Source organism: Rahnella sp. AN3-3W3, from assembly GCF_003263545.1.
In the GTDB taxonomy this organism is placed as follows: Bacteria; Pseudomonadota; Gammaproteobacteria; order Enterobacterales; family Enterobacteriaceae; genus Rahnella; species Rahnella variigena.
This window is the reverse complement of record NZ_JYDG01000043.1, coordinates 1-57,671: the sequence shown is the minus strand read 5'-3', so window position 1 is coordinate 57,671 and position 57,671 is coordinate 1. Positions and strand designations below refer to the sequence as shown.

Annotated in this window: 52 protein-coding genes, 2 tRNA genes, 2 pseudogenes and 1 other annotated feature (1 of these 57 running past the window's edge); of the genes and pseudogenes, 34 read left to right on the top strand and 22 right to left on the bottom strand. The window is 51.9% G+C overall.

Annotation, left to right across the window (positions count from 1 at the left end; translation table 11 throughout):
* Together UC15_RS13030 and UC15_RS13025 are read right to left on the bottom strand one after the other, a co-directional pair.
* Positions 1 to 353: the 5' portion of an L-threonylcarbamoyladenylate synthase gene (locus tag UC15_RS13030; protein ID WP_112288841.1), read on the bottom strand. It extends 268 nt beyond the left edge of the window; only the first 353 of its 621 coding nucleotides appear in the window; its start codon is at positions 351 to 353; its stop codon lies beyond the left edge, outside the window.
* A 34-nt stretch (positions 354 to 387) separates the two neighbouring features.
* Entirely contained in the window at positions 388 to 1,248 is an 861-nt protein-coding gene (locus tag UC15_RS13025; RefSeq protein ID WP_255563942.1) for a PHP domain-containing protein, read from the bottom strand.
* A gap of 392 nt (positions 1,249 to 1,640) precedes the next feature.
* Positions 1,641 to 1,743: a sequence feature (Trp leader region), on the top strand.
* A 55-nt stretch (positions 1,744 to 1,798) separates the two neighbouring features.
* On the opposite strand from UC15_RS13025, the gene UC15_RS13020 reads away from it, so the two are divergent.
* The 6 genes and pseudogenes from UC15_RS13020 to UC15_RS12990 all read left to right on the top strand — a co-directional run bounded on the left by UC15_RS13020 (position 1,799) and on the right by UC15_RS12990 (position 8,907).
* The gene (locus tag UC15_RS13020) at positions 1,799 to 3,361 is read left to right on the top strand and encodes an anthranilate synthase component 1 (protein WP_112288840.1); all 1,563 of its coding nucleotides are present in this window, start codon (positions 1,799 to 1,801) and stop codon (positions 3,359 to 3,361) included.
* A gap of 1 nt (position 3,362) precedes the next feature.
* Positions 3,363 to 4,966 (top strand): annotated as a pseudogene (gene trpD, locus UC15_RS25960) (bifunctional anthranilate synthase glutamate amidotransferase component TrpG/anthranilate phosphoribosyltransferase TrpD).
* Between the two features lie 3 nt (positions 4,967 to 4,969).
* Positions 4,970 to 6,334 (top strand): bifunctional indole-3-glycerol-phosphate synthase TrpC/phosphoribosylanthranilate isomerase TrpF, encoded by a 1,365-nt coding sequence (gene trpCF / locus UC15_RS13005; RefSeq protein ID WP_112288838.1) that lies wholly within the window; start codon positions 4,970 to 4,972, stop codon positions 6,332 to 6,334.
* Between the two features lie 44 nt (positions 6,335 to 6,378).
* Complete coding sequence (gene trpB, locus UC15_RS13000; protein WP_112288837.1) at positions 6,379 to 7,569, top strand: tryptophan synthase subunit beta; 1,191 nt, start codon at positions 6,379 to 6,381, stop codon at positions 7,567 to 7,569.
* On the top strand, positions 7,569 to 8,375 hold the full coding sequence (trpA, locus tag UC15_RS12995; RefSeq protein ID WP_112288836.1) for a tryptophan synthase subunit alpha: 807 nt from the start codon (positions 7,569 to 7,571) through the stop codon (positions 8,373 to 8,375). Before trpB ends, trpA begins: the two co-directional genes overlap by 1 nt.
* Positions 8,376 to 8,592: 217 nt before the next feature.
* The gene (locus UC15_RS12990) at positions 8,593 to 8,907 is read left to right on the top strand and encodes a BON domain-containing protein (protein WP_095921655.1); all 315 of its coding nucleotides are present in this window, start codon (positions 8,593 to 8,595) and stop codon (positions 8,905 to 8,907) included.
* Between the two features lie 89 nt (positions 8,908 to 8,996).
* Here UC15_RS12990 and ompW read toward each other — a convergent pair whose 3' ends face one another.
* Complete coding sequence (ompW, locus tag UC15_RS12985; protein WP_112288835.1) at positions 8,997 to 9,629, bottom strand: outer membrane protein OmpW; 633 nt, start codon at positions 9,627 to 9,629, stop codon at positions 8,997 to 8,999.
* A 435-nt stretch (positions 9,630 to 10,064) separates the two neighbouring features.
* Here ompW and UC15_RS12980 point away from each other — a divergent pair, with 435 nt between their 5' ends.
* The 3 genes from UC15_RS12980 to yciA all read left to right on the top strand — a co-directional run bounded on the left by UC15_RS12980 (position 10,065) and on the right by yciA (position 11,964).
* Complete coding sequence (locus UC15_RS12980; RefSeq protein ID WP_112288834.1) at positions 10,065 to 10,820, top strand: YciC family protein; 756 nt, start codon at positions 10,065 to 10,067, stop codon at positions 10,818 to 10,820.
* Positions 10,821 to 10,919: 99 nt separating this feature from the next.
* Positions 10,920 to 11,459, top strand: coding sequence for a septation protein A (locus UC15_RS12975; protein WP_112288833.1), 540 nt, complete (start codon positions 10,920 to 10,922; stop codon positions 11,457 to 11,459).
* 64 nt (positions 11,460 to 11,523) lie between these two features.
* Positions 11,524 to 11,964 (top strand): acyl-CoA thioester hydrolase YciA, encoded by a 441-nt coding sequence (yciA, locus tag UC15_RS12970; RefSeq protein ID WP_013575935.1) that lies wholly within the window; start codon positions 11,524 to 11,526, stop codon positions 11,962 to 11,964.
* An 88-nt stretch (positions 11,965 to 12,052) separates the two neighbouring features.
* Here the strand turns inward: yciA and UC15_RS12965 are convergent, their stop codons facing one another.
* Complete coding sequence (locus UC15_RS12965) at positions 12,053 to 12,784, bottom strand: energy transducer TonB (RefSeq protein ID WP_112288832.1); 732 nt, start codon at positions 12,782 to 12,784, stop codon at positions 12,053 to 12,055.
* 213 nt (positions 12,785 to 12,997) lie between these two features.
* Here UC15_RS12965 and UC15_RS12960 point away from each other — a divergent pair, with 213 nt between their 5' ends.
* From UC15_RS12960 to UC15_RS25955, 3 genes are all read left to right on the top strand, one after another.
* Complete coding sequence (locus UC15_RS12960) at positions 12,998 to 13,294, top strand: YciI family protein (protein ID WP_112288831.1); 297 nt, start codon at positions 12,998 to 13,000, stop codon at positions 13,292 to 13,294.
* A gap of 163 nt (positions 13,295 to 13,457) precedes the next feature.
* The gene (locus UC15_RS12955) at positions 13,458 to 13,772 is read left to right on the top strand and encodes a zf-TFIIB domain-containing protein (RefSeq protein WP_112288830.1); all 315 of its coding nucleotides are present in this window, start codon (positions 13,458 to 13,460) and stop codon (positions 13,770 to 13,772) included.
* Between the two features lie 41 nt (positions 13,773 to 13,813).
* Positions 13,814 to 14,059 (top strand): YnfU family zinc-binding protein, encoded by a 246-nt coding sequence (locus UC15_RS25955; RefSeq protein ID WP_310503040.1) that lies wholly within the window; start codon positions 13,814 to 13,816, stop codon positions 14,057 to 14,059.
* Here UC15_RS25955 and UC15_RS12950 read toward each other — a convergent pair whose 3' ends face one another.
* A complete protein-coding gene (locus tag UC15_RS12950) occupies positions 14,060 to 14,242 on the bottom strand; it encodes a YciY family protein (RefSeq protein ID WP_101076905.1) in 183 nt (60 codons plus the stop codon).
* A 299-nt stretch (positions 14,243 to 14,541) separates the two neighbouring features.
* Here UC15_RS12950 and cls point away from each other — a divergent pair, with 299 nt between their 5' ends.
* Together cls and UC15_RS12940 are read left to right on the top strand one after the other, a co-directional pair.
* Complete coding sequence (gene cls, locus UC15_RS12945; protein ID WP_112288829.1) at positions 14,542 to 16,002, top strand: cardiolipin synthase; 1,461 nt, start codon at positions 14,542 to 14,544, stop codon at positions 16,000 to 16,002.
* A gap of 80 nt (positions 16,003 to 16,082) precedes the next feature.
* Positions 16,083 to 16,406 (top strand): HI1450 family dsDNA-mimic protein, encoded by a 324-nt coding sequence (locus UC15_RS12940; RefSeq protein WP_112288828.1) that lies wholly within the window; start codon positions 16,083 to 16,085, stop codon positions 16,404 to 16,406.
* Positions 16,407 to 16,483: 77 nt separating this feature from the next.
* Here the strand turns inward: UC15_RS12940 and oppF are convergent, their stop codons facing one another.
* The 6 genes from oppF to UC15_RS12910 all read right to left on the bottom strand — a co-directional run bounded on the left by oppF (position 16,484) and on the right by UC15_RS12910 (position 24,049).
* Positions 16,484 to 17,488 carry a murein tripeptide/oligopeptide ABC transporter ATP binding protein OppF gene (oppF, locus tag UC15_RS12935; protein ID WP_112288864.1) on the bottom strand — a complete coding sequence of 335 codons (1,005 nt, stop codon included), beginning with the start codon at positions 17,486 to 17,488 and terminating at the stop codon, positions 16,484 to 16,486.
* A gap of 29 nt (positions 17,489 to 17,517) precedes the next feature.
* Positions 17,518 to 18,543 (bottom strand): ABC transporter ATP-binding protein, encoded by a 1,026-nt coding sequence (locus tag UC15_RS12930; RefSeq protein ID WP_232829873.1) that lies wholly within the window; start codon positions 18,541 to 18,543, stop codon positions 17,518 to 17,520.
* A gap of 11 nt (positions 18,544 to 18,554) precedes the next feature.
* Positions 18,555 to 19,463, bottom strand: coding sequence for an oligopeptide ABC transporter permease OppC (oppC, locus tag UC15_RS12925; protein ID WP_112288827.1), 909 nt, complete (start codon positions 19,461 to 19,463; stop codon positions 18,555 to 18,557).
* Between the two features lie 15 nt (positions 19,464 to 19,478).
* Positions 19,479 to 20,399: an oligopeptide ABC transporter permease OppB gene (oppB, locus tag UC15_RS12920; protein WP_112288826.1), complete on the bottom strand. Its 921-nt coding sequence runs from the start codon at positions 20,397 to 20,399 to the stop codon at positions 19,479 to 19,481.
* 186 nt (positions 20,400 to 20,585) lie between these two features.
* Positions 20,586 to 22,226: an oligopeptide ABC transporter substrate-binding protein OppA gene (gene oppA / locus UC15_RS12915; RefSeq protein ID WP_112288825.1), complete on the bottom strand. Its 1,641-nt coding sequence runs from the start codon at positions 22,224 to 22,226 to the stop codon at positions 20,586 to 20,588.
* Between the two features lie 1,178 nt (positions 22,227 to 23,404).
* On the bottom strand, positions 23,405 to 24,049 hold the full coding sequence (locus UC15_RS12910; RefSeq protein WP_112288824.1) for a YchE family NAAT transporter: 645 nt from the start codon (positions 24,047 to 24,049) through the stop codon (positions 23,405 to 23,407).
* Positions 24,050 to 24,582: 533 nt separating this feature from the next.
* Between UC15_RS12910 and adhE the strand changes: the two genes are divergently transcribed.
* Positions 24,583 to 27,252, top strand: a complete 2,670-nt coding sequence (adhE, locus tag UC15_RS12905; protein WP_112288823.1) for a bifunctional acetaldehyde-CoA/alcohol dehydrogenase — start codon at positions 24,583 to 24,585, stop codon at positions 27,250 to 27,252.
* A 144-nt stretch (positions 27,253 to 27,396) separates the two neighbouring features.
* Here the strand turns inward: adhE and UC15_RS12900 are convergent, their stop codons facing one another.
* Positions 27,397 to 28,005 carry a thymidine kinase gene (locus tag UC15_RS12900; protein ID WP_112288822.1) on the bottom strand — a complete coding sequence of 203 codons (609 nt, stop codon included), beginning with the start codon at positions 28,003 to 28,005 and terminating at the stop codon, positions 27,397 to 27,399.
* 627 nt (positions 28,006 to 28,632) lie between these two features.
* Here UC15_RS12900 and hns point away from each other — a divergent pair.
* The gene (gene hns, locus UC15_RS12895) at positions 28,633 to 29,040 is read left to right on the top strand and encodes a histone-like nucleoid-structuring protein H-NS (RefSeq protein ID WP_013575950.1); all 408 of its coding nucleotides are present in this window, start codon (positions 28,633 to 28,635) and stop codon (positions 29,038 to 29,040) included.
* 219 nt (positions 29,041 to 29,259) lie between these two features.
* On the opposite strand, the gene UC15_RS12890 is transcribed toward hns, so the two are convergent.
* The 4 genes from UC15_RS12890 to rssA all read right to left on the bottom strand — a co-directional run bounded on the left by UC15_RS12890 (position 29,260) and on the right by rssA (position 33,858).
* The gene (locus tag UC15_RS12890; RefSeq protein ID WP_112288821.1) at positions 29,260 to 30,267 is read right to left on the bottom strand and encodes an NAD-dependent epimerase; all 1,008 of its coding nucleotides are present in this window, start codon (positions 30,265 to 30,267) and stop codon (positions 29,260 to 29,262) included.
* A gap of 9 nt (positions 30,268 to 30,276) precedes the next feature.
* Positions 30,277 to 31,620, bottom strand: a complete 1,344-nt coding sequence (locus UC15_RS12885; RefSeq protein WP_112288820.1) for a UDP-glucose/GDP-mannose dehydrogenase family protein — start codon at positions 31,618 to 31,620, stop codon at positions 30,277 to 30,279.
* Positions 31,621 to 31,836: 216 nt separating this feature from the next.
* On the bottom strand, positions 31,837 to 32,850 hold the full coding sequence (rssB, locus tag UC15_RS12880; protein WP_112288819.1) for a two-component system response regulator RssB: 1,014 nt from the start codon (positions 32,848 to 32,850) through the stop codon (positions 31,837 to 31,839).
* A gap of 96 nt (positions 32,851 to 32,946) precedes the next feature.
* Entirely contained in the window at positions 32,947 to 33,858 is a 912-nt protein-coding gene (rssA, locus tag UC15_RS12875) for a patatin-like phospholipase RssA (protein ID WP_112288818.1), read from the bottom strand.
* A gap of 149 nt (positions 33,859 to 34,007) precedes the next feature.
* Between rssA and UC15_RS12870 the strand changes: the two genes are divergently transcribed.
* From UC15_RS12870 to UC15_RS12860, 3 genes are all read left to right on the top strand, one after another.
* Positions 34,008 to 34,472 carry a YchJ family protein gene (locus UC15_RS12870; RefSeq protein WP_112288817.1) on the top strand — a complete coding sequence of 155 codons (465 nt, stop codon included), beginning with the start codon at positions 34,008 to 34,010 and terminating at the stop codon, positions 34,470 to 34,472.
* 44 nt (positions 34,473 to 34,516) lie between these two features.
* Complete coding sequence (purU, locus tag UC15_RS12865) at positions 34,517 to 35,365, top strand: formyltetrahydrofolate deformylase (protein ID WP_013575956.1); 849 nt, start codon at positions 34,517 to 34,519, stop codon at positions 35,363 to 35,365.
* 212 nt (positions 35,366 to 35,577) lie between these two features.
* A tRNA-Tyr gene (locus tag UC15_RS12860) sits at positions 35,578 to 35,662 on the top strand.
* Positions 35,663 to 35,715: 53 nt separating this feature from the next.
* Here UC15_RS12860 and UC15_RS12855 read toward each other — a convergent pair.
* The 3 genes and pseudogenes from UC15_RS12855 to UC15_RS12845 form a co-directional block, all read right to left on the bottom strand.
* A pseudogene (locus UC15_RS12855) lies at positions 35,716 to 37,549 on the bottom strand (ABC transporter ATP-binding protein).
* Positions 37,550 to 37,564: 15 nt separating this feature from the next.
* Complete coding sequence (locus UC15_RS12850) at positions 37,565 to 38,998, bottom strand: M81 family metallopeptidase (RefSeq protein ID WP_112288816.1); 1,434 nt, start codon at positions 38,996 to 38,998, stop codon at positions 37,565 to 37,567.
* A gap of 12 nt (positions 38,999 to 39,010) precedes the next feature.
* The gene (locus UC15_RS12845; RefSeq protein WP_112288815.1) at positions 39,011 to 40,150 is read right to left on the bottom strand and encodes an ROK family transcriptional regulator; all 1,140 of its coding nucleotides are present in this window, start codon (positions 40,148 to 40,150) and stop codon (positions 39,011 to 39,013) included.
* A gap of 235 nt (positions 40,151 to 40,385) precedes the next feature.
* On the opposite strand from UC15_RS12845, the gene UC15_RS12840 reads away from it, so the two are divergent.
* From UC15_RS12840 to UC15_RS12825, 4 genes are read left to right on the top strand one after another with little or no spacing between them, the layout of a single operon-like run.
* Complete coding sequence (locus UC15_RS12840) at positions 40,386 to 41,930, top strand: ABC transporter substrate-binding protein (protein WP_112288814.1); 1,545 nt, start codon at positions 40,386 to 40,388, stop codon at positions 41,928 to 41,930.
* 24 nt (positions 41,931 to 41,954) lie between these two features.
* A complete protein-coding gene (locus tag UC15_RS12835) occupies positions 41,955 to 42,875 on the top strand; it encodes an ABC transporter permease (RefSeq protein ID WP_112288813.1) in 921 nt (306 codons plus the stop codon).
* Positions 42,875 to 43,741 (top strand): ABC transporter permease, encoded by an 867-nt coding sequence (locus tag UC15_RS12830; RefSeq protein WP_112288812.1) that lies wholly within the window; start codon positions 42,875 to 42,877, stop codon positions 43,739 to 43,741. Before UC15_RS12835 ends, UC15_RS12830 begins: the two co-directional genes overlap by 1 nt.
* Entirely contained in the window at positions 43,738 to 44,667 is a 930-nt protein-coding gene (locus UC15_RS12825) for an ROK family protein (RefSeq protein ID WP_112288811.1), read from the top strand. The genes UC15_RS12830 and UC15_RS12825 overlap by 4 nt, the downstream gene beginning before the upstream one ends.
* 40 nt (positions 44,668 to 44,707) lie before the next feature.
* Here the strand turns inward: UC15_RS12825 and nac are convergent, their stop codons facing one another.
* A complete protein-coding gene (gene nac, locus UC15_RS12820; RefSeq protein WP_112288810.1) occupies positions 44,708 to 45,634 on the bottom strand; it encodes a nitrogen assimilation transcriptional regulator NAC in 927 nt (308 codons plus the stop codon).
* Between the two features lie 400 nt (positions 45,635 to 46,034).
* The gene (locus UC15_RS12815; protein ID WP_112288809.1) at positions 46,035 to 46,934 is read right to left on the bottom strand and encodes a GntR family transcriptional regulator; all 900 of its coding nucleotides are present in this window, start codon (positions 46,932 to 46,934) and stop codon (positions 46,035 to 46,037) included.
* A 192-nt stretch (positions 46,935 to 47,126) separates the two neighbouring features.
* Here UC15_RS12815 and UC15_RS12810 point away from each other — a divergent pair, with 192 nt between their 5' ends.
* The 9 genes from UC15_RS12810 to UC15_RS12770 all read left to right on the top strand — a co-directional run bounded on the left by UC15_RS12810 (position 47,127) and on the right by UC15_RS12770 (position 54,821).
* On the top strand, positions 47,127 to 47,945 hold the full coding sequence (locus tag UC15_RS12810) for an ABC transporter substrate-binding protein (protein ID WP_112288808.1): 819 nt from the start codon (positions 47,127 to 47,129) through the stop codon (positions 47,943 to 47,945).
* A gap of 46 nt (positions 47,946 to 47,991) precedes the next feature.
* Entirely contained in the window at positions 47,992 to 48,705 is a 714-nt protein-coding gene (locus UC15_RS12805; protein WP_095922431.1) for an amino acid ABC transporter permease, read from the top strand.
* A 10-nt stretch (positions 48,706 to 48,715) separates the two neighbouring features.
* Positions 48,716 to 49,459 (top strand): amino acid ABC transporter ATP-binding protein, encoded by a 744-nt coding sequence (locus UC15_RS12800; RefSeq protein ID WP_112288807.1) that lies wholly within the window; start codon positions 48,716 to 48,718, stop codon positions 49,457 to 49,459.
* 97 nt (positions 49,460 to 49,556) lie between these two features.
* Complete coding sequence (locus UC15_RS12795) at positions 49,557 to 50,720, top strand: M20 family metallopeptidase (RefSeq protein ID WP_112288806.1); 1,164 nt, start codon at positions 49,557 to 49,559, stop codon at positions 50,718 to 50,720.
* 10 nt (positions 50,721 to 50,730) lie between these two features.
* On the top strand, positions 50,731 to 51,828 hold the full coding sequence (locus UC15_RS12790; RefSeq protein ID WP_112288805.1) for a mandelate racemase/muconate lactonizing enzyme family protein: 1,098 nt from the start codon (positions 50,731 to 50,733) through the stop codon (positions 51,826 to 51,828).
* Positions 51,825 to 53,009 (top strand): Xaa-Pro peptidase family protein, encoded by a 1,185-nt coding sequence (locus tag UC15_RS12785; protein ID WP_112288804.1) that lies wholly within the window; start codon positions 51,825 to 51,827, stop codon positions 53,007 to 53,009. The genes UC15_RS12790 and UC15_RS12785 overlap by 4 nt, the downstream gene beginning before the upstream one ends.
* Before the next feature lie 34 nt (positions 53,010 to 53,043).
* The gene (locus UC15_RS12780; RefSeq protein ID WP_112288803.1) at positions 53,044 to 53,964 is read left to right on the top strand and encodes a dihydrodipicolinate synthase family protein; all 921 of its coding nucleotides are present in this window, start codon (positions 53,044 to 53,046) and stop codon (positions 53,962 to 53,964) included.
* 204 nt (positions 53,965 to 54,168) lie between these two features.
* The gene (gene vapB, locus UC15_RS12775) at positions 54,169 to 54,402 is read left to right on the top strand and encodes a type II toxin-antitoxin system VapB family antitoxin (RefSeq protein ID WP_112288802.1); all 234 of its coding nucleotides are present in this window, start codon (positions 54,169 to 54,171) and stop codon (positions 54,400 to 54,402) included.
* A complete protein-coding gene (locus UC15_RS12770; protein ID WP_112288801.1) occupies positions 54,402 to 54,821 on the top strand; it encodes a PIN domain-containing protein in 420 nt (139 codons plus the stop codon). The genes vapB and UC15_RS12770 overlap by 1 nt, the downstream gene beginning before the upstream one ends.
* On the opposite strand, the gene UC15_RS12765 is transcribed toward UC15_RS12770, so the two are convergent.
* Positions 54,807 to 55,955, bottom strand: coding sequence for a gamma-glutamyl-gamma-aminobutyrate hydrolase family protein (locus UC15_RS12765; RefSeq protein WP_232829872.1), 1,149 nt, complete (start codon positions 55,953 to 55,955; stop codon positions 54,807 to 54,809). The genes UC15_RS12770 and UC15_RS12765 overlap by 15 nt on opposite strands.
* A 258-nt stretch (positions 55,956 to 56,213) precedes the next feature.
* Between UC15_RS12765 and UC15_RS12760 the strand changes: the two genes are divergently transcribed.
* A complete protein-coding gene (locus UC15_RS12760; protein ID WP_112288800.1) occupies positions 56,214 to 57,422 on the top strand; it encodes a pyridoxal phosphate-dependent aminotransferase in 1,209 nt (402 codons plus the stop codon).
* Between the two features lie 160 nt (positions 57,423 to 57,582).
* A tRNA-Asn gene (locus tag UC15_RS12755) sits at positions 57,583 to 57,658 on the top strand.
* Positions 57,659 to 57,671 lie beyond the last annotated feature (13 nt).

The following is a 57,671-nucleotide window of genomic DNA, read 5'->3' as shown; positions in this document are numbered from 1 at the left end:
GTTTTACGCTTCTCACTCATCAGGCGACGCGGCACTTCTTTGGTCGCTTTCAGAATGAACGTGTAGTTACCCGGCGTGTTATTTTTGATCAGACGAAATGCCGAATTATCCACGTAAGCGTAAGTGGACAGCTCAGAGAGATCCCGGCACATCAGAGTAAAGTTGTGGTTTCCGTCTAACTGACGGATGCGGCAAATGCGCTCCATCGCGTTCTTTTCTTCCAGACGACAACCCAGCGCATAGCCTGAGTCCGTCGGATAAACGATCACATTGCCCTTGCGCAGCAATTCAACTGCCTGATTAATCAGACGTGGCTGCGGATTTTCGGGGTGAATATAAAAATATTGACTCATTGTTCCCTCTTAATTCTTCTTCTGCGGTCGGGCTTCAGACCGGTTCAATTTCAGGCTGTTTCCCGGCGACCGGCCAGTGTTGCCATACCGGTTCAACGCCTGCGGGAAGCCAAAGTTTGCGCCCCAGCTCAATCCACGAACAAGGCTGATGGAAGTCAGATCCCTGTGAGGCGAGCAAATTATAGTCACGGGCGTAAGCCGCCAGTTGCGCACGCTCATTGGGTGCCTGCTGACACTGCGCGACTTCCATGGCATCGCCGCCCTGTTCTGCAAAGAACGCGAGCAGGCGTTTCAGCCATTTTGTGGACAAGTCATAACGCCCCGGATGGGCGACCACGGCCTGTCCGCCAGACTGATGAATCGCATCAATCGCTTGTTCTATTGTACACCACTGTGGCGGAACGTAGCCGGTCTTGCCTTTGGCGAGGAATTTTTTGAACACCTGGGCGATATTGTCAGCCGCACCAAATTCCACCAGATAGCGGGCAAAGTGCGCCCGGGTTACAGCACCGCCATCGGCCAGACGCAACGCGCCTTCCCATGCACCTTCGATACGCGCTTTCGCCAGTCGACGGCCCATTTCCTGCGCACGTTGCTGACGCAAATCGGCCTGTACTTTCAGTAACGCGATCATCGCCGGATGCGAAGGGTCGATGCCCAGCCCGACGATGTGAATTTCATGGTTTTCCCACAATGTAGAAATTTCAACACCGTTCACCAGTTGCAACGGCAGCTGATTTTCAGCAATGGCCTGTGCCGCCCGCGCCAGCCCTTCAGTACTGTCGTGATCGGTGATCGCCAGAACGCCCACCCGCATTTCCACCGCACGCGCAACCAGGGCTTCCGGCGTTAAATAGCCGTCCGACGCCGTGGTATGGCTGTGAAGATCGTAAATCGTGAATGCAGTGCTGGTGGTCTGATCGTCTGCTGAAGATGAAGTGTTTACGGGTAAAGTCGTTGTCACGTGGGGGATTAACCTGTTTCGGAATGCAGCACCCATCATAACGCGTTAGGGCTTTTCACGTTAGGGATGATTTTCACCTGAACGTGATGCACTGCAACGGTGCGATAACACTTTTTGCACAAAACAGCCGCACTAAAGCGGGGAAGTGCATGAAAAAGAGGGTTGACTTTACATCGCTGAACTAGTTTACTAGTACGCAAGTTCACGGGACAGTTCAGAAATGAACAGCGTGACAAACCGATTCAGAAAGCTTACGTTTTAAAGACGTTAGCTTCATAAACAAACAAGAGTGTCTGATGATGAAAACTCACATGAAGGCGGTTCTCAGCTGGTGGCGTACTTCCCTTTGGCGGGCGGAATAATCACGCATAGCTGTCATCAGACGCTGCAAGATTTCCGAAGCCCGCATAATGCGGGCTTTTTTGTGGCCGTCTATTTGAAATCTGTTTTACAGAAACGTTAAAAAATTTCAGGAAGCAAAATGACTATTCAGAAACCACGATTAGAATTGCTGACCGCAGAAGGAAGTTATCGCGGCGACCCGACGGCCATTTTCCACCAGCTTTGTGGCGCACGTCCGGCCACGCTGCTGCTTGAATCCTCAGAAGTGACCAGCAAAGAAAACCTGAAGAGCCTGTTGATTGTTGACAGCGCCCTGCGCATCACCGCGCTGGGTTCCCGGGTTTCCATTCAGGCACTGACCCCCAACGGCGCTTCTTTACTGTCACTGATTGACGCCGCATTACCGGCTGAAATCCGCAATGATGTTCGTCCGAACGGTCGCGAACTGAGCTTCCCCGTGATTGACCAGATGCAGGACGAAGATGCCCGTCTGCGTTCACGTTCCGTATTTGACGCACTGCGCAGCATTCTGACCTCAGTTGAAACGCCTGCTGATGAACGCGAGGCGATGTTCCTCGGCGGTCTGTTTGCTTATGACCTGGTCGCCGGTTTCGAAGATTTACCGCAACTGCCTTCTGACCAGCGCTGCCCGGATTTCTGTTTCTATCTGGCAGAAACCCTGCTGGTGCTTGACCATCAGAACCGCTCCTGCCGTTTGCAGGCCAGCTTGTTTACCCCTTCAGCTGAGGAGAAACAGCGCCTGCACGAGCGTCTGGAACAGTTGCAACATCAGCTGCAATTACCGGCGCACGCCATTCCGCATCAGAGCGTGCCGGAAATGCAACTGAGCGTGAACCAGAGTGACGAAGAGTTCGGTGCCGTTGTTGAGAAAATGAAAGTGGCGATCCGCGCCGGTGAAATTTTCCAGGTCGTGCCTTCACGTCGTTTCTCACTGCCGTGCCCTGCTCCGCTGGCCGCTTATGAAACGCTGAAAAACAACAACCCGAGCCCGTACATGTTTTTCATGCAGGACAACGATTTCACGTTGTTCGGCGCATCGCCTGAGAGCGCGCTGAAATATGACGCGACGAATCGCCAGATCGAAATCTATCCGATTGCAGGCACCCGTCCGCGCGGTCGCCGTGCTGACGGTTCACTGGATTTAGATCTCGACAGCCGTATCGAACTGGAAATGCGTACCGATCATAAAGAACTGGCCGAGCATCTGATGCTTGTGGATTTAGCGCGTAACGATCTGGCGCGTATCTGTGAGCCTGGCAGCCGTTACGTCGCCGACCTGACCAAAGTTGACCGTTATTCTTTCGTGATGCATCTGGTGTCCCGCGTGGTCGGCACACTGCGTCATGACCTCGACGTGCTGCATGCTTATCAGGCCGTCATGAATATGGGCACGCTGACCGGCGCACCGAAAGTTCGCGCCATGCAGTTGATTTCGGCCTCCGAGCAGACACGTCGTGGCAGTTACGGCGGCGCGGTTGGCTACTTCACCGCTCACGGTGATTTAGATACCTGCATCGTGATCCGCTCAGCCTATGTCGAAGACGGCATTGCCACCGTGCAGGCAGGCGGCGGCGTAGTGCTGGATTCCGTCCCGCAAGCTGAAGCCGACGAAACCCGTAATAAAGCCCGTGCAGTCCTGCGCGCCATCGCCACCGCCCACAATGCGAAAGAGGTATTTTAAGATGGCCGATATCTTACTCATCGATAATGTCGATTCCTTTACTTACAACCTCGTCGATCAGCTGCGTTCAAGTGGTCATAACGTGGTGATTTACCGCAATCAGATCCCGGCTGACGTGATTATTGAAAAACTCAGCCAGCTGGAAAAACCCGTGCTGGTGCTTTCTCCGGGTCCGGGTACGCCTTCCGAAGCGGGCTGCATGCCGGAACTGCTGAAACGTCTGCGCGGTCAGTTACCGATTATCGGTATCTGCCTGGGTCATCAGGCGATTGTCGAGACCTACGGCGGATTTGTAGGTCAGGCGGGTGAAATCCTGCACGGTAAAGCGTCTTCTGTTACGCATGACAACGAAGCGATGTTTGCCGGTATGAACAACCCGCTGCCGGTAGCACGTTACCACTCGCTGGTCGGCAGCCAGATCCCCGACGGTCTGACCGTTAACGCCCGTTTCGGCGACATGGTGATGGCAGTGCGCCACGAAGAAGATCGCGTTTGCGGTTTCCAGTTCCATCCGGAATCCATCTTAACTTCACAGGGCGCCCGTCTGCTTGAGCAGACACTGGCCTGGGCTTTGGCGTAAGGAGAACTGTCATGAAAACGCAAACTATTCCCGGCATTCTCGAAAATCTGTTTCGCGCTCAGACAATGACGCAGGAAGAAAGCCAGCAGTTATTTACCGCCATCGTGAATGGCGAACTGGAACCGGCGCAGCTGGCCGGTGCATTAATCAGCATGAAAGTGCGTGGCGAACAACCGGCTGAAATCGCCGGTGCGGCCAAAGCGTTGCTGGCACACGCGGAACCGTTCCCGCGTCCTGATTATCAGTTCGCTGACATTGTCGGCACCGGCGGCGACGGCACCAACAGCATCAACATTTCTACCGCCAGCGCCTTTGTGGCGGCGGCGTGTGGCGCTCGTGTGGCGAAACACGGTAACCGCAGCGTGTCCAGCCGTTCGGGCTCGTCGGATTTACTGGCGGCGTTTGGTATCCGTCTGGATATGCCAGCGGAAGAATCCCGCGCCGCGCTGGATGACCTGAACGTGTGTTTCCTGTTCGCACCGCAATATCACACTGGTTTTCGCCATGCGATGCCGGTACGCAAAGCACTGAAAACCCGCACGCTGTTTAACGTGCTGGGTCCGCTGATTAATCCGGCACGTCCGCCGCTGGCGCTGATTGGCGTGTACAGCCCGGAGCTGGTGCAGCCGATTGCCGAAACATTGCGTGCGCTGGGTTATGAGCGTGCGGCAGTGGTTCACGGCGGCGGAATGGATGAGGTTGCTATCCACGCAGCCACACAGGTTGCCGAGCTAAAAGACGGTAAAATCACCACTTATGAACTGACGCCGCAGGACTTCGGTCTGGATAATTATCCGATTGAATCCTTGCTGGGCGGCGAGCCGGAAGAAAACCGTGACATTCTGGCACGCTTATTACAAGGTAAAGGAGATCCGGCCCATGAAGCCGCAGTAGCCGTCAATGTGGCGATGTTACTGCGTCTGTTCGGTCAGGAAGACTTAAAGCAAAACGCACAACAGGCTTTGGCCGTCATGCGCAGCGGTGAACCTTACCAGCGCGTGCTGGCATTGGCAGCAAGAGGATAAGTGATGCAGCAGGAAACCGTGCTCCACAAAATTGTACGCGACAAGGAAATTTGGGTCGCGGCACGCAAAGAACAACAACCGCTGGCCAGCTTTCAGAACGAAATAACTCAGAGCCAGCGCAGTTTCTACCATGCCCTGCAAGGTGCAAGAACGGCCTTTATTCTGGAGTGTAAACAAGCCTCTCCGTCGAAAGGAAAGATCCGCGAAAACTTCGATCCGGTAGAAATCGCCAGTGTTTATAAAGACCATGCTTCCGCCATTTCAGTATTAACCGATGAGAAATACTTCCAGGGCAGTTTTGATTTCCTGCCGCTGGTCAGCAAAACCGTCACACAGCCGGTGCTGTGCAAAGATTTTATTATCGACCCGTATCAGATCCATCTGGCCCGCTTTTATCAGGCAGATGCGATTTTGCTGATGCTGTCAGTGCTGGATGATGACCAGTACGTTCAGCTCGCCGCCGTCGCTCACAGCCTGAATATGGGCGTACTGACCGAAGCGAGTAATGAAGAAGAACTGGATCGCGCCGTTAAGCTGAAAGCGAAAGTGGTCGGTATCAATAACCGCGACCTGCGCGATTTGTCCATCGACCTGAACCGCACCCGTGAACTGGCACCGTGCGTTCCGCACGGCGTGACGGTCATCAGTGAATCCGGCATTAATACTTACGGGCAAATTCGTGAGCTCAGCCGCTTCGCCAATGGTTTCCTGATTGGCAGCGCGCTGATGTCAGAACAAGATTTGTCCGCTGCCGTGCGTCGTGTACTGCTCGGTGATAATAAAGTCTGCGGCCTGACCCGCGCTGCGGACGCCAAAGCGGCGTACGACGCCGGTGCCATTTATGGCGGACTGATTTTTGTCGAAACCTCACCGCGTTTCGTCACACAAACGCTGGCGAAAGAAGTGCAGAACGGCGCGCCGCTGAAATATGTCGGCGTATTCCGCGATGAAATCGTCAGTACAGTGGTACAAACCGCAGAGACTCTGAAACTGACCGCCGTGCAACTTCACGGCGATGAGAGCCAGGCCTATATCGATGAACTGCGCGCAACGCTGCCGGAAACAGTGCAGATCTGGAAAGCGCTGAGCGTCAAAGAAACATTGCCCGCGCGCAACCTGAACCACGTGGATCGTTACGTGCTCGACAACGGCAAAGGCGGCACCGGTTATCGTTTCGACTGGAGTAAACTGGCCGGTCACGATCTGAGCAATACGTTACTCGCCGGTGGCCTGAGCGCAGATAACTGCGTCGAAGCTGCACAACTCGGTTGTGCAGGGCTGGATTTCAACTCCGGTGTTGAAAGCGAGCCAGGCATCAAAGATGCCGAAAAAATTACCGCCGTATTCCAGACATTGCGGGCGTACTAAGCCGCACGCAATGACGCAAAAATTGACAGACAGGACGGAATAACATGACTTTACTTAATCCCTACTTCGGCGAATTTGGCGGCCAGTATGTTCCGCAAATTCTGATGCCTGCGCTGGTACAGCTGGAAGAAGCCTTTGTCAGCGCACAGCGCGACCCTGAGTTTCAGGCTGAATTTATTGATTTGCTGAAAAACTATGCAGGTCGCCCGACGGCGCTGACACTGTGCAAAAACCTCACCGCCGGTACTAAAACCAAGCTGTATCTTAAGCGTGAAGATTTGCTGCACGGCGGCGCGCATAAGACTAACCAGGTGTTGGGTCAGGCATTGCTGGCAAAACGCATGGGCAAAACAGAAATCATTGCTGAAACCGGTGCCGGCCAGCACGGTGTGGCATCGGCTCTGGCCTGCGCACTGCTCGGTCTGAAATGCCGCATTTATATGGGTGCCAAAGACATTGAGCGTCAGTCGCCAAACGTGTTCCGTATGCGCCTGATGGGTGCGGAAGTGATCCCGGTACACAGCGGTTCATCCACGCTGAAAGATGCCTGTAATGAGGCACTGCGTGACTGGTCAGGCAGCTATGAAACAGCACACTACATGCTGGGCACCGCAGCAGGTCCGCATCCGTATCCGACTATCGTGCGCGAATTCCAGCGCATGATCGGCGAAGAAACCAAATCCCAGATGCAGGAACGCGAAGGCTGTCTGCCGGATGCGGTGATTGCCTGCGTCGGTGGCGGTTCCAATGCCATTGGCATGTTTGCCGATTTCATCGACGACACCAGCGTGAAACTGATTGGGGTTGAACCGGGTGGTCTGGGTATCGAAACCGGACAACACGGCGCGCCGCTTAAACACGGTCACGTCGGCATTTATTTCGGCATGAAAGCGCCAATGATGCAGACGTCTGAAGGTCAGATTGAAGAGTCCTACTCGATTTCAGCCGGTCTGGATTTCCCGTCTGTCGGCCCGCAACACGCCTTCCTCAACAGCATTGGCCGTGCAGAATATGTTTCGATTACCGATGATGAAGCGCTGGATGCCTTTAAAGAATTGTCCCGTCATGAAGGGATTATTCCTGCGCTGGAATCCTCACACGCGCTGGCTTATGCGTTGAAACTGATCAAGGAAACGCCAGAGAAAGAACAAATCCTGGTCGTGAATTTGTCAGGTCGCGGCGACAAAGACATTTTCACCGTACACGACATCCTGACTGCCCGGGGAGAAATTTAATGGAACGTTATCAGCAATTATTCAAGCGTCTGGAAAGCAAAAAAGAAGGTGCATTTGTTCCTTTCGTTACGCTGGGCGATCCGGGCGTTGAGCTTTCCCTGTCCATCATCGACACGCTGATTGAAGCGGGTGCGGATGCGCTGGAACTGGGTATCCCGTTCTCTGACCCGCTGGCTGACGGCCCGACGATTCAGAATGCTAACCTGCGCGCTTTCGCAGCGGGTGTGACACCGACGCAGTGTTTCAATATGCTCGCACGCATACGTGAAAAGCACCCGGACATTCCGATTGGCCTGCTGATGTACGCCAATCTGGTGTTCCACAACGGTATCGAAACCTTCTATCAGCGTTGCGCTGAAGTGGGCGTCGATTCTGTGCTGGTGGCCGATGTGCCGTTTGAAGAATCCACGCCGTTCCGCGCCGCTGCATTGCGACACGGTATTGCGCCAATTTTCATCTGCCCACCAAATGCGTCGGATGACTTGCTGCGTGAGATTTCTTCTCATGGTCGCGGCTACACTTATTTGCTGTCCCGCGCTGGCGTTACCGGTACGGAGAAGCGCGCGCTGACGCCGCTGAATCACATGGTTGACAAGTTGCGGGAATACAATGCCGCGCCACCATTGCAGGGCTTTGGTATTTCTGAACCTTCACAGGTGAAAGAAACGCTGGCCGCAGGCGCAGCCGGTGCGATTTCCGGTTCAGCAACAGTGCGTATCATCGAAAACAACCAGCATCAGCCTTCTGAAATGCTGGCTCAGCTTTCCCGTTTTGTCAGTGAAATGAAGGCCGCAACCCGCGCATAACCTTCTCTAAAACAGAACCTCAGTCATACAGTGACTAAGGTTCTGTTTCTTTTAATTTCTTACTTTTTTTTACCCCGCTTAATTTGTATTACCCATTTCAATAATCCAAACTAAAATTACTCTGCAGATCAATGATACTGTACGTGAGAGAGATATCATCTGCTCAGTTAAACGTTTGTTTCTTTTGGTTTTATAACAAATCATGGAGAGTTATTTTATGAAGCTATTCAAAACATTGTCCGCATTCTGCATGGCAGCCGTTGTGGTCATGGCCGTTGCCGCTTGTGCACCGACTAAAAAATCAGAAGGAACCGGTGGTTACATCGATGACACTGTTGTCACTACAAAAGTAAAATCAGCCCTGCTGGCCGATAAAACGATTAAATCCACTGAGATTAGCGTCGAGACCTTTAAAGGCCGCGTGCAGTTGAGTGGTTTTGTGACGTCAACGGCGGATGCAAACCGTGCGGTAGAAGTGACGCGTGGCGTTGCAGGTGTACGTTCGATTGAAAATGATATGCGGGTAAAATAAGCCCGCGAATGCGGTATACGCAAATGCAGTAAACTGAAAAGCGAAGAGGCGCCGAAGCGCCTCTTTTTTTTGTGTTTTTTTCTTTGAAATCAGAAACGATAGCCGACGCCAAACATAAAGACCCACGGATCGATCCGGGTGTTGATGTTTTGCTGCTCACCACCGGCTTTGAATTTAACTTCCGTATCAATATCCATCCACCACACAGACATGTTGATTAACCAGTTGTCGTCCAGGTTGTAATCCAGACCCGCCTGCGTTGCCACGCCCCATGAATCTTTGACGCTTAAATCAGACAGCCCGGCATCACGCCCGGTCTGGTTGAAATCCGTGTCATAGAACGTGGTGTAGTTGATACCCACACCGAGGTAAGGACGCAATTTGTCCTGTCTGTCACCGAAGTAATACTGCGCCATCAATGAAGGCGGCAACTGCTTCACTTCTGCGATTGTCCCGGTACTTTGCAAACCGACTTTGTGCTGGAACGGCGTCGCGGCCAGCAACTCCATGCCGATATTGTCGGTGAACATGTAGCCAAGTGTTAAGCCCATCTGGGTATTGTTGTTGATATTAAATGACCCCAGACCCAGCACGTTATCCGAACCTTCTGTCGGACGTACCGTGGCGGTGCCTACGCGAAAAATCACATCCCCTGCCTGATGTGCGCTCGCGACTGCCGGAAATGCCGCTGCTGCGACTAATGCCCAATATGCTGCTTTCATTGTCCCTTCCCTTTGTGTGGATTATTTATCAACCGCGCGAATGATACCTACTCTTTGGTATGGTTTGATCAATGCGAGATCACATCTTTAAAACAAAAAGTAAGAAAATGCATCTTCCGCAAAGCAATCTAAATCTATAAAAACAAAGGAATTGATCTACATCAAAAATGAGGGGATTTTGTAGATTTGTTAACAGGTGTAATCCCAGTTGCTAAAAAAATAGCGTTGCGTAATTTGCATACACATGTTGGTTTTAAAATGGTGCCGTGGGCTGAATACGAATTTACTGGCGATTGTTCTCAGCCCCCTCAGTGAGGTTTACGCAGAGATTCATCAGGCAGACTGACAGGAAATCAGCGCAAAACTATCGGCGGAGTATATTTAAAGGGTACAATCGCCGCCTTATTGATTTTTGCTTTTTGCCAAGGAGCGTCCATGTCTATCACGGCCAGTACGTTGTACCGTGACAGTTATAATTTTATGCGTAATCAGATGAGTAGCGTTTTGGCGCTCTCGGTTCTGGCCGCATTGATTACCGTCATATTGAGCTGGGTTTTAAGTCCTTCCGCTGAGCAGATCGATGCTATCGGCCAACTGATGAGCAACATGACCGGCATGAGCGTCGGCGATATGATGGGTTATATCGAACAGCAAATTACTCCGGAGCAGCAAAGCGCTATTTTCCGCTATAGCCTGGCAGCGCTGTTTTCCACCCTGGCCGGTAACGTTATTCTGGTCGGCGGCGTATTAACGCTCATTCAGCTGGTTTCTCAGGGCGTACGCGCCAGTGTCGTTCAGGTGATGACCGCTTCCCTGCCGGTTCTGCCGCGTCTGGCTATTTTGCTCTTCATTTACAGCGTGATGTTCCGTATCGGGCTGGCACTGCTGTTTGTTCCTGCTTTCCTGATTGCGATTGCATGGGCGTTATCCCCGGTTATCGCGTGCAAAGAGAACACGGGTGCCTTCAAAGCGATGCGCCTGAGTACACGTCTGGCCTTCTCAAATGTACGTCTTGTGGCACCGGCTGTGATGTTGTGGATTGTGGCACAAGTGGTTCTGATGCTGTTTGTCGGCGTTCTGAGCGCACTCAATCCGATGATTGGCGCCGTTATTCTCGGCGCAGTCAGCAATATCATCAGTGCATTTATGCTCATTTATCTGTTCCGTCTTTACATGAAATTACATGCATAATATAGACATACGTTTTTAAGGGGCGCTCCGGCGCCCTTTTCTTTTGTCCGTGAAATGATTCCGGTATAGTCATCCCATACATAAAACATGGAATGAAGTATGAAGCAGCTCCTCGATTTTCTTCCCCTGATTGTCTTTTTTGTGGTTTATAAGCTTTACGACATCTTTGTCGCATCAGGCGCGTTAATCGCTGCCACCGCGTTAGCGTTAGTGATCACCTGGATTCTGTACCGTAAAATCGAGAAGATGACGTTAATCACCTTCGCGATGGTGGCGGTTTTCGGCACCCTGACCCTGGTTTTCCATAATGATGAATTCATTAAATGGAAAGTGACCGTGATTTACGTCCTGTTCTCCGGCGCATTGCTGATCAGTCAGCTGGTGCTGAAAAAGCCGTTAATCCAGCGTATGTTGGGTAAAGAGCTGACATTGCCGGATCACGTGTGGAATAAACTGAACATCAGCTGGGCGATCTTTTTCCTGCTGTGCGGCCTGGCGAACATCTATGTCGCCTTCTGGTTGCCACAGAATATTTGGGTCAACTTTAAGGTCTTTGGCCTGACAGCCCTGACGCTGGTATTTACGCTGTTAAGTGGTATCTATATTTACCGGCATATGCCGGATGATGAAAAAAAATAAGCATTTTTTTGCACAGGCCTTTCTTTGAAAGGCCTTAATCTTTTGACAGTGTGAAGCCCAATACATGAACGAAAAACATAGCTTACCCAATGGTGAAATGGTGTTGCGTACGCTGGCTATGCCCGCTGACACCAATGCAAACGGTGATATTTTTGGCGGCTGGCTGATGTCACAGATGGACATGGGCGGTGCGATCCAGGCGAAGGAAATCGCTAAAGGTCGCGTCGTGACGGTTCGCGTTGATGGCATGACATTCCTCAAGCCGGTCGCGGTCGGTGATGTGGTGTGCTGTTATGCCCGTTGTATCCGTACCGGCAACAGCTCGATTACCATCAATGTTGAAGTCTGGGTGAAGAAAGTCTCTTCTGAGCCTATCGGACAGCGTTACAGAGCCACTGAAGCGGTCTTTACCTATGTCGCCGTGGATGACGAAGGCAAATCACGTCAGTTGCCAGATGGACGTAGTAATTTCAGCGTTGATTCAGACGGTGTTTCTCAGGACTGAGAGATTTCCTGAAACGCTGAAAAACGAAAAGGTCGCCTTGAGGGGCGACCTTTTTTATTGTGCTGAACGTCAGAATCCGCAGCAGGTGTTACTCCACACTGCTGCCGCCTTTGATTTTGAACACCAGATTAACAATCAGGTTGCTCGCCGCTTTAGGCTCATAACGCCATTTGTTCATCGCCTGCTTCACTTCACGCTCAAACATGTTGCGTGGTTCGGCTGACAACACGCGGATATTCTGCACGCGACCGTCGCTGTCTACATCAAACTGCACACGTACACGACCTTCGATACGCAGGGCCAAAGCACGTGCCGGGTAACCAGGCTGCCCGCGCTGCAGCGGACGTGGCCCGCTGTCACTTTTTGCATTGGTTGACGCTGGCGGCTGACTGAACGGTTTGTTTACCGGCTGATTGCTGGTCACCGGCGCGGTTTGCACCGTTTGCGTCGGTTTTTCTACCGGACGTTCAACAGGCTTAACCTTCGGTTTCACCACGGGTTTTTTAACCGGCTTCGGTTTGGGTTTCGGTGGTTCAGGGATCACCACGGCTTCTGGCGGAGGTGGCGGCTCAGGCACCACTTCCGGCTCAGGCTCGGGTTCAGGTGGCGTCGGTTCAGCCTGAGGCGGCGGCGGAGGTGGCGCAAAGTCAGCGGGATTGACCATTGTCACGCTCATCACCTTTTGTTCCTGCGTCGGCAATTTGATCGACTCACCGACTGTCATATACAAAACGCCGGCGATAACAGCGACATGCAAACTGACAGCAAGCGCAACCGGAATCGTAACCTTGCGGATAAATCTAAACTTTTTTAGCGGCATATTGATTCATTTTCCCCGTGAAGCCGCAAGTTTAAATGTAAATAGCAATCATATTCAACACCGAGATGACAACTATTCTCAAATAACCTTTGCTTTGATCCTACGCAAAGCACTTTCCCCGGACTTCAGGTTTAGCTATGTTAATTCTGCAAAACGCTCTGGCAGCACCTGAATGCTGCAAATCGCTCTATAAAACCCAATTAAAGGTGACTCATGCTTTACGTTATTTATTCTGAAGATGTTTCGGATTCACTAGAGAAACGTGCCGCTGCCCGCCCTGCGCACATCGAACGCCTGAAAAAATTGCAGGAGCAAGGCCGCGTATTGATCGGCGGCCCGACTCCGGCCATCGACAGTGAAGATCCGGGCGCTGCCGGAATGACCGGCTCCGTACTGATTGTTGAATTTGAAACACTCGATGACGCCAAAGTGTGGGCCGATGCAGACCCTTATGTCGCCGCTGGCGTCTATAAATCAGTCACCGTCAAACCGTTCAAACGCGTATTCTGATATTTCTCGGGCAGTCTTCGGGCTGCCCGTCGTTCCCTGTGCCCTGTCCTCTCTCCTGCTTTAATCAACTTTACTTTTGCTTACGCCAGTTGATTGTCTAACTCTCCGGATAGCCAATAATTTACCTGCGCAATTTTTATCAAAAGCGAATGGAGAACCGGATATGCAATGTCCTGTATGCAAAGAAAGCCAGCTGGTGATGTCTGAACGTCAGGGGATCGAGATCGACTATTGCCCGGACTGTCGCGGCGTCTGGTTAGATCGCGGTGAGCTGGATAAAATCATCGAGAAGTCCGCCGCGCTACAACAGGCGGCACAGGTACAAGCTCCTCAGGAGCAACGGCCTCAGCCTGTACGTTATGACGAGCGCGACCGCCGGGACGACACTCGCCATCATGGCAATTACGATAACCGGGGTCATTACTCGTCGCATAAGCCGTATAAAAAGAAGAGTTTTCTTTCTGAGTTGTTCGACTAATTTCTGCCCGCTAAAAACTCACGCGTCATGACTAATGCGTCATGGCGCGATTTCCCCGAATGTCGTCACATTGCTTTCATCGCTTCTGTGTTAGGATGCCTACCCCTGCCCACGAGGTACGTCCTATGTCATTCTTCGACGGATTGAAGTTTCTAACCAGTACGACCACGAAGGTCACATGCCCTGAATGTGGTTACGTTTCAGAACAGATGACTGCAAAAGTACGCAAAAACTCGACGCTGGTTTGCAAAAAATGTGGCGCGCTGTTTCAGCCTAAATCCCGCTAATCAGGAATTCCATTCGTAATTTACGGCATATAATGACAAACGCTGGTGCTGCTGATGGTGGATCTGGCGAATGCGGTAGATGTGACGATAGCGTCTTGACTGACCTTCCAGCCAGCGGCTTCTGCGGCGCTGAGTCTGGCGTAGCATACGCCACCGGCCAACTTCATTTTTACTGCGTTTCATTCACTTGTGTCCCGTGATGCCCGTCACTGCTTCTTTAACGGAAGAGTTTCTTTTACAGAAAGTGTCTTAAGCGGAAAAAACTGCGGAGGTCATTATAGGCCGATGACGTTGTGATCCAAGTCTTGTTTTTTCCTTCTTCCCCGTTATCGTCTAACCTTGATGTCAGAGCAGTGACATTTTTATTTAGCTGATACAGATTTAAGAGGTAGCTGATTGATTGCTGGGATAAAGTTAGTTAAAAGAATGCCCCTTTCACGTACACTCACGCCGATGGCTTGCGAACAGGATTTTTCGCCTTTATGACAACATTTTATACGGTAATCAGCGGACTTCTGGTTTTCGGTTACTGGTTACTGATTGCCGGCGTCACCCTGCGTATTCTGATGAAACGCAGGGCGGTTCCTTCCGCAATGGCATGGCTGCTGATCATCTACATCATTCCTCTGGTCGGCATCATTGCCTATCTTTCGTTTGGTGAATTACATTTAGGCAAACGACGTGCAGAGCGTGCTAAAGCCATGTGGCCTTCCACGGCGCGCTGGCTGAATGATCTCAAAGGCTGCAAACGTATTTTCGCAACAGAGAACAGTGAAATTGCGGCGTCTCTTTTCCAGCTTTGTGAACGCCGTCAGGGCATTGCGGGCGTCAAAGGCAACCAGCTGCAACTGCTGACCACCAGTGACGACGTGCTGAAAGCCATGATGCGCGATATCGAACTGGCCCGCAGCAACATCGAAATGGTGTTCTATATCTGGCAGCCTGGCGGTCTGGTGGATCAGGTCGCTGAGTCCCTGATGGCCGCGTCACGCCGTGGTATTCATTGCCGTCTGATGCTCGACTCCGCAGGCAGCGTGGCCTTCTTCCGCAGCCCTTATCCCGCCATGATGCGCAACGCCGGTATCGAAGTGGTCGAAGCGTTACAGGTGAATTTATTCCGTGTATTCCTGCGCCGTATGGATTTGCGCCAGCACCGTAAAGTGGTGCTGATCGACAACTATGTCGCGTATACCGGCAGTATGAATATGGTCGATCCGCGTTTCTTCAAGCAGGATGCTGGCGTCGGTCAGTGGGTGGACCTGATGGCGCGTATGGAAGGCCCGGTCGCCACGACCATGGGCATTGTGTATTCCTGCGACTGGGAGATTGAGACCGGCAAACGCATTCTGCCACCGGAACCGGATCTGAATCAGATGCCGTTCGAGCAGGAAAGCGGTCATACCATTCAGGTAATCGCCTCCGGTCCGGGCTTCCCGGAAGATATGATCCACCAGGCGCTGCTGACCGCAACGTATTCCGCCCGCGAACAGCTGGTGATGACGACGCCTTATCTGGTACCAAGTGATGACCTGCTGCACGCCATTTGTACGGCAGCTCAGCGCGGAGTCGATGTCAGTATCATTCTGCCCATGAAGAACGATTCAATGATGGTCGACTGGGCCAGTAAAGCCTTCTTTGGCGAGTTGCTGGAAGCGGGTGTAAAGATTTATCAGTTCGAAGATGGCCTGCTGCATACCAAAAGTATTCTGGTCGACGGTCAGCTCAGTCTGGTTGGTACCGTGAATCTCGATATGCGGAGCCTGTGGCTGAATTTTGAAATAACGCTGGTCATTGATGACGCCGGATTCGGTGACGATCTGGGTCGTGTGCAGGAAGATTACATTGCCCGTTCGCATCTGCTGGATGTCGAAGCATGGCTTAAGCGGCCTTTCTGGCATCGCATCGTTGAACGTTTGTTCTACTTTTTCAGTCCGCTGCTGTAAAAGCCGCGTCAGGCATGATGTAATACGCTCAGTACCGGCTGGTTTCAGCCTGAACACACTTATTTGTAAATGAGAATGATATGGACCTGAATAATCGCCTGACCGAAGACGAAACGCTTGAACAAGCCTACGACATCTTTCTGGAACTGGCCGGAGATAATCTGGATCCAGCGGATATCCTGATCTTCAATCTGCAATTTGAAGAACGCGGCGGCGCTGAATTATATGATCCCGCAGAAGACTGGGTTGAGCATGTGGATTACGATCTGAATCCTGACTTCTTCGCGGAAGTGGTGATTGGTCTGGCTGACGCTGAAGATCAGCCGATTAATGATATCTTTGCCCGTGTCCTGTTGTGCCGTGAGAAAGATCATAAGCTCTGTCATATCCTCTGGAAGGAGTGATTTAGGAGAGGCGCTTAACAGAAAAGAAAAACCTGCCATTGGCAGGTTTTTTTATGCTTTCCGTCTGAGAGTATGTATCAGAGCGGATCGACTTTCAGGCAGGATACCGCATGGCGGAAGCTGCCTTCCAGCAACGGACGGGTGATCGCACATTCAGGCCCGGCAATCGGGCAGCGGGTACGGAATACGCAGCCTGATGGCGGATTGATCGGCGAAGGTAACTCCCCTTCCAGCAACTGAATGGTCTTGTTGCGCTCTTTATCAGGATCCGGCACGGGCACCGCAGACATCAGGGCACGGGTATACGGATGCTGAGGATTGTTGTACACCTCATCATAAGTTCCCAGTTCGACCGCATGTCCCAGATACATCACCAAGACACGGTCAGAAATGTGCTTCACCACTGCCAGATCGTGCGCGATGAAAATCAGCGACAAGCCCATTTCGCGCTGCAACTGTTGCAACAGGTTAACAACCTGCGCCTGAATAGAAACGTCCAGAGCAGAAACCGGTTCATCACAGATAATCAGTTTCGGTTCAAGGATCAGGGCGCGGGCAATACCGATACGCTGACACTGACCGCCGGAGAATTCGTGCGGGTAACGGTTAATCAGGTTAGGCAGCAGCCCGACCTTTAACATCATTGCCTTCACTTTCTCTTTGACCTCAGCACGAGGCATTTTCGGATTATAGGTTTTCAGCGGCTCGGCAATAATTTCGCCGATAGTCATACGCGGGTTCAAAGACGCCAGCGGATCCTGGAAAATCATCTGAATATCGCTGCGGGTCTGGCGCCACTCATTATCAGACATATTGAGCAGATCTTTGCCTAACCAGGCTACGCGGCCATCGGTCGCTTTTACCAGACCGATCAGCGCACGGGCGAAAGTCGATTTACCGCAACCGGATTCACCTACAACACCCAGAGTTTCACCTTCATACAGGCGCAGCGTGACACCATCAACCGCTTTCAGGGTTTTTGATGGCTGCCAGAACCACTGTTTGCCGTCTTTGATATCGAAATGGACTTTGAGATCCGCCACTTCAAGCAGGACCTTTTTCTCAGGTGCGTTTGTGTTCATTGCCGCGCTGTTCATTACTGTATTGTCAGTCATACCAGTTCCTCCAGCGGCTTATAGCAGGCACGCAGGCGACCATCACCGAAACGCTCAAGCGGCGGAGCCGAGGAGCAGATATCCATCGCATGCGGGCAGCGAGGCTGGAAAGGACAACCTTTTGGCAGGCGCAACAAGTTTGGCGGATTGCCGGGAATGGTGAGCATCGCCCCACCCTCGGCATCCAGACGCGGAACCGCGTTCAGCAGGCCGATAGAATACGGATGACACGGATCGTAGAACACATCGCGCGCACGACCATATTCCATGGTACGGCCAGCATACATCACCAGCACTTTATCGCAGATACCGGCCACAACGCCCAGATCATGGGTAATCATGATGATGGCGGTGTTGAACTCGGCTTTCAGCTCATTAAGTAACGTCATGATCTGCGCCTGAACAGTAACGTCCAGTGCGGTCGTGGGTTCATCAGCAATCAGCAATTTTGGACGGCACAATAAGGCCATCGCGATCATTACACGCTGGCGCATACCGCCGGAAAACTCATGCGGGAACATTTTCATACGCTTGCGGGCTTCCGGCATTTTTACCGCGTCCAGCATGCGTACGGATTCTTCAAACGCTTCACGACTGCTCATTTTTTTATGCAGGATCAGGACTTCCATCAGCTGCTCACCCACGCGCATGTACGGGTTGAGAGAGGTCATCGGATCCTGGAAAATCATCGATATCTGTTCTGCACGAAGCTTGTTGAGCTGCTGTTGCGGCAGGTTCAGAATTTCGCGGCCATTAAATTTCGCAGAACCGCCAATGCGACCGTTGCTGGCCAGCAGCCCCATCAGGGCAAATGCAGTCTGTGATTTACCGGAGCCTGATTCGCCCACGATGCCCAGCGTTTCACCGGCACGTAAGTCAAAGTTCAGGTCATTTACCGCGGTCACGTCACCGTCAGGCGTCTCGAAAGTCACGCGCAGGTCTTGCACATCCAGCAGGATCGGAGGTGCTTTGCCGTCAACCGCAGCGGGCGATGCAAAAGTGGAATGTTCAATGGTGCTCATGGTTGCACTCCTTAACGATCTTTCGGGTCGAGGGCATCACGCAAGCCATCGCCGATAAAATTGAAACAAAACAGAGTTACAACCAGGAAGCCTGCCGGGAACAGCAGTAACCAAGGTGAAACTTCCATCGAGTTGGCGCCATCACTTAACAACGCGCCCCAACTGCTCAGCGGCTCCTGTGTCCCTAAGCCGAGGAAGCTCAGGAAGGATTCGAACAGGATCATGCTGGGTACCAGCAGCGATGCATACACCACTACGACACCCAGTACGTTCGGAACAATGTGACGCAACACGATATTGCGCGTATTCACACCGCTCACCAGCGCCGCTTCGATGAATTCTTTACGTTTCAGGCTAAGGGTCTGACCACGCACGATACGCGCCATGTCCAGCCAGGACACCATCCCGATCGCCACGAAGATCAGCAGGATGTTTTGTCCGAAGAAGGTCACTAACAGAATGACGAAGAACATGAACGGGAAGGAGTTGAGGATTTCCAGCAGACGCATCATCGCGGAGTCAATTTTACCGCCCAGATAACCGGACAATGACCCGTAAAGCGTACCGAGGATCACCGCAACCAGCGCTGCAGCAACGCCAACCATCAGGGAAATACGCCCGCCGATCGCCACGCGCACCAGCAAATCACGGCCTGAAGAATCTGTACCGAAGAAGTGATGGGAAGCCATATCAGGGGCGGCTGACATCATATTCCAGTCAGTATCATCGTAGGCAAACTGCGATAACATTGGCGCGAAAGTCACAAACAAGGCGATGAACGCGAGGACGATCAGGCTGGTCACCGCGGCGCGGTTGTGCATAAAGCGGCGTCGCGCATCCTGCCACAAACTGCGGCCTTCAACTTCCAGTTTCTCGCTGAAGTTTTCGACGACGTCGCTATTTTTCTTACTTAACATCATTGACGTACTCCGGCATTAATAACGGATTTTCGGGTCGATGACGGCATAAAGCACGTCGACGATCGCATTGAACAAAATAGTCAATGCGCCCACTAAAATGGTCAGGCTCAGAACCAGTGAATAGTCACGGTTTAATGCACCGTTAACAAACAGCTGGCCAATACCTGGCAATCCGAAAATGCTCTCGATGACCATCGAACCGGTGATGATACCCACGAAGGCTGGTCCCATGTAGGACAATACCGGCAGCAGCGCGGGTTTCAGTGCGTGACGCAAAATGATGCGGCGCAGTGGCAAACCTTTGGCACGTGCTGTACGGATAAAGTTGGAATGCAGAATTTCGATCATTGAGCCACGGGTGATACGCGCGATACTGGCGATATACGCCAGAGACAGCGCCACCATTGGCAAGATCATATATTTTGCGCCACCGCCGTTCCAGCCACCACCAGGCAGCCATTTCAGCGTAATCGCAAATATCAGCACCAGTAACGGCGCCACCACGAAACTGGGTATGACCACCCCGGTCATCGCTATGCCCATTACCGTGTAATCCCATTTGGTATTTTGGTTCAGGGCAGCAATAACGCCCGCACTCACACCAAACACAATCGCCATGATAAATGCCGCCAGACCGAGTTTCGCTGAAACCGGGAACGAGGCCGCGACCAGATCATTAACGGTATAGTCTTTATATTTGAACGACGGGCCGAAATCGCCTTTCGCCAGCTGTTCTAAATAGTGGAAGTACTGCTTATACATAGGGTCATTGAGGTGATATTTGGCCTCAATGTTTGCCATCACTTCTGGCGGGAGATTACGCTCACCAGTAAAAGGGCTGCCCGGTGCGAGACGCATCATAAAAAATGAAATGGTGATCAGAATGAATAGCGTCGGAATCGCTTCCAGACAGCGGCGTAAAATAAACTTTAACATTGCCCGTACCTGTTTCTAAGCCTGTCACTACAGCTTTATAGTTTTGGCTTGTTCACGCGACCATCAAATGATCGTCGCCGTGGTGGCTCTTTGTTTTCATCCCGAAATCCGGAATAAAAAACATTACCTTCATCAAAATAGGATGAGCAAGGCAGCTCGGGGATGCCTTGCTCTGATATCCGTGACTTAGTGTTTGATGATGTACAAGTCTTTCACGTAGACGTTGTCCTGCGGATCCTTACCGGTGTAACCGCCAACGTATGGTTTCACCAGACGCGCGTTCACGTAGTAATAAACAGGAACAATGGCAGAGTCTTTATCCAGCTGGGTTTCTGCTTTCTGATACAGCGCCGCACGCTCTTCATCAGTTTTCACTGTCAGAGTGTCCGCGATGTCTTTATCAAACGCCGGGCTCTTATAGTGAGCAGTGTTGTTGCTGCTGTCAGACAGCATGGTGTTCAGGAAGGAAGAAGGTTCGTTGTAGTCAGAACACCAGCCAGCACGTGCCACATCAAAGTTGCCCTGATGACGGCTGTCCAGGAAGGTTTTCCATTCCTGGTTAACGAGTTTCACGTCAACACCCAGGTTTTTCTTCCAGATAGCGGCGGCTGCAATAGCCAGTTTCTTGTGCAGATCCGACGTGTTGTACAACAGATCGAAAGTGAGAGGTTTAGCAGAGGTGTAACCTGCTTCGGCCAGCAGTTTTTTAGCCTGCTCGTTACGTTGTTCCTGAGTCTCTTTGAACCAGGCTGGCGGAGTTAGTTTCGCACCATCGGTATAAGGAGGGGTGTAACCGTAAGCTGGCAGGTCGCCCTGTGCTTTCACTTTGTTCACGATGATATCGCGGTCCAGGCCCAGCTTCAGTGCTTCACGAACGCGTGAATCAGTGAACGGCGCTTTCTGGTTGTTGATTTCGTAGTAATAAGTACACAGGTACGGGTCAACGTGAACTTCGGTTGGGATTTCTTTTTTCAGTTTCTGGAACAGTTCGATCGGCATGTTGTTGTAAGTCATGTCGATTTCGCCGCTGCGGTAGCGGTTAACGTCAGTTACTTCCGAAGAAATTGGCAGGTAAGTGACCTGGTTGATCACAGTTTTTGCGTTATCCCAGTAAGTCGGGCTACGTTCCAGGACAATACGTTCGTTGACGGTCCAGGCTTTCAGTTTGTATGCGCCGTTGCTCACGTAGTTTTCTGGCTGGGTCCATTTGTCGCCAAACTTCTCAACAACACTTTTGTTTACCGGCTTCATCGCGGTGTGAGACAGCATTTTTACGAAATACGGAACAGGTTCGGTCAGCGTCACTTGCAGGGTATGGTCGTCGATGGCTTTCACACCCAGAGTATCAGGGCTTTTCTTACCACTGATGATGTCATCAATGTTTTCGATATGACCGTATTGCAGGTAGCTTTCATAAGGAGATGCGGTTTTAGGATCTGCCAGACGCTGCCAGCTGTAAACGAAATCAGCGGCGGTCACAGGGTCACCGTTAGACCATTTAGCTTCAGGACGCAGGTGGAAGGTCCAGACTTTAAAATCTTTGTTTTCCCAGCTGGTTGCTACGCCAGGAATAACGCTGCCGTCTTTACTGTCGGTATTCACCAGGCCTTCGAGCAAATCACGGATAACGTTTGATTCTGGTACGCCTTCAACTTTATGCGGGTCGAGAGACTGAACTTCTGAGCCGTTGTTACGAACCAGTTCTTGTTTGGCTGCCAGAGTGACACCTGCTGGCACATTGGCTGCAAATGCATTATTCACTGACACCGCGCCAACCGCAGCCATAATGCAGGCAGCCAGCAGATTTTTTTTTGTGATGTTGGTCATTTTTATTCAACTCCAGTTTTTATTATGAACTTGCACGCCTGGGTGCAAGATAAACCCTTGCTGGGTCAACGGATCTCATGAGCAGGAACGAATTGCTCATGAAAAGCCCCATGTAGTTACCACCCGCAGATGGCTGTCCCCTACTACTGCATGTGTTACCTGGTAAGTCCGTTAAACCTCTGGCTGTTAATCGCCTTGCGGTTTCTGAGATCGTTAAGGATGATCTCCCTCCATTTGATTCACCCTGTGCGCGACAAAAAGAATTCTGTGGCGAACCAGGCAATCACATACTGTTATTCCTGCACTTAACAATATTATTTTCTTATTCACCCGACTTAAGGCGACAGAAAATCCTTCGCGGTTAAATGCGAGCCATCAATTTAATAAGATGAAGATCTGAAGATTTGTTTAGCTGATCATGAAAATTCAGCATAAGGCGGTTTGATGTCGTCAACGTTATGCCCAGCTTTCTTTTTGCAGAAAACACATGAGGATAAATTTGCAGTAAGCATTGCGACACGACACTCTCCAAAAACAAATAAAATGGCTTCAATCTTTTTCGCACTAGCAAGAATCGTGCTCACCAGGAGCATTGCTCTAAACAAAAATCCATTTTTGAAGGCGATTTGAAAATTATCAGAACCCTGTTACGCGCGCCAATAAATTTTGCAAATTTGTTACGCAATTCTCTTTTACTCGTAACAGTCTTTACAACAGGCCAGTCAGGCACAGAGCAGAAAGCAGCATTAACTCGCTGATTTATAGAATCTTTATGGCGAAATTACTCATCAAAGCCATACCGGAAACTGTTCAAGAACTCGCCTGACACAATCAGTTAACATTGTTAGATTTATAAGAATAAACACCTGTTAACTGCTGTGTTAACACTAATAACATCTCGATACAGCCTGCACAAGCCTTACAGAATGATGTGGGCAAATTAACGTCAATACGGGCAATAAACGCCAGTAATTAGCGAATAATTAGCTAAGTTTATTTATAGAAATGAGGACTTGGATTGAAAAGAGGAGTGAGACGAGGGTTTGCGCCACATTAGGGTGCAATCGCTCTGAATTAAGTCATTAGCTGCACTATAATAAGGCATTCGATTATAAGTGGAAGTGATAATTATCACGAAAACACATGAGTATTTTCGTGATAATTCGGCCGCTAATTGATTAAAGAAGGCCCGGGAAAATCGCTTTTATACCTGTCACAATAAATTCAATGCCCAGTGACATCAGCAGCAATCCCATAATACGGGTGATGACGTTAATGCCGGTTTGCCCCAGCAGACGCACCAGTAAAGGTGCCGCCCTGAACAGCAGCCAGCAGCAGAAGGCGAAGAACATGATCGCAACAGTCAGACCCAGCAGGTTTGGCCAGCTGTGATAACGCGAACTCCAGACGATTGTTGAACTGATTGCACCGGGTCCTGCCATTAAAGGCAACGCCAGCGGAACTACACCGACGTTTTCGCGGATCGCTGTTTCTGACTTTTCCTGCTTGTTCTGTTTATCTTCCCCGAGCTTTCCGCTGATCATCGACATGGCGATAGTGACCACAAGGATCCCGCCGGCAATACGGAATGAATCAATGGAAATGCCAAACAGGTGCAAAATTGCATCGCCGAGGAACAGCGCAGTCGACAATATAATGGCAACAGACAGGTTGGCCGTCATATTGGTTTTGTTACGCCCTGCCGCCGCCTGATAGCTGGTCATGCTGATAAACACGGGCAAGATCCCCACCGGATTGACCAGTGCAAACAGCCCGACAAAGAATTTGATATAACCAGAAAAATCTAATAAAGATTGGCTCACGCAGAACTCCGCACAGTTACGCCGGTAGATGAAGGTTTTGATGGGCGCTAATGTACTGGAATCGCAGTAAAGGCGCCACGCCGTTTCATAGTTTTTATCACCAGATTTCCAAATAAAGGCAGTGGATAAGACTTTTGTTAAAAATCAGTTTTTTTATTGATAACTTTAGATACAAAACTGTATTATCCACGGGCTAATTTGATAATTATTCTCAATAAACTACTGCTGAAAGGTGTCAGCTTCGGTATTTAGTGATCCAGATCAAATTGCGTCTGCCTACAAATAGGTAAGCTTTGTGCATAGTCACTCAACGGTAGTTTGCAGAACAAATATTCGTCAAGCCACGTTGAATGAGGAGTTATCTACTACCTTACGTGCTTCACTACTGGAAGCTCTTTAAGCAAATAAAAAGACAAAGACAACACCTTGAGAATCATAGAGTTAATTAGTTTCTCACGGTGACTGATAGCAGGTCTATACTAGTCTTTGGCAAGTTATTTACTAAAAGAGTTTAACTTTATCAGGAGAGCATCATGGCTGTAACAAATGTCGCTGAACTAAACGCACTCGTTGCGCGAGTCAAAAAGGCACAGCGCGAATATGCCAACTTCAGTCAGGAACAAGTAGATAAGATTTTCGCTGCCGCCGCTCTGGCTGCTGCCGATTCTCGTATTCTGCTCGCCAAACTGGCCGTTGAAGAATCCGGAATGGGTATTGTCGAAGACAAAGTGATCAAAAACCACTTCGCCTCCGAATATATCTACAATGCTTACAAAGACGAAAAAACCTGTGGCATCCTGGGCCAGGATGACACTTTCGGTACCATCACTATCGCTGAACCCATCGGCCTGATTTGCGGTATCGTCCCAACTACCAACCCCACTTCCACTGCGATTTTCAAAGCGCTTATCAGCCTGAAAACACGTAACGGTATTATCTTCTCTCCACACCCACGTGCTAAAAACGCGACTAACAAAGCGGCAGACATCGTTCTGCAGGCTGCTATCGCTGCCGGTGCGCCAAAAGACATCATTGGCTGGATTGATGAACCAAGTGTAGAACTTTCTAACCAACTTATGCACCACCCGGATCTGAACCTGATTCTGGCAACCGGTGGTCCGGGCATGGTTAAAGCAGCCTACAGCTCCGGTAAGCCAGCAATCGGCGTGGGTGCAGGTAATACCCCGGTCGTTGTAGATGAAACTGCAGATATCAAACGTGTTGTTGCTTCCGTGCTGATGTCCAAAACCTTCGATAATGGCGTAATCTGTGCGTCTGAACAGTCCATCATCGTGGTTGATTCTGCTTATAACGCAGTTCGTGAACGTTTCGCATCGCACGGCGGCTACATGCTGCAAGGCAAAGAGCTGAAAGCTGTTTCAGATATCATTCTGAAAAATGGTGGCCTGAACGCGGCTATCGTAGGCCAGCCAGCGACTAAAATTGCCGAAATGGCCGGCATCAAAGTGCCAGCTCATACTAAAGTGTTAATTGGTGAAGTCAGCGTTGTTGACGAATCAGAACCATTTGCACACGAAAAACTGTCCCCAACCCTCGCGATGTACCGTGCTAAGAACTTCGAAGACGCGGTTGCTAAAGCTGAGAAACTGGTAGAAATGGGCGGTATCGGCCATACCTCTTGCCTGTATACAGACCAGGACAACCAACCAGAACGTGTGAACTATTTTGGCAACAAAATGAAAACCGCACGTATCCTGATCAACACCCCGGCTTCTCAGGGTGGTATCGGTGACCTGTACAACTTCAAACTTGCTCCTTCTCTGACGCTGGGTTGCGGTTCATGGGGTGGTAACTCCATCTCTGAAAACGTCGGTCCTAAACACTTGATCAACAAGAAAACTGTAGCGAAGCGAGCAGAAAACATGTTGTGGCATAAACTTCCGAAATCTATTTACTTCCGTCGTGGCTCACTGCCAATCGCACTGGAAGAAGTGGCTACTGATGGAGCAAAACGCGCATTCATCGTCACTGACCGTTTCCTGTTCAATAACGGCTATGCAGATCAGATTACCAGCGTTCTGAAAAGCCACGGTATTGAAACAGAAGTGTTCTTTGAAGTAGAGGCTGACCCAACGCTGAGCATTGTTCGTAAAGGTGCTGAGCAAATGAACTCCTTCAAACCAGACGTCATTATCGCGCTGGGTGGTGGTTCACCGATGGACGCCGCGAAAATCATGTGGGTTCTGTACGAACATCCAGACACTCAGTTCGAAGATTTGGCGCTGCGCTTTATGGATATCCGTAAACGTATCTACAAATTCCCGAAAATGGGCGTGAAAGCGAAAATGATCGCCGTCACCACCACTTCCGGTACTGGTTCAGAAGTGACTCCGTTTGCGGTTGTTACCGATGATGCAACTGGTCAGAAATATCCACTGGCTGACTATGCGCTGACACCTGATATGGCTATCGTTGATGCTAATCTGGTGATGAACATGCCTAAATCACTGTGTGCTTTCGGTGGTCTGGATGCTGTGACTCACGCACTGGAAGCTTACGTTTCTGTACTAGCTAACGAATATTCCGACGGTCAGGCTCTGCAGGCACTGAAACTGCTGAAAGAAAACCTGCCAGCCAGCTACAACGAAGGGGCTAAAAATCCGGTAGCACGTGAGCGTGTTCACAATGCGGCAACTATTGCGGGTATCGCGTTCGCTAACGCCTTCCTTGGGGTTTGTCACTCAATGGCCCATAAACTGGGTTCAGAGTTCCATATTCCACACGGTCTGGCTAACGCAATGCTGATTTCTAACGTTATCCGCTACAACGCCAATGACAACCCAACTAAACAGACTGCTTTCAGTCAGTATGACCGCCCACAAGCGCGTCGTCGCTACGCAGAAGTGGCTGACCATTTAGGTCTGAGCGCTACCGGTGACCGTACTGCACAGAAAATTCAGAAACTGCTGACCTGGTTGGATGAAATCAAAGCGGAGCTGGGTATCCCAACCTCTATCCGTGAAGCAGGCGTTCAGGAAGCTGACTTCCTGGCGAAAGTAGACAAACTGTCTGAAGATGCGTTCGATGACCAGTGTACCGGTGCTAACCCACGTTACCCGCTGATCTCTGAACTGAAACAGATTCTGATGGATACTTTCTACGGCCGCGAATTCAGCGAAGAAGAAGCAGCAGAAGTTGTTGTTGCTGCTCCTAAAGCTGAAAAGAAAACCAGCAAAAAATAATCTGCTGAGTTTCTGATAGCTCAAATCAGAAAGTAAAAACCCGCTGAAAAGCGGGTTTTTTTATGGATTCAGGATAAATGAGGGAAAATTTGAGAATGGCTTTGAAGATAAAAGCCAAAAAACCTCTGTAAATACTTTGCAGATTTACTCTGGTTTAACTTCGACCGTGGTATCAAACGCCGCCATGGCTTCTTTGTAGTGCTTACGGCAGACAGATACATAGCTTTCGTCACCGCCTATAACGACCTGTGCGCCATCATGCAGGGCGTTACCCTTCTCATCCAGCCTCAGGTTACGGTTAGCCTTACGTCCGCAGTGACAGATGGTTTTCAGCTCAACCAGTTTATCCGCCCATGCCAGCAAATATTCACTGCCCTCAAAAAGTTCACCACGAAAATCGGTCCGCAGGCCATAACAAAGCACCGGCACATCCAGATCGTCCACAACGTCAGTGAGCTGAGATACCTGCGCCTTAGTGAGGAACTGGCATTCATCTATCAAAACGCAGCTCAGACGCTGTAAGCGATTCTCCTGGGCTATCAGATTAAAAAGTTCAGTGTCCTTATTGTAGAGCTCTGCCGGCGAGGATAAACCGATTCGGGAGCTGACTTTACCGACACCGAAACGATGATCTAATTCTGCTGTTAACACCAGCGTGCGCATACCACGTTCTTGATAATTATATGAAGATTGCAATAGCGAAGTGGACTTACCGGCATTCATTGCCGAGTAATAGAAATAAAGCTGAGCCATGAAGGAGTGACCCCATAATGTAAATGGATGGCATAAATTTTCGGCGTGGATTGTACCACAAGCCTGACAATCTATAACCACACCCCTCTGGCACAGTTATCGGGGACGGTTCAAAGAATCATTACATTTGAAAAAATCACAGAAACTTACAATCAAAATTTATAAATGCAATAGCCGATAATCCGTAATCGTTAGACGACAATACTCCCTGACATGGCTCATCTTATATACCAGAGGGCCGCATAATGGGTTTGTCTATACAATATCTGGCTGGGTAGAAGCTCATAAAAGTAAAAATTTGAGTATGCTTTTGCGATACGGCCTCCCCCCATTTCCCCTGCCCCTACATTAGTTATCTACACTTCCTCTTTAATTATGTGAACAATCGCATGCTTATAAAACGACTTACACATTGCAACAATAGCGCTTAAGCGTGTATTGAAATTAGGGTTATAGACCTCAGATAAATAGTGTGAAATGTCCTGCCTATATTTTGCATGACACATTCACCATATGCTTTAAATGCGTAAATTAAGGTCAGGTATACAAATTGGCTATTGCAGAATACTGAAGAGCATTCTATTATTAGCCAAACGCCCCCCACCAATATAATTTGAGACTAGTATAATGAGCGAAGCATTAAAGATTCTGAACAACATCCGTACTCTGCGCGCGCAAGCAAGAGAATGCACTCTGGAAACTCTGGAAGAGATGCTGGAAAAATTAGAAGTTGTTGTGAACGAGCGTCGCGAAGAAGATTCTCAGGCAGCTGCTGAGATTGAAGAGCGCACTCGCAAACTGCAACAATACCGTGAAATGCTGATTGCTGATGGCATTGACCCTAACGAATTGCTGCAAACCATGGCTGCAACTAAAGCTACCGGCAAAGCAAAACGTGCAGCGCGTCCTGCTAAATACAAATACGTTGATGAAAACGGCGAAAACAAAACCTGGACTGGCCAGGGCCGTACTCCAGCTGTAATCAAGAAAGCAATCGAAGAGCAAGGTAAATCACTGGACGATTTCCTGCTGTAATTGCCCTTATTAACGTAAATGTTAATACAAAAAAGCCCATCTTTATGATGGGCTTTTCGTTTTCTAATCCCGCAGATAAATGCTTCTTGTCACTAATACAAAAACGAACCAGGTACATCTTAAAAAAGGATTACATTCAGACTGCTATAGGACTTAACTGATTCCATAAAAAAGGCTGCCTGAGCAGCCTTCAACATAACAGAAGTTTTATCCTGAATTTCAGACCTGATAAAAATCCCGATACCAGTCAACAAACTTCTGCACGCCCTGGTCGACGCTGGTTTCAGGCGCAAAGCCAATGGCCTGCGACAATGGCTGCGTATCCGCGCTGGTCTCGTGCACATCGCCCGGTTGCATTGGCAGCATATTCTTAACTGCCTCCATGCCTAATGCCTTCTCCAGCGCACTGATATAGGCCATGAGTTTTACCGGATTGTTATTGCCGATATTATAAACGCAATAAGGCGCGGAACTGCTGGCCGGAGATCCCTGTTCCACAGTCCAGTTCGGATCAGATTGCGGTATGACATCCTGTAAACGAACAATGGCTTCTGCAATATCATCGATATAAGTAAAGTCTCGACGCATTTCACCGTGGTTATAAACATCAATACTCTGTCCCTCCAGCATTGCTTTAGTAAACTTAAACAATGCCATATCAGGACGTCCCCAGGGACCATATACCGTAAAGAAACGTAATCCGGTCGTTGGTAATCCATAAAGATGTGAATAGGTGTGAGCCATTAATTCATTGGCTTTTTTCGTCGCCGCATACAATGAAACAGGATGGTCAACAGAATCATCGGTTGAGAAAGGTTGCTTTTTGTTCAAGCCATAAACTGAGCTGGAAGAAGCATAGAGCAAATGCCCGACTTTATTATGGCGACAACCTTCCAGAATGTTTACAAAACCTACCAGGTTCGAATCAGCATAAGCCAGAGGATTTTCGATTGAATATCGGACACCAGCCTGCGCGGCCAAATGGATCACACGTTCGAAACGCTGCCCGGCAAACAATGCGGCCATGCCTTCACGATCGGCTAAATCCAGCTTAATAAACTCGAAGCCGTCTTTATTCTCCAGCTGAGCAAGCCGCGCCAGTTTCAGGCTGACATCATAATAATCATTCAGATTATCGATGCCGACAACCGAATGACCCGCTGCTAACAAACGTTGCGACACATAGAAACCAATAAAGCCCGCTGCGCCGGTAACCAGATATTTCATGAAAACTCCTTACAGAACCGGATTGATTGAAGCACCGCGGCCAATGCCGTAGTAAGTAAACCCGCGTTTCTCCAAACGTTCAGGATCGAATAAGTTTCGACCATCAAAGATAACCGGCTCTTTTAATGCTTTTTTGATCACATCGAAATCAGGGGCACGGAAGTTCTGCCATTCAGTACAAATAATCAACGCATCAGCATTGTGCAATGCGGATTCTTTAGTACCCATTAATTCTAAATCTTCGCGATGACCATAAATACGCTGTGTCTCATTCATGGCTTCAGGATCATAAGCTTTGATTTTCGCACCCGCAGCCCAGAGCTGTTCCATTAATACACGGCTTGAGGCTTCACGCATGTCATCGGTATTAGGTTTGAAGGACAGCCCCCAAAGCGCAAAGGTTTTGCCTTTCAGATCGTCACCGAAGTGGCGCTGAATGAAAGCAGGCAATTTATATTTTTGCTGATAATTGACCTGTTCCACCGCCTGCAGAAGTTTCGGCTGATACCCGATGTGCTCTGCTGTACGGATTAATGCCTGAACATCTTTAGGGAAACAGGAACCGCCATAACCGCAACCTGGATAGATAAAGTGGTAACCGATACGGGAGTCTGAACCAATCCCCTGACGCACTTTTTCGATATCAGCACCCAGCATCTCTGCCAGATTGGACATTTCGTTCATGAAGCTGATTTTGGTTGCCAGCATACAGTTGGCCGCATATTTGGTCAGTTCAGCACTGCGGATATCCATCAGGATCATACGATCGTGATTACGGTTAAACGGTTCGTAAAGCTCACGGATAGGATCGATGGCATCAGGATTATCTGTACCGATGACGATACGCTCAGGACGCATACAGTCAGCAACCGCAGCACCTTCTTTCAGGAACTCAGGATTGGATACGACATCAAAAGTGATATCCACGCCGCGTTCTTTGAGTTTTTCACTCATTACCGCACGCACTTTATCGGCAGTACCCACCGGCACAGTAGACTTATCGATAACTACTTTAGGTTCGGTCATGTGCTCGGCAATAGTGCGCGCTACGGCAGTCACATATTTAAGATCCGCAGAACCATCTTCATCTGGCGGAGTACCGACAGCGATAAACTGAACGGTAGCGTGGGCAACACCTTCAGCCGCATTGGTGCTGAACAGCAAACGCCCTGCTTCGTAATTACGTTGAACCAGAGGAGTTAGACCTGGTTCAAAAATTGGGATCTGCCCGTTCTTCAGGTTTTCCACTTTCTTTGCATCAACATCGATGCACAAAACTTCGTGCCCGACTTCAGCAAGAACCGCCGCCTGAACAAGTCCGACGTAACCGATACCAAAAACTGTTACTTTCATCAGCGAATTCCTATTTGTTATTTTTTAAACAACGTGAAACAGACAGCCAAAAATTCCGGAACGCATTATACCAGTTTCAGCCGCAAGTTCGCCTGCAAAGGCATATTTTGCATAAGATAGGTCTTAGCAGAATGGATTAAAACGAAGACAGGTAATAACACGCCGAAAAAATGCTCAATGTTATTAAGGCATTATTATCAGTGACAATAAGTGAGTTCACTCTGTGGACAGCATTAATCTCAGACGCCCACCTGCTCCCCATACCTGACACTGCCACGCATCGCATTTCTGACTGATTTGATTGGAATATGTCGCACCCGTCGTGCCCAGCGGGACACCGTTACTGAGCTGGATCATATTGGTGCCGGTATTGACGTTGGCATGTAATCCCGCAGAAACCAGAATGAGATTCTTAAAACCGGCGTGATAATAACCCAGTAACAAAGGGAATTGCCCTTCAAGATTAGCCTGTCTGAATAAATGATTGACTTGTTTTAGCAACGTTGACATTTGCGGTAACCGCTGTTGCTGATTACTCAAATGCTCACGTAATAAGCTGTTAAAAATGGCCCGCAATAATAAGGCTGCCAGAACGCCATTTTCATTGGCACGGGTGACATCAAGACAATAAAACCCGAGATCTTTGGATGAAAGCGCCGCAATATCGAGCACCAGCCCCGGACGGTCCGCCGTTGTCAGTTGCCGGTAGTTAATGCGGCAACTCGCCAGCGTCTGCTGCACAGGCGGTTGCAACTCCTGCAATAACCGCCGGGCTTCATTCGGATTACGGCACAGCGCTTCCCAGTCCTGAACCAGTGAACTTTCTTCCATCGCCTGTGAGGAAAAAAGCTTCGGGTACAATGACGTAAGCAACGCCTCACGTAAACGCTGCAAATCGTTAATAGGTTTAAGCAGAACATCTTCCACGCCCAGTCGCAGCATAGAAGCGACATCGGTCATTTTATCAGTGGCCGAAATCACCAGCACCGGGATTTTGTTGCCCTGCAACCGCAGATTTTCGACAAACTCCATCCCGCCCATTTCTGGCATCGCTAAGTCACAGAGGATCAGGTCAGGCGGGTAGTCCTCAAGCAGGGATAACGCTTCAAGACCATTCTCAGCTTCGGTAAAGGTGGCACCCAGGGAACTTACATAGCCAGCAAGAATAGATCGGAAAACGGCTTCGTCTTCAACGATGAGAATATGCTTGCTTGTAAGTGGCTTGTCCATCAGGGTCCCCCAGAATTTCTTATTCTAATAGTGGCTCATAAAGCCTGTTTTTGCTTGGCAGAATTGTCAGATTCGACCAAAGACGTTTTAAGCCATTCAGAACTGTCTATTTTTTATCAGGGGCAACAGCTGCTCTCTTTGCTTTTCAACCGCAAGCCGGCCCGCCTCAATCGCTTCTTCCGCCCGATGAAAATCCAGCGTCGAAATCTGCGGACAATACGGCTGGATCAACACATCAGGCGGATCACCTGCCATACGGTTACGCTTAAGCCGGTTCTCCAGCACCTGAATAGAGGTAGACATAATCTCCATCGCCGAAGGGCTGACATTCGGCTTTCTGGCGTTTGGACGAGTTAAGCGCTGGCGGATTCTGTCACGCCAGCTGACTTCTTTCTCAGTATTTAGTGCTTCTCCGGTCGGTTGTACGGTAAGCAAATCTTGCTGCATCAGATGCGCGTCATGCTGGAGATCGACAGCAATCACGATATCGGCCCCCAGAGCGCGGGTGAGCGACACCGGCACAGGATTGACTACGGCACCGTCAACCAGCCAATAACCGTTATGCCAGACCGGTGCCAGCAGGCCAGGCATACTGCATGAGGCGCGAATAGCCTGATGCAAATCGCCTTTAGTCAGCCACAGTTCACGTCCGGTACTCAGGTTAGTCGCGACGGCACCAAACTTCTTCGAGCACTTTTCAAACTCATCGATACGGATCAACTGACCGACGGCATTGAAAACCCGCTCGCCGCGCAGCAAACCGCCGCGTCGCCATGAAAAATCCATAAGCCGCAACACATCCCAGTAGCTGAACGAACGTACCCAGCTTTCAATCGCCGGTAATCTGTTGCTCACATACGCCGCACCGACCAGCGCACCGACCGAGCAACCCGCCACCACATCGACTTCGATATCCATTTCTTTCAGGGCATTGATCACGCCAATGTGAGCCCACCCTTTTGCCGCTCCCGACCCCAGGGCAAGACCGATGGTGACTTTTCTGCTCATCTGATGACCTTAATATTTCGCATATCTTGAGAATGGGCCGGGAAGCGCGTTGTCACCCGGCGAGTTTGTTAGGTAACATATCATTTTGGTGCATTCAATAGCGCAGACCGCGCACCGGATGTCGATACTCTGCCTATTCAGGAGTTTGTGTGTCTGAAATATGCCCTTGCGGCAGCAGCCTTTCTTATGAAGAATGCTGCCAGCCCTACATTACTGAGAATAAAGTGGCGCCTTCTCCGGCAGCTTTGATGCGCTCGCGCTATACAGCCTATGTTTTGAAAAATGCGAGTTATCTGATCGCCTCCTGGCACCCGGACTGTCAACCCGAGCAATGGCGTGACAGTTTACAGGAAGGCTTTACCAGCACGCACTGGCAAGGACTTGAGGTTATCCGCGAAACTGACGGGCGCGACAACAATGAAGGCTTTGTCGAGTTTGCTGCGCGATTCACAGAAACCGGTGATGAACACATTCACCTCATCCATGAACGCTCGCGATTTCTTCGTTTAAAAGAACGCTGGTACTATATTGACGGAATTAAACCGCAGACAGGCCGGAACGATGCTTGCCCGTGCGGTTCCGGCAAAAAATATAAGAAGTGCTGCGGTAAATAATTCAACCGTAATATTGATAAGTCTTGGACAGGATCCACACCCTCATGCCGCAACAGAACGTACAAACCAAGGTGTTACGCACCATTTGCCCTGACGCAAAAGGTCTGATCGCCAAAATTACCAACATTTGCTACAAGCACGAACTCAATATCGTGCAGAACAACGAATTTGTTGATCACCGCACCGGCCGCTTCTTTATGCGTACTGAGCTGGAAGGGATTTTCAACGACACCACCCTGCTGGCCGATCTCGACAGCGCGCTGCCTGCCGGTTCTGTCCGTGAGCTGAACAGCACCGGACGTCGCCGCATCGTCATTCTGGTCACCAAAGAGGCGCATTGCCTGGGTGACTTACTGATGAAGGCCGCTTACGGTGGTCTGGATGTAGAAATTGCTGCGGTCATTGGCAACCACGATACTTTGCAGACGCTGGTTGAGCGTTTCGATATTCCGTTCCATCTGGTTAGCCACGACGGTCTGACCCGCGAACAGCACGACAGCGCGATGATTGCGCAAATCGATCAGTACCAGCCTGATTATGTGGTGCTCGCGAAATACATGCGCGTACTGACGCCGGGCTTTGTGCAGCATTATCCGCATCAGGTGATCAACATTCATCACTCGTTCCTGCCGGCATTCATCGGTGCCCGTCCGTACCATCAGGCATACGAGCGCGGCGTGAAACTGATTGGTGCTACGGCTCACTACGTGAATGACAATCTGGATGAAGGCCCGATCATCATGCAGGACGTCATCAACGTCGATCACACTTATACCGCTGAAGATATGATGCGTGCAGGCCGTGACGTTGAGAAAAACGTCCTCAGCCGGGCGTTATACCGCGTGCTGGCGCAGCGTGTATTTGTTTACGGAAATCGCACAGTTATTCTGTAAACCGTATTCTGACGGTGCTTTTCGTTCAGAGAAGCACCGTTAAGAACAAAAAACCCGCAAACGAACTTTTTTATCGCTTTCAGCGCTTTACACCTTCGAATCATTTGGTATTATGCGCCCCGTTCGCAGCTAACCGCTGTAACGATAAATCATCCATGTAGCGCATGATGATTTAAGGCCAGAAGTAAGTAGTAAATGCCACAAAAAATTGTGGTGGGGTTCCCGAGCGGCCAAAGGGAGCAGACTGTAAATCTGCCGTCATCGACTTCGAAGGTTCGAATCCTTCCCCCACCACCATCTTCCAGACTCATCCCTGAGTCACTTCTTAGTAAACTTTCCTGTATCCCCCATCAAACCTGAACAAAATGTCCTGCTGATATTTCCTGATATTGCCTTTGCGGCGGAGCATAGCCGTTATCGCGCACCGGGCTCTTCAGCTCATCCACCTGCATTTGCCGTTTGAGCATTCTGCGGGAGGGGATCCGGCACCGGCACAGATGCCATCAGTTTTTTGGTATACGCATGTTGGGGATTATCAAATATTGCCGCACGTGGCCCGATCTCCACGATTTCCCCCAGATACATCACCGCCACGCGATGACTCACCCGCTCAACCACCGCCATGTCATGCGAAATAAACAGATAGGAAAGATTCATGCTTTCCTGCAAATCGAGCAGCAAATTCACGACCTGCGCTTTCACTGACACATCCAGCGCCGAAACCGACTCATCAGCGACAATCACTTTGGGATCGAGCGTCAGGGCACGCGCGATGCAAATTCGCTGACGCTGACCGCCGGAAAACTCATGCGGAAAACGGCGCAGCATATCCGGCGACAACCCGACCTTTTGCAGCAGCGACGCCGCCTTCTCTTTCGCATCGCTGCGGTTATGCAGTTTATGTTGCAACATCGGTTCGATCAGCGCGTCGCCAATGCGCATACGCGGGTTAAGACTGGCGAAAGGATCCTGAAATATCATCTGGATGCGCTGACGCATTTGCAAAATGTCGCGCTTACCCAGATTCGTGACATCGAAACCGTCGAAATCAATCGCGCCGCTGTGCGGCTTCAGCAAACGGGTCACTGCACGACCCGTCGTGGATTTCCCGCAACCGGACTCGCCGACCAGCGAAAGCGTTTCGCCCTGAAATAAATCAAAGCTGATATTTTCCACCGCGTGCACCGCGCCTACCTGACGGCTGAAAATACCGCCATACACCGGAAAACGCGCGCTGAGGTTTTTGACCGATAACAACGGCGTCAGCCCCGCATCTATGGTTCCCGCAACTTCCTGCGGCACACTGGCTTCACCGGTTTGCAGGTTGATTTGCGGAAAACGCAGCGGCCAGTCGCGCCCCTGCATCGACCCTAATTTTGGCACCGCCGCAAGTAATGCACGGGTATACGGGTGTTGAGGCCGGTGGAAAATGTCTTCCGTCGCCCCGCTTTCCACCGCTTCTCCGCGATACATCACCAGCGTCCGGTCGGCAATCTCCGCCACCACGCCCATATCATGCGTGATGAACAGCACCGCCATCCCTTCTTCTTCCTGCAACGTCTTGATCAAATCCAGAATCTGTCCCTGAATCGTCACATCCAGCGCGGTCGTGGGTTCGTCCGCGATCAGTAATTTCGGTTTCAGCGCCAGCGCCATGGCGATCATCACGCGCTGACGCATGCCGCCGGAAAACTGATGTGGATATTCATCAAAACGCGCTTTGGCATTCGGAATACGCACTTTTTCCAGTAGCCGCAGGGTTTCTGCCCGCGCTTGTGCCGATGACATGCCGCGATGCCGCTTCAGGCTTTCGGCAATCTGCCGTCCGATGCTGAACGTTGGATTAAGCGACGTCATCGGCTCCTGAAAGATCATCGCCATCTCATTGCCACGGATATCGCGCATCTGTTTGTCCGAGAGCCGCAGCACATTGCGCTGATTAAGCCAGACCTCGCCCTCAATCCGGCTGCTTTGTGCTTTCAGTAAACGCATCACCGACAGCGACGTCACGCTCTTGCCGGAACCGGATTCACCGACAATCGCCAGCGTTTCTCCGGCATAGACGTCAAACGACAAATCACGCACTACCGGCAGCCAGTCGTCTTCGCCGAGAAATGAAGTGGTCAGATGCTTCACGCTCAGCACGGGCTGACGTTTTTCCTGCTGTCCTGCGGTCTGATTCATCTTATGGCTCCTGAATTATTTGCTGCGCGCGGAAATCTGCACCTGCGGCACATAGCTGAAATCCCGGTCAAACGGGAAGGTTTTGCGTGCTTTGCGGTTGCGTGGCAAGCGCTCTACAAACTGATCCACCACGCCGTTAGACAGCGCCATCAGATTCGGGCTGGCAATCGGTGCCAGTTCGGGCGACAGATAACCGGATTTCACCACCACGATATCGGCGCTATGCGGATCCAGTTCCAGCACAGTGAAATCGCTGATGTTGTGATACGGACGACGACGCGCCGACACCACGACGTCAATTCCGCCAGTGCGCAGAACCGCCTGACGGTCAGAAGGTGTCAGTGCATCGAGCAGGAAAACCACCTCAAAATCACCTTTCACCTGCGGGCTGGAATGATCCAGCGAAGCCCCTAAAGTCAGCGTCAGCACTGATCCCACGCCAGCGTTAAATGCCGCGTCCGTTGCCGGTGCATCGGCAATACCTGCCACGATCGTATTTTGCGCATACTGTTTGATAAGCTCCTGCAACACATCTGCACGATCGCCCACGCCGCCGCCCGTCGGGTTATCGCCGGAATCGGCCAGCACCACCGGACGAGTTTCACAGGCAATCGCCTTTTTCACGCAGGACTCAACGGTGTCCGTTTCACAGCCAAACACGAAATCTTCGCGCGCGTCCCAGTACGCCTGCGCCAGTTGCGTGCCCTGTTGTTCCAGCACCGTCCGGTCGGTGCCGGTCATGATCACTGCGGCTGTCGCTCGTGGCTCATCTGCCCATACATAACCAACCATCAGCGAGCTGTCCCACACGCCATCCACTTCATCCATTTCTGGCAGACGGGCGTACAAACTTTTCGCCGGTTCATCTTCCGTACTGGTACGTTCACCCGGTAATACCACCGGCACCGGCACCCACAGCAGCGTCGGTTTTACACCGGTTTGCAGATGTTTCACCAGCATCGCGACCGAACGGCGCATGGTTTCCTCCACATCGATATGCGGGGCAGTGCGGTAAGTCGAAAACATATCAATGGCGTCGATAATCCGCTGAGAAACATTGCCGTGCAGGTCATAACTGACGCTAATCGGACAATCCGGCCCAACGGCTTTTCGCGCCGCAGCAATCCAGTCGCCTTCCGCATCTTCCAGCCCTTCGACATACATCGCGCCGTGCATCGCCAGATATAAGCCATCGAACGGTTTTTGCGCTTCCAGTCCTGCCAGCATTTCCGCTTTGAATTTATCGTACGTCGCGCGTGCTACCGGACCACCGGCAATGGCACGGGCGTGGATAGTCGGTAAAAACGTCGCCGAGTAATCCTGCAAAAAACGAAAACGCGGCGACGCCAGTAACTGGGCGTCACGCACGACGGTGAAATCCTTTTCCTCATTCAGCACCGGGTTATAAGTGCTGCATTCAATGTGGATACCGCTGACAGCTATACGCATGTTGATGATTCCTCAGACAGGCTTCAGACCGACCAGAAAGCGATGTGCAGCAATACTTGCCGCCGCGCGCGCCCAGGTGTCGTCATTTAGGGTAAAAGTGCGAACCGGCGTTTTCCCGGCATTTCCCGGCAAAACGTTGGCTTCGATAGACTGATGCACAACCGTGCCGAACAGCCCGGAGAAATCTGCGTTCTGATGAGCTATCAGGATCAGGTCCGGGTCATTAATTTGAATCAGATGGGATATCGCTAAACCGAGCGCTGAACCAGCACGGTGCAGAATACGCACCGCTTCGCTGACGCCCTGCATCGCCAGCTTTTCCAGGCCGCCAATGGTGGTCGCGTCCAGCCCGCCGTCTCTGGCCATTTCGGCAATAGCATTCAGAGACGCCAGCGTATCGAGACAACCGCGCTTGCCGCAGCGGCAGGGCAAACCGTTCAGTTCCAGCGTGCAGTGGGCGATTTCCCCTGCGCCGCCATGCAGGCCGCGATGCAACTGACCGGCGACAAAATGCGCGCTGCCGATCCCTGCGCCATGACTGACCAGCGTAAAGCTGCTCAAATCCCGCGCCTGCCCGAAATTTTTCTCACTCACCGCCAGTGCTTTGGCGTCATTTTCGATGGCTACGTCCATGCCGGTGGCCTGTGAAATCAGGCTGGCCAGCGGCACATCGCGCCAGCCAAGCAGCGCCGACTGTACGCAGGTGGACTGATGTTCATCAATAAGGCCGGATAACGTCACCCCCAGCCCGACCAGTTTTTTTGCCGCTTCGGGATGCGGTTCAAGCAGTGCCGGTAACGCGCTGGCGATGTTTTCTGCCAGACGCTGCGGACTGACACCGGCATCGAAAGACACCCGTGAAAGGATTTCGCCATGCAGATTAATCAGCGCCATCTGCGCCGGATTTTGCAGCAAAGAAACGCCGGCGAACCACGCGCCATCCGGATGAACCACCAGCCGCACCGAGGGTCTGCCCTGCCCGTTCCCCGGCACGGTTTCCGCTTCGTGCAGGAAACCGGCGTCGATCATTTCACGCACCACGCCGCCAATCGCCGCTTTGCTCATTCCTGAAAGCTGCGCCAGTTCGGTACGGCTCAGACCGCCGGATGCATTGACCGCACCCAATATCTGACGTTGCAAAGTTGTTAGCATATTCGTTTCGGCGCTCTCAGTTTTCGGTCATCTGCATTGACATTAAACGCTGGAAATGGATATATCAATGCCAATTAGTTCACAAAATAAACTAAATGTTGGCATATAAGTATTTCATATGAACTATTTGTTAAATCTCTTTGTTAAAACAAACTGTCTTTAAAACCGGCGTTTTACCGAACCGGCAGACGTAGCCAGAGCCACTTAATCCGATTTTTCACGCAGAGGGCAGAACATGAAGATTACCCGTTACATCCGGCGTCCCGTGCAGTTAACGTTGCTGAGCAGCGCTCTTCTGGCGGCGTTTTCGCTGCCGGTTTACGCCGCCACACTGAACGTGATGCAAAACGAAGCACCGCGCAGTATGGATCCGGGCAACCAGACCGCGACCTTTACCGGTACCGTGCTGGATCCGATGTATGAAGGCCTGCTGCGCATGTCGCCGCAACTGAAACCTGAAGCCGCGCTGGCGACTTCCTGGAGCAGTGATGAAAGCGGGCTGGTGTGGACATTCAAACTGCGCAGCGGCGTCACTTTCCATGACGGCACTCCGTTTAACGCCGATGCGGTGGTCGCCAACTTTGCCCGCCATCTCGACACAAAACGCGGTCTGGCGGCCAGCGGACGTCTGCGCACCTTCCTCGACAGCGTGACCAAAACCGACGATTCCACCGTTGTCTTTAAACTGAAAAAACCGTATCCCGCATTCCTGAATTTACTGACCACCGGCGCCTGTCTGATGGTCAGTCCGGCGGCCGATAAAACCGGCACGCTCGACAGCAAAGCCGTCGGCACCGGCCCGTACAAAATGGTGCAATACAAAACCGGTGAATTCGTGCTGGAAGAAAAATATCCGGGCTACTGGGGTGATAAAGCTGCCGGGCCAGATGACATCAAATGGACGTGGAGCGCCGAGCCTTCGGTCATGAATATGGCGTTGCAGGCGGGCGAAACTGACGTGATTAACCCGGTGCCGCCGCAGTTTGCCCGCGTGCTGAAAAACAATCCGAAGTTCGACCTGCATGAAAGCCCGGGTGCCTCTGTATTCTGGGTGGCGCTGAATACCGATCTCAAACCGCTCAGCGACGTCCGTGTGCGTCAGGCACTGAACTACGCCACCGACCGTGACGGTCTGGTGCGCGCCATCATGTCCGGCTTCGCGCAACCGGCGAACTCGCCGCTGGCACCGGTCACCGCCGGTTATGACAAAACCCTGAACCCGTATCCGCTGGATCTGGCGAAAGCCAAATCCCTGCTCAAAGAAGCTGGTGTGGCTGACGGATTCACAATGTCGATTGCAGTGCAGGGTCAGGACGCACGTATCGGTCAGGTGCTGCAAAGCATGTGGGCGAAAATTGGCGTGAAGCTGGACGTGAAAATCATGGAAAGCGGCGTATGGACCAAAGCGGCATTTGCCGATCAGGCCGGTAAAAAAGCCGATAACACCGGCGCGGTGCTGGCATCCTGGTCTTCCGGCGCGAACGGCGCCGATCTGCAACTTCGTCCGCTGTACTCCAGCAAAAGTTTTGCTCCGGGCGGCGCAAATCTGGGCTTCTTCAGTGACCCGAAACTGGATGAAATGTTAGACAAGGCCGCATCGACGCTGGATGAAAATACCCGCAACGCGATTTATGTCGATGCGCAGAAAGAGATTAACCAGCAGGCGCCGCAGGTGCTGTTGTATTACCAGAATGACTTGTACGCCACCGGCAAAAACATCTCAGGCGTCACGATGATCCCGGGCGGCCAAATTGTGGTGAAAGATGCTCAGAAGAAATAAACGCATTCACAGTGGGAAATAGCCATGAAAGCCTATCTTGCCAAAAAACTCATCGCCTTCCCGATCATCCTGATCGGGGTTTCGATGCTGATTTTTGTGTCCATCCGCGCGCTGCCGGGCGATCCGGCACGCCTGATGGCCGGGCCTGAAGCCACGCAGGAAGCCGTTGATGCCATGCGCGTTCGCCTCGGGCTGGATCAGCCGCTGCTGACGCAGTATCTGCATTTTGCCGGTGACGTTCTGCACGGTAATCTCGGCGTCTCGTTGCAGTCGCAGCAGCCGGTGACGCAGGAAATCGGGGAACGCATGCCTTACACGCTGATGCTGGCAGTACTGTCGTATTTTCTGGCAGTAGCGATTGGCGTTCCGGCGGGCATGATAGGCGCGGTGTACCGCAACCGCTGGCCGGATTTTGGCGTGATGTTACTGGCTATCGCTGGTGCCTCTATTGCCAACTTCTGGCTGGGGCTGATGGCGATGAACACCTTCTCGGTCAATCTCGGCTGGCTGCCGCTGCTCGGCGCAACGTCATGGAAAAGCTATATTCTGCCTTCCGTGACGTTGGCCGTTTTGCCGATGGCGGTGATGGCGCGCATGACGCGTTCCAGCATGCTGGATGTGCTCTCGGAAGATTATATCCGCACCGCCCGCGCCAAGGGGTTGTCGGCAACGACCGTGTATTGCAGCCATGCTTTTCGAAATGCGCTGATCCCGATTGTCACCATTGTGGCGCTCAATTTCGGCAGTCTGATTGGCGGCGCAGTGGTGACAGAATCTGTCTTTAACTGGCCGGGCATTGGCCGCTTGCTGGTAGATTCCGTGCGATATCGCGACTATCCGGTGATTCAGGGCGTTGCGCTGGTCGCTGTCTGCGGTGTGGTGGTGATGAATCTGCTCGGTGAATTACTGATCGCTTTCCTGAATCCAAAAATAAGGTTCGATTAATGTCTGCCATTATCACGCAATTACCCCGTCGCAAACCGCGCACGCTGCGGTTTTTCCGCTGGTTGTGGCGACATCCGGCAGTGTCTACCGGCGGCTTTATCGTCAGTCTGATTGTGCTGATGGGAGTGTTCGCACCCTTAATTGCCCGTCACGATCCTTACGCCCAGGATCTGATTGATACCCTGCTTTCCCCCGGTGCCGATCACTGGTTTGGCACTGACGATTACGGGCGCGATATCTTCGCCCGCGTCATTTACGGGGCACGCATTTCCATTATTGAAGTGGTGCTGAGTGTTGGTCTGGCGATGATTATCGGTATTCCGCTGGGCATTATTGCCGGTATGGCCGGTCGTTATACCGATATGATCATCATGTGGTTTATGGATATGCTGTTCGCGTTTCCGGGCATCGTGCTGGCGATTCTGGTGGTCAGTATTCTCGGCGGCGGTCTGGTGAATCTTTTGATCGCCATTTCGCTGTTCGCTATCCCGGTGTATGCGCGTCTGAGCCGTAACCTGACGCTCGGTTTAAAGCAGATGGAATATGTCGAAGCGGCGCAGGCGCTGGGTTTGTCTAATTACCGGATCATCGTACATTACATTTTGCGCAATGCCATCGGGCCGATTATCGTCCAGTCAACGCTGACCGCCGGTACGGTCATTCTTGCCGCGGCCAGCCTCTCATTTCTGGGGCTTGGCGTGCAACCGCCGATGCCGGAATGGGGTACCATGATGAGCGATGGCCGTAACTTCCTCGGCATTAATATTTACCTTTCGCTGTTCCCGGGTCTGGCCATTATGCTGACCGTGCTTGGTTTTAACGTACTGGGCGACGGGCTGCGAGATTTACTGGACACACGCTCATGACCTCAGCTGTTTTTTGCGCCGATATCGGCGGTTCATTTATTAAGTTTGGTGTTTCGCGCCATCCCGGCGAAATGGAAGAATGTGGCAAAGTCCCGACGCCGGTTTCTTCATGGGACGATTTTGTGCAGGCGATGCACAATCTGATCGACAAATTTGGTGCGGATTTACCCGCCGGTACACCGCTGGCGATTTCTACGGCCGGACTGGTTTCGCCACAAACCGGCGAAATGCTGGCAACCAATATTCCGGCATTTACCGGACATTCGCTGGCGAAAGATCTCAGCGTCGCGCTCGCCCGTCCCGTAACGGCGGCGAATGACGCGGACTGTTTTGCCCTCGCCGAAGCCCATGCCGGTAACGCGCAACACCAGCCGGTGGTGGTCGCCATTATTCTTGGCACCGGCGTCGGTGGCGGACTGGTGATCAACGGCCAGCTGGTGCGCGGTCACGGCGGCGTCACCGGCGAATGGGGACACGGCGCCATCACCCGCACTGAGGTGGTGATCAATGGCGAAAACTACGCCGTTCCACGGCTTAAATGTGGTTGCGGTCAGACCGGTTGCCTCGACATGCTGGGTGGCGCTCGTGGAATGGAACGCTTACATCAGCATTTTCATCATAAAGACTGCACCAGTCTGGAGATCGTGACCGGCTGGCTGAATGGCGATGCCAGCGCGTCTCTCACCGTTAACGCCTGGCTGGAACTGGTCGCCGAACCGCTGGCCTTACTGGTCAATATTCTTGGCCCTTCGCGGATTGTCGCCGGTGGCGGACTGGCTTCTGCCAGTGAACTGATCGCCGCGCTGGATGTGAAAGTTCGCAGCGGCGTTCTGCACAACTATCAACAAACGCTGCTGGTGCCGGGGAAATTCCTGACCGACGGTGGCCTGGTCGGCGCATCAGTGATGGGAAGACTGGAAAGTTAAGGAGCTGCCCTCTCCTTCGGGATGAGGGCAACGTCAGATTTCAGCTCGCGACCAGCATCGGTTCCAGAACCGGTGCGGTTTGCTCGAAGACCAGTGACAGCAGAATTTTCCTCACCGCCATCGCTTCCTGCGATAACGCCAGCGTTTCAGAAACACACAGTGAAAGCGGAACCTGAATCGACGGACTGCTGATGCATGACATCCAGGCTTTCGCCGGACCAGTCATGGCACGGGCAGCAGATTCAGGCAAAATGGTGACGCCCAGACCGCTGGCCACGGCGGCAGTCAGCGTGGCAGCGGATTCAATTTCCCCGATGATATTCGCGCTCAGGCGGCGCAGCGCCATAGCGTCATCCACCAGACGGCGGGTCACGTTGTGCGAGCGCGGCATGAACAAATTCATTTTCGCCACATCGCTCAGTTCGACATATTTCCCCGGATTCAGCACCGAGTGCGCCCCGACGAGATACAAATCCTCTTTCATCAGAGGCTGGCTGCTCAGTCCGGCGGCCATACTGGTGCCATAAAATACCGCCATATCCATGCGACCGTTGAGAACCAAATCACCCAGCGCCGTGCCGAAATTTTCATTCAGATACAACAAAATGCCCGGATGCTGTTTACGCACCGCCTGTAACAGCGGCACCGCCAGCTGAGAAGCCGCCGTGCCCGGCGCAAGACCAACGGAAACCTGCCCGTTCAGCGACTGACCGGCATTATTGACCGCGCTGTGGATCTGGTCGCACTGGCGCAAAATCGCCTGCGCGTGGGAATAAAGAATATTACCGGCTTCGGTAGGAGTGACGCCGCGCTTGGTGCGAATCAGCAATTGTTGCTGCAATTCTCCTTCCAGTGTCGCCAGTTGCTGGCTCAGTGCCGGTTGGGCGATGTGCAGAACATCAGCGGCCTGCGTCAGGCTGCCGATATCGACGATTTTCACAAAGTACTTCAGACGTCTGAGATTCATCTCTGTCTCCATCTTGCGCGAATGGGGTAACCCCGGGCGGTCGTTAATGATGCGAATAATAAGCTGGACTAATAAAAGCAAGATTTACGCCAATCTCCGGCGCGCAGGAAAAAAACGCTTGTTCAGAAAGCTAATACCGCAAAATATAAGAGAAAACGATTACGCACGATGAGCAGAAAACTGGCGACGATGAAAAAAAAGAAGGGAATGAAATGCGCTGCAAAGGAAGGATGCACCAATATCATGCATTCTTATAGGTCATCCTTATAAATTAGCAGGATTAATAACAGAGGCAGCAACAGCAAGGGCCGCCATCTGACACGCGGCCCTGAATACCAAAATCCATCACTTTTTCCTCTGCTTAACGTATTGCGAAAATAATCAATTTTGCATCAATGACTTACCCAACTTTACTGACTTTGTTGAGCACCATCTGATAAGCCGATTGCAGGTGACTGCGCATCATTTCCGCCGCCGCCTCCATTCGTCCCTCCATCACGGCGTCGATGATGGCGACGTGCTCCTCGCACCATTCGCGCACGCGTTGTTTATTGGTGTAACTGCCAAACTCAAGCAAACGACGCAGCCGGTTTTGCTGCTGGATCGCCTGCAAAACAAAAATGTTGCCGCTGAATTCCGCCAGCATCTCGTGGAAAGTCGCATCCGTTTCGAAAATCTGACGCCCATCCACAGCCAGAATATCCGGATGCGTTATCAGATAAATATGCTGCATCCGCAGGCGGCGCAGCGCGCTCTTGTCGGCATGAAAACCCGCCGCCAGCATCGCACCCGGCTCAATCATCAGGCGGAATCCGTAGCCGTTACTCAGCGCCACATCGGTATTCAGCGTCGGTAAAAACGACCAGCCATGCCCCTTATTGCGGGCGATCAGGCCGTCCTCGGCCAGCCGCAACAACGTGCGCGCCAGCACCCCGCGATCGGCGTCATAGCGCTGAGCGATTTCAGTTTGCGTCAGGGAATCCGGCAACTTTCCGGCAATGCGATCTTTCACCAGCTGCTCGTATAAATCCTGATCGCTGCTGGCGGGGATATCGATGCTGATGCGCTGGAGTTCATCGAAGGCTTTCAGCAGGAAAAAACCCTGATTACGCCGCGCTTCGATAATCCCTAATTCACACAGCAATTTCAGGGCGGTACGCACCGGCGTGCGGGAAACGCCGAGCATATCAGCAAGCTGTTGCTCCCTGAGATGGTGACCTGGCTCAAATTTTGCTTCACGTATCAGGTCAAGGATTTGGTTTGCCAGACGCCTTCCGCTGGCTGTCGTAGTTTGGGTCATGGAATAGCAGCACCTGAAAGTATTTGTTGTTTAGGTTTGTACAATATCACAAGCCTTGAGGAGGGTGAAGCCTGGTGATAAAGCCCCCAGATCGTGCAATTAATGCACCAAAAAAGAGCCTTGACTCATAAGTTTAATTGTATTAAATGAGACACAAAGAGCAATCTTGCTCATGGGAAACAGGAGTCTGTCATGTCAAAAAAATATTTTTTGCGTCGATATGCCGCCGTCTCTCTGGCCGCTATTTGCCTGAGTGCCCCGCTGTTCAGCCAGGCCGCCGCGCCTGCTCTGGTCAGCAAAGGTCAGCTGACGTACGGCACCGCCGCCACGTTCATGCCATTTGAATTTACCAAAGACGGCAAGCTGACCGGATTCGATATCGACCTGATCACCGCCATGTCTGAAAAACTGGCGCTGAAACCGGCGCCGATGTCGATGGAATTCAAAGGGCTGATCCCGGCATTGCAGGGCAAACGTCTGGATATCATTAACTCCGCGATGTACATCAACCCGACCCGTTCTGAGCAGGTCGATTTCGTGCCATACCTGAAAATCGGCAGCCGCGTGATTGTGGCAAAAGGAAATCCGGAAAATATCACTGGCCGTGATTTGTCCCTGTGCGGAAAAAACATTGCCGTGACGCTGGGCGGCATCGAAGAAAGCCAGGCGCGTGCGGATAACCAGAAATGTCTCGATGCCAAAAAACCGGCACTGACCGTGCTGACCTTCCCGGCAGCCACCGATTCCGCCGTCGCTGTCGCCCAAAAACGTGCCGATGCGGAATTCCTGTCAACACCGGGCGCGGTTGCGCTGCTGAGCGAAAAAGGTGACACCTTCGAAGCCGTCGGTGCTGAATTTGAAGCTGACACGCACATCGGTTTTGCCGTGCGTAAAGGCGATACAGAAATGAAATCGCTGCTGGAAAAAGGCCTTCAGGATGTCGTGAAAGACGGCACGTATCAGAAAATCATCAGCAAATGGCAGTTCCCGGCTTCAGTGTCCATTTTCTGAAACCGCAAAGTTAAGAAAAGCTTTGCCCTGACGTTGAGGAAAGTTCATGTCACTTGATCTTGTTTGGCAATACCTGTTCTCACCGGCGTTCTTTCAGGGCGCATTAATGACCTTGTTGTTAACGGTGTGCTCGTTGTTCTTTGGCATTATTGCCGGGCTGGTGCTGGCCCTGCTGCAGGAATCCCGCTTCCGTGCGGGTTCCGTTCTGGCTTTCTTTTATCTGTGGTTGTTTCGCGGCACACCGGTGCTGTTCCAGATTATTTTCGTTTACAACGTTCTGCCGACCTTTGGCCTGCGATTCTCCGCCTTTACCTGCGCGGTAATGGCGCTGTCCTTAAATGAGGGCGCCTATATGGCAGAAATTCTGCGCTCCGGTTTGCAGGCCGTACGCAGCGGTCAGCGTACTGCCGGGATGGCGCTCGGCATGACCCAAAGCCAGATCATGCGCAAGATAGTTTTGCCACAGGCCGCGCGGATTGTGCTGCCGCCGATGGGCAATCAGATGATCAGCATGCTCAAATCCAGCGCCCTGGTGTCAGTGATTGCAGTGCAGGAACTTCTGCTTATCGCCAACCAGACCGCCAGCGCAAGCTTCCGTTATTTCGAAGCCTTGTGCGCCGCCGGGATTTACTACCTGGTGCTGACGTCGATCTTTATGGTCGGACAGGCCTGGCTGGAACGCTCTCTTGATCCGAAAAAGCGTAAGAAACCCGCGCTGTCTTTGACCGAACGCCTGCTGCGCAGCAGTACGCCAAACTGAGGAGAAGCCCGTGAATAAATCCAAACCGGTTCTGGAAATCATCGGCGTCGATAAACATTTTGGCGCACAACACGTTCTGAAAAACTGTTCCCTGAATGTGGCTCAGGGCGAAACCGTGGTGCTGATCGGCCCGTCCGGCTCAGGCAAATCCACCTTACTGCGTTGCATTAATTTGCTGGAACCGATTCAGGGCGGCGCAATCTTCTTTCGTAATCAGGACATCACCCACGCCAGCATGGAGCCACACAAACTGCGTCAGGACATCGGAATGGTGTTTCAGAACTACGAGCTGTTTTCGCATCTGACTGCCGCGGAAAACATCATGCTGGCCCCCATGACCGTGCTGGGCGTCAGCCGCAGTGAAGCCGAAGCGCAGGCACTGGAACTGCTTGGCAAAGTGCGTATTCCGGATAAAGCCGATTCGTTTCCTGATGAGCTTTCCGGTGGTCAGCAGCAGCGCGTCGCCATTGCCCGCGCGCTGGCGATGAAACCGAAACTGATGCTGTTTGATGAACCAACTTCAGCACTGGATCCGGAGATGATCCGCGAAGTGCTCGACGTGATGGCCGATCTCAGCGCCGAAGGCATGACCAGCATTGTGGTGACGCATGAAATGGGCTTTGCGAAACGCGCGGCCAACCAAATCGTCTTTATGGAAAACGGCGAAATTATCGAAAACGCGACCGGCGAAAAATTCTTCGGCGGCGACGTCAGCCTGCGGGCGCAACGTTTCTTAGATCAAATCTTACATTAATCACTTTTAGCAGCACTGAATCACACACTGCGCTCTCACCAGGGGCCTGACTTTTGCCACAAACTGTATTTCAAATACTGTATTTCAGGAGACACCGATGAGCCTTTCATCGCCCGATATCAGCAGAATGAAACGTGACCTTGCCGCACTGGTCGCGATCAATACCGAAAATCCGCCAGGGCGCGAACGCGAAGCCGCTGAACTTATCAGCGCCATGCTCAGCGAAATCGGCTTCGACATGACACTCAGCGAATACGCGCCGGGACGCACCAACGTGATTGGCCGCCTCGAAAACGGCGCAGGGCCGTGCTTTGCTTTTAATACCCACATCGACGTGGTGCCCGCCGGTGAAGGCTGGCAGCAGGATCCGTTCACCCTCACCGAACGCGACGGCCGGTTATATGGTCGCGGTGCCTGCGACGCCAAAGGGCCGCTGATCGCCATGATCGAAGCCATGCGCTGGCTGGCGGCCAACCGCAACGACTGGCGCGGCACGCTGATGGCGATTTTTGTCGCCGACGAAGAAGTCGCCAGCGAAGGTGCGAAGTTTTACGTGCGCAACGCCCCGGCACATATCGACTTCGTGGTGATCGGCGAACCAACCTCTAACACCACGTATTCGGCACATAAAGGCAGTTTGCGCCCGCTGGTCCGCGTTCACGGCGTCACCGCTCACTCCGGCACACCGGAACTGGGCGAGAACGCTATTTTCCGCGCCGCACAACTGCTCGGTCTGGTGGAAGAAACCCACCAGCACACCGTGCGCTGCCGCTGTCATCCGCTGGTCGGTAATGCCAGCCTGACGGTCACCCGCATTAACGGCGGTCATGCCGATAACGTACTGCCGGGTGCCTGCGAATTACTGCTCGATCGTCGCATGGTGCCTGGCGAAGACGAAGACACAGTGAAACAGGAGATTCAGGATTTACTGCAACTCGCCCATGACAAATTCGGTGTACGCAGCGAAATCATTACCTTCAAACCGACCACCGGCGGTGCAACCGAAACCGACTCCGGCGATCCGATTGTGCTGGCCGGCGTTGAAGCCTGCGCGGCACAAGGCAACCCGGAACCGGGACCCTTCGGTTTTCAGGGCGGTTGCGATCTGGTGCATTTTCGCAGCCTGGGAACCAAAGGCATCATCATCGGCCCCGGTTCGCTGGCGGTCGCGCACAAACCTGATGAGTTTATCCCGATCGACGAATTCATCGCAGGCAGCAAAATTTACTGCGATGTCGCGCTGAAAATGCTCAAACACTGAGGAGGAGCCGGTGAAAGCTACGTTATATCGCGCCGACCTGCGGTATCCGCATCTGCAACTTTACACCGCCTCTTCGGGCAGTGTGCCAGGGCTGGACACCTTGTATCTGCTGCTGGAAGACAAAAACGTCAACGGGCTGGGCGAAGTGCGTATCAATATCGCTTATCTCAATGGTTGCAGCGCCGAAAGGGTGTTGAGTGATGTGATCCGTGCGTTGCAGCAACTGGATCTCAGCCAGCCTGCCAGCACGCTTTTGCTCAACCTGCCGCAACGGATGGCAGATTTTCTGGCACCGACACGGATGCTGCTGGATATCGCATTGCATGATCTCATCGCCCGTCAGGAAGGTATCAGCGTCGCAGAACTTGCCGGGGCAGAAAACAGCCAAACGGTGAGTTATCACACCAACCAGACGCTGTTCTGGACGCCGATGGAACAGATGCTGGAACAGGCCACAGCCTATGTGGAGCGCGGTTTTACTCAGCTGAAACTGCGCATCGGTGTGGCGTCATTTGCTGAGGACGAAGCACGCCTTAGCGCCCTGCGCCGCCGTTTCGGACACGAGATCAGTTTGTCCGCCGATGCCAACGGACAATGGCAACCGGAAGAAGCCCGCAGTCATTTACTGTCGCTGGCGAAATTTGAAATGAGTTATCTCGAACAGCCGGTTTCTGACGCCAATGCGCACTATTACCCGGCGCTCGCCGAAGTCAGTCCGCTGCCGCTGATGCTTGATGAAAGCATGAGCAGCGAGGCGGATTTAGAACGTATTGTGCAGCTCAAAGGCAAGGTCATGGCGCATCTCAAGCTGGTCAAAATGGGAGGGATTGCGCCGACAATAGCGGCCGCACGACGCCTGACCGCGGCGGGTGTGCCGTTTATGATCGGCCAGATGAATGAAGGCGGTGCCGCTACCGCCGCCGCGCTGCACGTCGCCCGCGCCAGTCAGCCGGCTTATGCAGAACTTTACGGTGCCGACGGGCTGGGCAACGACCCGGTTCACGGCCTTTCCTATCATCAGGGTTTACTCAGCAGCCAGCCGGGCGCGGGGCTTGGCATCCGCTTTACCCCTTCTCAGGCAGAATTTATTCAGGAGTTTGAACAATGACAGCAACATCATTGCCCGATCTGGGCCGCGTCGTGCCAGGCGCAGAATCCGCCTTTCGTGAAGCAGAATATGCGCAGCGCATGGCGAAAGCGCGTCAGCTGCTGGTCAAAGCCGGTCTGGACGTCATGGTCATCACCGGTCCGGAAAATATCTTTTATCTGACCGGCCAGCAAACGCCGGGCTACTACACCTTCCAGACGCTGGTGTTGCCGGTGGAAGGCGATCCGGTTTTTGTCATCCGTCAGCTGGAGTATTTCAACTTTATCTCCAACACCTTTATCCGCGACGCCGCGATTTATACCGATGGCGATAATCCGGTGAATTTCCTGCTCGATGTGCTGAAAGCGCGCGGCTGGATGAAAAGCCGGATCGGTATCGACAAACGCGGCTGGTTCCTGCCCGTGGCGGTATACGAAGCGTTGCAGGCTGAAATCGGCACTATTCACGACGCGGCCGGCGTTATCGAACAACTGCGGGCGGTGAAATCTGCCGCCGAACTGGAAAAAATGGCCCACGCAGCGCGTTACGTTGATGCCGGTATGCTGGCAGGTCGCGCGGCGATTGCCGCCGGTGCCACTGAAAACGATCTGGTTTCCGCCATGATGGGCGCCGCCATTGCCGCCGGATCCGAATACATGGGCATGGAACCGCTGGTTTCCAGCGGTCCGCGCACCGGCGTACCGCACGGCACCTGGCGACGTCGCAAAATTCTCGATGGCGACCCGATTTTCCTGGAAATGGCCGCCACGCATGACCGTTACCACGCTGCCCTGATGCGCTCCGCCTGGCTTGGCAAACCACCCGCCGTAGCGCTGGAAATGGAAAAAGTGTGTCAGGAAGCGCTGCAGGCTGCACTGGATGCCATTCGTCCGGGCGCCACCTGCGAAGCACCGCATCTGGCGTGTCAGGCCGTCATTGACCGCGCCGGTTACACCGACAACTTCAAAAAACGCACCGGTTATTCGATTGGGATCTCATTTGCACCTGACTGGGGCGAAGGCGCGATCCTCAGCCTTTACAGCGGCATCACGACTGAATTACAGCCGGGCATGACCTTCCACATTCCACCGGCACTGCGCATTTACGGCGAATTCACCGTCGGTGTCAGTGAAACCATTGTGGTGACCGAAAACGGCTACCGCGCCCTCGGCACGGTGGATCGTCCGCTGACCTTACTTTGATTTAGCGTTTAACAAGATGATGGGAAGTGAATAAATGAAAGACATCAGTGAAAGCCAGGCGCGCCTGAAAGGTATTTTTAATATTACCGTCACGCCTTTTACCGCCAGCGGCGAGTTTGATTTCGCGGGGCTGTCGCGCAATATCGAGCGCGTCATCAGCCTCGGTTATGACGGCATTTTGATTGGCGGCACCTACGGCGAATTCCCGGCAATGACCGCAGATGAGCGCGCCACGCTGTTTCGTTATGTCATGGAAGTGGTCGGTAACCGCGTACCGGTAATGTTATGCAGCGCCGGCTCCGATGCCCGCGTCGTGCGCGATTTAACCCAACTGGCGGGTGATCTGGGCGGGCTCCCAATGGTGACACCGCCGTTTGTTTCGGAAGTGACGGAAGCACAAATCATCATTTTTTTCAAACAGATGGCGCAGCTATCACGCACCGGTATTCTGGTGTACAACGCGCCGGGCATCGGCATTACGTTACCGCCTGTGGTGCTGGAGCAACTGGCCGATATCGAAGGCGTTGTGGGCATTAAACAAGGTGACCTGAACCCGACGGCCATTGACCAGATTGCCAACCGGCTGGGCGGACGTCTGCGCCTGTTCTGCGCTTCTGACCTGGCATTTTTAGGTCCGATGATGTGCGGTTTTGATGGCATCAGCACCACTAACAGCGGCGCGTTGCCGGAAATCATTCTGGCGACATATCGTGCGCTGGAAAATGGCGATGCGAACACCGCGCGCGAACTGCACCGCCTTTGGTATCCGTACCGCGCCCTCGCCCGCCGCTATGGTCAGCCGCAACTGGTGAAAGCGGCCATGAACCTGCGCGGCTTCGACGGTCACCATGTGCGCGCACCACTGATTGATCTGGAGCCTGACGTTATCGGGCTGGTGGAGCAGGAACTCCAGCGTCTGGCTGCGGATCCGCGTTCCGGCGTCACCCTGAAGTAATCCGCTTTGCTAAAACTCCCGTCTGAGCAGGCGGGAATTTCCTCTTGTTACATCCGCTTTTCCGGGACATCCCGCAAATTCAGCAATGACATTTTTAATGTCCTTGCCATCGCCTTTCGACGTATATACCTTTGCACTATATTTTTCAGGCGAGTACTATTTGAGCAGATTTCCGGCTTAAACAACTTACTGAGGAATAACGACATGCCCAAAGGCACCGTATTTTTAAATAACAGGACGCAAAGCGTACGTATTCCGGCAGAGTGCCGTTTTCCAGACGAGGTAAAAATCGTGACGATAAGAAAAGTAGGGAGTTCACTGGTTTTAACGCCAGTGGATAACACATGGGATAATTTTTTCCACAGCGAACTGCGCGTGACGGATGATTTTATGGAAGAACGCGCCTCACAAGATCAGTCTGAGCGGGATACATTTTAATGCTGACCTATCTGCTGGACACCAATATTGTCATTTATATACTCAAACGCAGGCCGATGAGCGTGCTGGCAAAATTCAACCAGCACGCCGATCAACTGGCGATCTCAATGATCACTTATGCTGAACTACTGCATGGCATTGCGAAAAGCACCAGTCCGACCAAAAACAAACTGGCGGTAGAGGAATTCGTTTCTCATTTACGTATCGTGGACTATGACCAGAAAGCTGCCGCGCATTACGGACATATCCGTGCCTGCCTCGAAAAATGCGGCAGCCTGATTGGGGTGAACGATATTCATATTGCCGCACAGGCACGCAGCGCGGGTATGGTGATGGTGACCAATAATATGAATGAGTTCACCCGCGTTGACGGGCTCCTGACTGAGAACTGGGTGGGTCCTTCCTTAACTGCGCTTTGAACCCGCCGCTTTTAAAAACGCGGTCAGCAGCGGATGCGGTTTCACACGCAGTGACGACAACTCCGGATGCCCTTGTACTCCGAGATAAAACGGGTGATGAGTGAACTCAATACCATCAGCAATTTTTCCCGTAGCGTCAGTCCCGCTGATATGCAGCCCGAACTTCTCCAGATCGGGCTTCAGTTCGGGTTCAAGATGAAAGCGGTGGTTATAGCGCACGGTAAATTCATCGCCGAGGATGTCATTTAATCTGCTGCCAGGACGGCAATGCATCTGATAATCCCCAAGACGATGTACCGGAAATGTCGGCGTATCCGTCAGCGGGATAAAGGTTTTAATTTCGGCATTAGCATCGGCTTCGGCAAGATTGGCTTTCGTGGAACCAAGCATTTTCTGCACGATGGCCGTGGTCATGGTTTGCATACCCAGACAAAGCCCGAGAATGGGAATATTACGGTTCAGCGCGTAATGCGCCGCGCAAATTTGTCCGGTCACATTACACATCGCTGAGCCTCCGGGCAGCAATATACCATCGACATTTTCCATCACTTCATGCAGGTGATCTTCCAGCGCCTGCGGTGCTGCGTACACCATGTCCAGTGATAACGACAGCGCATCTGCCGCGTCCCCCAGAGCAGCCAGAGTGGCAGGGTAAATACTGCATTGATCCGACTGGGATCCGACCAGCGCAATGCGCAATGACGGGCCGGTGTGCGGTGGCATGTTCTGATTGATCCAGCGCCCGTAGCGGTCTCGCCACCAGCATCCTGACGCTTCATCTGTCTGACCATGACGCCTGAATACAAACCCCTGATTGGCGCGCTCAACCGTAACCAGTTCGTAATCCAGCGCGTTATCCCGCACCTGTCTGGCGATTTGCGTGAACTGAATAATTTGCATCGGCCCCAGCGGAACCACCACATCCTGAGTACCGTAAGTATTGAGCAGGTCTTCCAGCTCCATAACCTTTCCGGCACTTTGCGGATTCATTCGCTCAATCCACAGCAAACCGCTGGTCATCAGCTGTCCTTCGCCGATGACATGCTGACAGGCATCCGGATAGCGGGCGATATCCCAGCTCACCGGCAGATGAGCTAACGGTAAATGTTTTTGTGCTGCCAGTATTGCCGCCATCGCCCCGTACAGCGATGGCTCAGGTGTGTCATGTGCAACAAAAATAAAAGAGATAAGACAACCTTGAAATATAAAAGGAAAGTGACGGCATTTCGCAGACTCTGGAGTCTGCCAAACGAGTTGCCGTGCCATTTCCGCCGGTAAAATGCTGCTCAGCACGAAGAAATTATGAGCAAAGCAAAAAGAAGAATGGTAAGTTTAAATTGGTTTTAATGATTCATATAATACAATTTTTTTATTGCTCAAACAGGGGAAACAATGTCTGCTGAATTTCTTGCACCTCGTTTACGTCGTGTGCGCCCTTCGCCGACAGCGGCGATTTCCGACCAGGTACGCGCGTTTATTGCGTCTGGCGTTGATGTTATCAATCTCGGTGAAGGCGAACTCGATTTCGATACTCCCGCACACATCAGGCAGGCAGGCATCGATGCGATTGTACAAGGTGACACAAAATACACCGCTGTGGCCGGTACCGCCGCGCTGAAACAAGCCATCATTACTAAGTTTAATCGCGAAAATGGGATCAGCTACCGTGCGGACGAAGTGATTGCAGGTAGCGGAGCCAAGCAACTGATCTTCAATGCTCTTTTAGCCACGGTTTCTGGCGGTGATCAGGTCCTTATTCCTGCGCCCTATTGGGTTTCTTACCCGGACATGGTGGCGCTGGCAGAAGGCGAGCCGAAGATAGTACCTTGCCTGGAAAGCCATGGCTGGAAATTACAGCCGGAAGATCTGGCGGCCGCGATTACCCCGCAAACCCGCTGGGTTATCCTCAACTCTCCGAATAACCCAACCGGCGCGGTGTATTCTGCAGAAGAATTAAAGGCGCTGGCTGCCGTTGTGCTGGAACATCCGCAGTTGCTTGTCATGGCGGATGATATTTATGAGCAAATTTGTTTTACCTCCGGCGAATTCGCCACGCTGGCGCAGGTTGAACCGCGCCTGAAGGATCGTATCCTCACGGTCAACGGTGTTTCAAAGGGTTATTCAATGACCGGCTGGCGACTGGGTTATGCCGGAGGTCCGGCCTGGCTGATTTCTGCGATGCAAATCTTGCAGTCCCAAAGCACGTCAAATCCAAGCTCAATCTCTCAGGCGGCGACCGTTGTCGCACTGGAACACGGCAGCGAATTCATCACGGAGTGGATTGAAATACTGTCACGCCGCCGCACCCTGATCATGAACTGCATCAACGCCATTGACGGCCTGAGTGCAGAGGTTCCGCCAGGAGCATTTTACGTTTTCGCTAATTGCCAGAGAATGCTGGGCAAAACAACGCCTTCGGGTGAGTCCCTCCATACAGATGAAGATTTTGCGGCTTATCTGCTGAAATTTGCCCACGTGGCAACGCTTCAGGGTTCAGCTTTCGGCGCCCCAGGCTATTTACGCATCGCTTATGCCATTGATGACAAGCATTTACAGGAAGCCTGTGACCGGATCACCCGCGCCTGCGGCGAATTGCGCTAACCGGGCAAAGGCTGACAGAGTGCAGAAACAGGCCTTTCGGGTTCCTTTTTGACTCTATTGTCAACAACTTGACCAAAGTATCAGCAAACGAACGCATTTATAGAGTTTCCCCTTTGACATGCCGCGGGGCAGTCGCTATTATTCGCCCCGTTCCAACGATTCCTCTGTAGTTCAGTCGGTAGAACGGCGGACTGTTAATCCGTATGTCACTGGTTCGAGTCCAGTCAGAGGAGCCAAATTAGAAACGCC

Excerpts from the sequence above, each read along its gene's own strand:
- oppB (WP_112288826.1), bottom strand. The coding sequence starts at position 20,399 with ATGTTAAAGTTTATTTTACGCCGCTGTCTGGAAGCGATTCCGACGCTA.
- UC15_RS12825 (WP_112288811.1), top strand. The coding sequence starts at position 43,738 with ATGACCTCAGCTGTTTTTTGCGCCGATATCGGCGGTTCATTTATTAAG.
- UC15_RS12835 (WP_112288813.1), top strand. The coding sequence starts at position 41,955 with ATGAAAGCCTATCTTGCCAAAAAACTCATCGCCTTCCCGATCATCCTG.
- vapB (WP_112288802.1), top strand. The coding sequence starts at position 54,169 with ATGCCCAAAGGCACCGTATTTTTAAATAACAGGACGCAAAGCGTACGT.
- UC15_RS12795 (WP_112288806.1), top strand. The coding sequence starts at position 49,557 with ATGAGCCTTTCATCGCCCGATATCAGCAGAATGAAACGTGACCTTGCC.
- UC15_RS12955 (WP_112288830.1), top strand. The coding sequence starts at position 13,458 with ATGCAATGTCCTGTATGCAAAGAAAGCCAGCTGGTGATGTCTGAACGT.
- UC15_RS12965 (WP_112288832.1), bottom strand. The coding sequence starts at position 12,784 with ATGCCGCTAAAAAAGTTTAGATTTATCCGCAAGGTTACGATTCCGGTT.
- UC15_RS12950 (WP_101076905.1), bottom strand. The coding sequence starts at position 14,242 with ATGAAACGCAGTAAAAATGAAGTTGGCCGGTGGCGTATGCTACGCCAG.
- hns (WP_013575950.1), top strand. The coding sequence starts at position 28,633 with ATGAGCGAAGCATTAAAGATTCTGAACAACATCCGTACTCTGCGCGCG.
- UC15_RS12885 (WP_112288820.1), bottom strand. The coding sequence starts at position 31,620 with ATGAAAGTAACAGTTTTTGGTATCGGTTACGTCGGACTTGTTCAGGCG.
- oppA (WP_112288825.1), bottom strand. The coding sequence starts at position 22,226 with ATGACCAACATCACAAAAAAAAATCTGCTGGCTGCCTGCATTATGGCT.
- UC15_RS12900 (WP_112288822.1), bottom strand. The coding sequence starts at position 28,005 with ATGGCTCAGCTTTATTTCTATTACTCGGCAATGAATGCCGGTAAGTCC.
- UC15_RS12780 (WP_112288803.1), top strand. The coding sequence starts at position 53,044 with ATGAAAGACATCAGTGAAAGCCAGGCGCGCCTGAAAGGTATTTTTAAT.
- UC15_RS12960 (WP_112288831.1), top strand. The coding sequence starts at position 12,998 with ATGCTTTACGTTATTTATTCTGAAGATGTTTCGGATTCACTAGAGAAA.
- UC15_RS12980 (WP_112288834.1), top strand. The coding sequence starts at position 10,065 with ATGTCTATCACGGCCAGTACGTTGTACCGTGACAGTTATAATTTTATG.
- UC15_RS12770 (WP_112288801.1), top strand. The coding sequence starts at position 54,402 with ATGCTGACCTATCTGCTGGACACCAATATTGTCATTTATATACTCAAA.
- cls (WP_112288829.1), top strand. The coding sequence starts at position 14,542 with ATGACAACATTTTATACGGTAATCAGCGGACTTCTGGTTTTCGGTTAC.
- trpA (WP_112288836.1), top strand. The coding sequence starts at position 7,569 with ATGGAACGTTATCAGCAATTATTCAAGCGTCTGGAAAGCAAAAAAGAA.
- UC15_RS12815 (WP_112288809.1), bottom strand. The coding sequence starts at position 46,934 with ATGACCCAAACTACGACAGCCAGCGGAAGGCGTCTGGCAAACCAAATC.
- trpB (WP_112288837.1), top strand. The coding sequence starts at position 6,379 with ATGACTTTACTTAATCCCTACTTCGGCGAATTTGGCGGCCAGTATGTT.
- UC15_RS12805 (WP_095922431.1), top strand. The coding sequence starts at position 47,992 with ATGTCACTTGATCTTGTTTGGCAATACCTGTTCTCACCGGCGTTCTTT.
- oppC (WP_112288827.1), bottom strand. The coding sequence starts at position 19,463 with ATGATGTTAAGTAAGAAAAATAGCGACGTCGTCGAAAACTTCAGCGAG.
- purU (WP_013575956.1), top strand. The coding sequence starts at position 34,517 with ATGCCGCAACAGAACGTACAAACCAAGGTGTTACGCACCATTTGCCCT.
- yciA (WP_013575935.1), top strand. The coding sequence starts at position 11,524 with ATGAACGAAAAACATAGCTTACCCAATGGTGAAATGGTGTTGCGTACG.
- UC15_RS12845 (WP_112288815.1), bottom strand. The coding sequence starts at position 40,150 with ATGCTAACAACTTTGCAACGTCAGATATTGGGTGCGGTCAATGCATCC.
- adhE (WP_112288823.1), top strand. The coding sequence starts at position 24,583 with ATGGCTGTAACAAATGTCGCTGAACTAAACGCACTCGTTGCGCGAGTC.
- rssA (WP_112288818.1), bottom strand. The coding sequence starts at position 33,858 with ATGAGCAGAAAAGTCACCATCGGTCTTGCCCTGGGGTCGGGAGCGGCA.
- ompW (WP_112288835.1), bottom strand. The coding sequence starts at position 9,629 with ATGAAAGCAGCATATTGGGCATTAGTCGCAGCAGCGGCATTTCCGGCA.
- UC15_RS12830 (WP_112288812.1), top strand. The coding sequence starts at position 42,875 with ATGTCTGCCATTATCACGCAATTACCCCGTCGCAAACCGCGCACGCTG.
- UC15_RS12975 (WP_112288833.1), top strand. The coding sequence starts at position 10,920 with ATGAAGCAGCTCCTCGATTTTCTTCCCCTGATTGTCTTTTTTGTGGTT.
- UC15_RS12760 (WP_112288800.1), top strand. The coding sequence starts at position 56,214 with ATGTCTGCTGAATTTCTTGCACCTCGTTTACGTCGTGTGCGCCCTTCG.
- UC15_RS12890 (WP_112288821.1), bottom strand. The coding sequence starts at position 30,267 with ATGAAATATCTGGTTACCGGCGCAGCGGGCTTTATTGGTTTCTATGTG.
- UC15_RS12765 (WP_232829872.1), bottom strand. The coding sequence starts at position 55,955 with ATGGCGGCAATACTGGCAGCACAAAAACATTTACCGTTAGCTCATCTG.
- UC15_RS25955 (WP_310503040.1), top strand. The coding sequence starts at position 13,814 with ATGGCGCGATTTCCCCGAATGTCGTCACATTGCTTTCATCGCTTCTGT.
- UC15_RS12810 (WP_112288808.1), top strand. The coding sequence starts at position 47,127 with ATGTCAAAAAAATATTTTTTGCGTCGATATGCCGCCGTCTCTCTGGCC.
- rssB (WP_112288819.1), bottom strand. The coding sequence starts at position 32,850 with ATGGACAAGCCACTTACAAGCAAGCATATTCTCATCGTTGAAGACGAA.
- UC15_RS12850 (WP_112288816.1), bottom strand. The coding sequence starts at position 38,998 with ATGCGTATAGCTGTCAGCGGTATCCACATTGAATGCAGCACTTATAAC.
- UC15_RS13020 (WP_112288840.1), top strand. The coding sequence starts at position 1,799 with ATGACTATTCAGAAACCACGATTAGAATTGCTGACCGCAGAAGGAAGT.
- UC15_RS12785 (WP_112288804.1), top strand. The coding sequence starts at position 51,825 with ATGACAGCAACATCATTGCCCGATCTGGGCCGCGTCGTGCCAGGCGCA.
- UC15_RS12930 (WP_232829873.1), bottom strand. The coding sequence starts at position 18,543 with ATGAGCACCATTGAACATTCCACTTTTGCATCGCCCGCTGCGGTTGAC.
- UC15_RS12940 (WP_112288828.1), top strand. The coding sequence starts at position 16,083 with ATGGACCTGAATAATCGCCTGACCGAAGACGAAACGCTTGAACAAGCC.
- oppF (WP_112288864.1), bottom strand. The coding sequence starts at position 17,488 with ATGAACACAAACGCACCTGAGAAAAAGGTCCTGCTTGAAGTGGCGGAT.
- trpCF (WP_112288838.1), top strand. The coding sequence starts at position 4,970 with ATGCAGCAGGAAACCGTGCTCCACAAAATTGTACGCGACAAGGAAATT.
- UC15_RS12990 (WP_095921655.1), top strand. The coding sequence starts at position 8,593 with ATGAAGCTATTCAAAACATTGTCCGCATTCTGCATGGCAGCCGTTGTG.
- nac (WP_112288810.1), bottom strand. The coding sequence starts at position 45,634 with ATGAATCTCAGACGTCTGAAGTACTTTGTGAAAATCGTCGATATCGGC.
- UC15_RS12840 (WP_112288814.1), top strand. The coding sequence starts at position 40,386 with ATGAAGATTACCCGTTACATCCGGCGTCCCGTGCAGTTAACGTTGCTG.